Source organism: Nocardioides sp. Z43_10 (genome assembly GCF_059766615.1).
The window spans coordinates 171304-225925 of sequence record NZ_JCBAJY010000002.1; the positions used below are offsets into that span (position 1 = coordinate 171304).

Sequence of the window (54622 nt, forward strand, 5' to 3'; positions counted from 1 at the left end):
TCGACGTGCAGCGGCACCCCGTCGTCGGCCACCACGGTGAGCGGATCCGAGCGCAGCGTGCCGAACGGGGTCTCCTCGCCCGCGCCGCGCCGGGCCACGACCCGCCGGTGCCGGGCCACCCCGTAGGCGGTCCCGGCCAACGCGACCCCGGCGGCCCCCGCTGCGATGCCGAAGACTCTGCCCTTGACCGTCATCGCCCCGCCTCCTCCCCGCCCTCGACGTAGCGCCTGCTCAGGCGGCCGCCGATGCGGGTGACGATCTCGTAGTTGATGGTGTCGCACGCCTCGGCCCAGTCCTGCGCGGTGGGTTCCCCCCGCGCCCCGGTCCCAAACAGCACGACCGGGTCCCCGACGGCGGGCAGGTCGCCGTCGAGCTCGACCACGAACTGGTCCATGCAGATCCGGCCGCGCACCGGTCGGCGCCGGCCGGCGGCGTACACCTCGGCGCGGGAGCCGGCGTGGCGCGGGATGCCGTCGCCGTACCCGGCCGGGACCAGACCCAGGGTGGTCGGGCGTTCGGCGTGCCAGGTGTGGCCGTAGGAGACCCCGGCCCCCTCGGCCACCGACTTGACCAGCACCAGCCGGCCCTGCACGGTCATCGCCGGGACCAGACCCAGGTCGGGGGTGATGCCGGGCGCGGGGTCGAGCCCGTAGCTAGCGATGCCGCAGCGGACCATGTCGAAGCGGGCCGAGGGCCGCAGGATGGCCGCGGCCGAGTTGGCCAGGTGGCGCACCTCGGGGTTCAGGCCGGCCTGCTGCGCGATCTCGAGGGCGGCGCGGAAGACCTCCTCCTGGGCGTCGTTGGCCGGGTGGTCCGGCTCGTCGCTGGCGACGAAGTGCGACCAGATGCCGGTGACGCGCAGCGCGCCGGCCTCCTCGCAGCCGCGGGCGGCGCGCACCAGGGCGGGCCAGTCCTCGAACGTCGAGCCGCCCCGGGACAGGCCGGTGTCGATCTTGAGCTGGACGCGCGCCGGCCTGCCGGCGGCCTGGGCGGCGCCGACGATCTCGTCGAGCTCGGCCGGCGTGTAGGCGGTCACGTCGACGTCGTGGGCGACCGCCGCGGCGTAGTCCTCCCCCGGTGCGCCCAGCCAGCACAACACCGGCCCGGTGTCCCCGCCGGCGCGCAGCGCGAGCGCCTCATCGAGCGTCGCCACCCCCAGCCAGTCGGCGCCGGCCGCGCGCGCGGCCCGGGCACTGGGCAGCAGGCCGTGCCCGTAGCCGTCGGCCTTCACCACCGTCATCATCAGCGCGGGCGCGACCAGCTCACGCAGGCGGCGCACGTTGTGGCGGATCGCGGCGAGGTCCACGACGATCTCCGCGCGAGCAGGCGGACGAGGGCTCATGGCCTTCATTCTCTCAGGTGCGGTCGGTCGTCGAGCACGGCGGCAGGCCGCGCACCGCCGCCGGGATCGCCCGGGCCACGTCGAGCGCCACGATCGGGGCCGGGGTGCCGCCCCCGCCGGTCGAGGCCAGGGTGGCGGCCGCGCCGTGCAGCCAGGAGCCCACCGAGGCCGCGTCGTACGGCGTGAGGCCGGCGGCCAGCAGCGCGCCGGTGAGGCCGGCCAGCACGTCGCCGGCGCCGGCGGTGGCCAGCCACGGCAGGCCGGTGGTGGTCACCCGGACCCGGCCGTCGGGGGCGGCCACCACCGTGCGCCGCCCCTTGAGCACGACCACGGCGCCGAACCGCTCGGCCGCGGCCCGGGCGTGGCGCAGGGGGGCGGCCTCGATCTCGGCGCGTGCGAGCCCGGTCATCCGGGCCAGCTCGCCGGCGTGCGGGGTCAGGATCGCCGGCACCGGCAACGGGTCGCGCACGTGCTGCAGCGCGTCGGCGTCCACCACCACCGGCACCCCGTCGGCGAGCGCCTCGGCCAGGTGCGCGGCGGCCGCCTCATCGCCCCCGGAGCCGAGCGTCCATGCCTGGACCCGCCCGGCGCCGACCACCTCGGGGTGGGCGTCGCGGATCCGCTCGGCGACGGCGTCGTCGCCGACGAAGCGGACCATGCCGGCCAGCCCGCTCGCGGCGCCGGCGACGCAGAGCAGCGCCGCACCCGGGTAGCGCGCGGAGCCGGCCCGGACCCCCACCACCCCGCGGGTGTACTTGTGCGCGTCGGGGGCCGGGCGCGGCAGCAGCCGGGTGACGTCGCCCGGCTGCAGCGACTCGACGTCGGCCGGCGGCAGGTCCAGGCCGAGGTCGACGAGCTGGACCGACCCGCACGCCGCGGCCGCGGGGTCGACGAGGTGGGCGACCTTGTGGGTGCCGAAGGTGACGGTCAGGTCGGCGCGCACATGCGCCCCGTCCACCTGCCCGGTGTCCACGTCCACCCCGGAGGGGACGTCGACGGCGACCACGCGCGCCCCGTCGTACGCCGCCAGGGCGGCGGCCGCCTCGGCCCGCAACGGGGGGCGCCCCCCGATCCCGACGATCCCGTCCACCACCACGTCCACTCGCCGGCGCTCGGCGTGCGCCCCCACCGTGCCGGCCCCCGCCTCGGGCCCCGCATCGGGTCGTGTGCCCGAGGGCGCGCCGGGCCGCGTCGGGGGGCCCACGACCCGGCCGCCGGCGGCCCTCAGCGCCGCCAGCCCGCCCGCGTGCACCCCCTCGGAGAGCAGCACCGCCTCCACCGCGCAGCCGCGGCGGGCCAGCATCGCGCCGGCGAACAGCGCGTCGCCACCGTTGTCGCCGCTGCCGACCAGCAGGGCCACCCGGCGCCCGTACGCCCTGCCCAGCAGGTCGAGCACGGCGTGGGCCAGGCCGGCCGCCGCCCGCTGCATGAGCGCGCCCTCGGGCAGCGTCGCCATCAGCCGGGCCTCCGCCGCCCGCACCTGCTCGACCGTGTGCGCCGTCCTCATGGCCTCAACCTAGCCCCCGCTGCGGCGCCCCCCGGGTGGGTCGTGTGCTCGAGGACGCGCCCGAGCGCGGGCTCAGGCACACGACCGGGGCACGGCGGGAGGGACTCGGCCGGGGTGCGGCCGGGGTGCGGCCGGGGTGGTCGCTGGTGGGTGGTGCGGGGCTGTGGAGGACGCCTGCGTACGGCGTCGGAGTGGGCCACCCTGGTCCGGTGACCGATCCGCTCGCCGAGCTCGTCGAGCAGCAGGCCGGGCTGGTGGCTCGGCGGCAGCTGAACGCCCTCGGCCTCGACTCCGACCGGGTCCGCAACCAGGTGGCGGCGGGCCGCTGGTGCATGCGCTCACCGCGAGTGGTCGCCACGACGACCGGACCGCTGACCCCCGAGCAGCGGCGCTGGCTCGCCGTCCTGCACGCCGGGCCGCGGGCCATGCTGGGCGGACTCAGCGCGGCCGAGCTGCATGGCCTGGCCGGCTGGGCGCGCGAGGAGGTCACGGTCCTGGTCGACGACGAGCTCGCCTTCGAGCCCGTGGCGGGGGTCCGGTTCTTCCGTACCCGCCGCCCCTTCCCCGTGCTTCTCCACCCCGGTCCGGGCATCCCCCGGGCCCGCCTCGAGCCGGCCGTTCTGCTCTTCGCCGCCTACCAAGCGGCGCCCCGCACCGCCCACGGCTGCCTGGCCGCGACCGTCCAGCAGAGGCTGACCAGCGCCGACCGGCTGGTCGAGTGGGTGGATCAGCTGCACCCGCTGCGCCGGGCGAAGTCCTTCCGTACGGTGCTGGGCGAGGTCGGCTCCGGGGCCCACTCGGCGGCCGAGCTCGACGTACGCCGCATGTGCCGGCGCCGGGGCCTGGCCCTGCCGAGCAGCCAGCGCTCGCGCACCGACCGGGTCGGCCGGCGCCGCTGGACCGACTGCGAGTGGCGGCTGCCGGGCGGGCTGACGCTGATCTTGGAGGTCGACGGAGCCTTCCACCTCGACGTCGCCCAGTACGCCGACGACGTGCGCCGCCAGCGGGCCCTGACCACGCCCACGCGACTCGTCGTACGGTGCACCGCCGAGGAGCTCCGCCACGACGACGCGACCATCGCCGACGACCTCGCGGCGCTCGGCGTGCCCCGCCTCTCCCCTGGGTCGTGTGCCTCCTGACGCACCCCAGCGCGTGCCCAGCCACACGACCCCGCCCTCGCGCCGCGGAGCAACGGCAGATCCCGGGTCGTGTGCCTGAGGGCGCGCCCCAGCGCGTGCCCAGGCACACGACCCGACGCCAGCCGACGACCCGACGCCAGCCGACACGACCCGACAACGGCCGACGCCGCCCCCCGGGCCCCTCAGGACTCCAGGACCACCACGGCCGAGGCGATGCCGGCGTCGTGCGACAGCGACAGGTGCACGTGGTTGACCCCGAGCCGCGCGGCGCGGGCCGCCACGGTCCCCCGGAGCACGAACTGCGGGTTGCCGGTGGACTCCGAGACCACCTCGGCGTCGTGCCAGGCCATCCCGACCGGGGCGCCGAGCGCCTTGGCCAGCGCCTCCTTGGCCGCGAACCGCGCCGCCAGGCTGGCCACGGGCCGGCCCACCTCGTCGCCGGTGAACAGCCGGGCGCGCAGCCCGGGCGTGCGCGTGAGCGACTCCTCGAACCTGCCGATGTCGGCCACGTCGATGCCGACACCGATGACTGCCACGCGCCGGTCCTACTCGACCGTGACGGACTTGGCGAGGTTGCGCGGCTGGTCGACGTCGTGCCCCATCACCGTGGCCAGCTCGCAGGCGAACAGCTGCAGCGGCACGACCGCCACCAGCGGCTGCAGCAGCACCGGCACCCGGGGCAGCCGGATCAGCACGTCGGCGTAGGGCTCGATCGTGGTGTCGCCCTCCTCGGCCAGGCAGATGGTGCGGGCGCCGCGCGCCCGGACCTCCTGGATGCCGCTGAGCATCTTGCCGTGCAGCTGGTCGCGTCCCCGCGGCGGTACGACGCACAGCACCGGCATCCCCGGCTCGATCAGCGCGATCGGCCCGTGCTTGAGCTCGCCGGCCGCGAACCCCTCGGCGTGCAGGTAGGCCAGCTCCTTGAGCTTGAGCGCGCCCTCCAGCGCCACCGGGTAGCCGGCGTGGCGCCCCAGGAACAGCACCGAGCGGCTGGTCACGTGCTCGGCGGCCAGCGCGTAGACGGCCTCCGCCTCGTCGAGCACACGCTGGATGTGCCCGGGCATCGTCTCGAGCTGGTCGAGCACCTCGGTGATCTCGTCGCCGTAGCGGGTGCCCTTGACCTGGGCGAGGTAGAGCGCCAGCAGGTAGCAGGCGACCAGCTGGGTGAGGAACCCCTTGGTCGAGGCGACGCCGATCTCGGGGCCGGCGTGGGTGTAGATCACCGCGTCCGACTCGCGCGGGATCGTCGAGCCGTTGGTGTTGCAGATCGCGAGCACCTTGGAGCGCTGCACCCGGGCGTGCCGGATCGCCTGCAGGGTGTCGGCGGTCTCCCCGGACTGGCTGATCGCCACCACCAGCGTCGAGTGGTCGAGGATCGGGTCGCGGTAGCGGAACTCCGAGGCCAGCTCGACCTCGACCGGGATCCGCGTCCAGTGCTCGATGGCGTACTTCGCGACCATCCCGGCATAGAACGAGGTGCCGCAGGCGATGATGATGATCTTGTCGATCTCGCGCAGCTCGTCGTCGTCGAGACGCACCTCGTCGAGGTGCAGCAGCCCGTCCGGCGTACGGCGGCCGAGCAGCGAGTCCGCGACCGCCCGCGGCTGCTCGAAGATCTCCTTGCGCATGAACCAGTCGTGGCCGTCCTTCTCGGCCGCCGACAGGTCCCAGTCCACGTGGTAGGGGCGCCCCTCGGCGACCGCGCCGTCGAAGGTGGTCACGCTCACCTCGTCGGCGGTGATCGTCACGACCTGGTCCTGGCCCAGCTCGAGGGCCTCGCGGGTGTGCTCGATGAACGCCGAGACGTCGGAGCCGAGGAAGTTCTCGCCCTCGCCCAGGCCGACCACCAGCGGCGAGTTGCGCCGGGCGGCGACCACCCGCCCGGTGTCGCGGGCGTCCACGGCCACCAGGGTGAAGGCCCCCTCGAGCTGACGGCAGGTCTGCTGCATCGCGGTGGTCAGGTCGCAGCCGGCGTCGAGCTGCAGCTCGAGCAGGTGCGCGGCGACCTCGGTGTCGGTCTCCGAGGTCAGCACGTGCCCGCGGCCCTCGAGCTCGGTGCGCAGCTCGGCGAAGTTCTCGATGATCCCGTTGTGCACCAGCGCCACCCGGCCGGCGGCGCCCAGGTGCGGGTGGGCGTTGACGTCGGTGGGGGCCCCGTGGGTCGCCCAGCGGGTGTGCCCGATGCCGACCTGCGCCTGCGGGAGCGGGGAGTCGGCGAGCGCCTTCTCGAGGTTGGCGAGCTTGCCGGCCTGCTTCTCGGCGCGGATCGCCCCGCCGTGCAACAGCGCGATGCCCGCCGAGTCGTAGCCGCGGTACTCCAGACGCCGCAGGCCCTCGACGACAACGCCCTGCGCCTGCTGATGACCGATGTAGCCCACGATTCCGCACATGGGCCAACAGTTTAGGGGCGCGGGGCGTCCACCGGGGCGCCGCCTCGCGCTCTCGGGGCGCTCTCCTGCAACAATGCCGGACATGTCTGCCACCGGGTCGGTTCGCGGCCCCGCTCCGGACCCTGCTCCCGGACGCACCCCCGAGCAGCACCCGGACCACGCCCGCGAGACCTCGCCGTACGTGGAGCTGGACCGGGCCGCCTGGGCCGCCCTGGGTCAGTCCCAGTCCGAGGACCCGCTCACCCACGAGGAGATCCACCAGCTGCGCGGCCTGGGCGAGTCCCTCGACCTCGACGAGGTCCGCCAGGTCTACCTGCCGCTGTCGCGGCTGCTGAGCACCTACGTCGAGGCCGCCGGGCAGCTGCACCGCAAGCAGCAGGAGTTCCTCCAGCGCGCCCAGCCCCCGCGCACGCCGTTCGTGATCGGGCTGGCCGGCTCGGTGGCCGTCGGCAAGTCCACCACCGCCCGGGTGCTGCAGCAGATGCTGGCGCACTGGCCCGAGCACCCCAACGTGGCGCTGGTGACCACCGACGGCTTCCTGCTGCCCAACGCCGAGCTCGACCGGCGCGGGCTGCTCCAGCGCAAGGGCTTCCCGGAGTCCTACGACCGGCGGGCGCTGCTGAAGTTCGTCGTCGACATCAAGTCCGGCCGCGAGGAGGTGGAGGCGCCCACCTACGACCACCTCATCTACGACGTCGTCCCCGGCCAGAAGGTGGTGATCCGGCGCCCCGACATCGTCATCATCGAAGGGCTCAACGTCCTGCAGCCGGCCCGCGTGCGCGACGACGGACGCACCAGCCTGGCGGTCAGCGACTTCTTCGACTTCAGCGTCTACGTCGATGCCGGCACCAGTGACATCCGTCGGTGGTACGTCGAGCGCTTCCTGCGGCTGCGCGAGACGGCCTTCCGGGACCCGGGCTCCTACTTCGCGCGCTACGCCTCGCTCACCACCGAGGAGGCGACCGCCGAGGCGGAGCGGATCTGGGACACCATCAACGGCCCCAACCTGAGCGACAACGTGCTGCCCACCCGCTCGCGGGCCACCCTGGTGCTGCGCAAGGATCGCGACCACTCGGTGCGCTACGTGCGGCTGCGCAAGCTCTGAGCCAGCACCCGGGTCCGGGTCAGGAACGCCGCCGACCCGGCCGCGGTGAGCGCCTCGGGGACGCCGGCGTCGCGCACCAGCACCACGGCGACGACCTCGCCGTCGACCGCGAGGGTGAGCGCGTCCACCGCCACCCGTGGGGGCAGGCACGCCCCCGTGCCGCGCAGCGTCAGCGAGCGGGTGGTCAGCCAGCCTGCCCGGTCCGCGATCCGCACCGGTGAGGCCCGCGCCGGCGGCGCGGCCCGGGCCGCCCGGTCATCCAGGGCGGCGGCCATGGCGCGCGCCCAGCCGAGGGAGATCCGCTGGCCCGCCCGGCGCGGCGACGCCGCCCGGACCCGCGGCACCACACCGGCGAAGGCGCGGCTGCTCCAGCGGGGGTCCTCGGCGCACCAGCCCCGCCGGAAGTAGACCGGTCCGGCGACCACCGTGCGGCGTCCGCCCGGGCGCCGGTACCCGGCCAGCGCCTCCGGCCGGCCGGCGCTCCAGGCGCTGTCGGGGAGCTCGAGCAGCAGGCGCAACCCGGGCGGGTGCGAGACGTCGCGGACGACCTGGCGCAGCGTCGCAGCGCCCGGGTCGACGGCGTCGTCGCGGTCCGGCGGCGCGGCGTACCGGGTCAGCGCCGCCGCGAGCGTGCCGGCCACGGTCATCGCGGCCAGCACGCCCAGGACGGCGGTAGCCCGCTCCAGCCTGCTGCGCGTATCCCCCACGGCAGCCACGCTAGACGGGCCGGGCGCCACCCGCAGCGCTCCTCCACAGGCCCCCGGCGGAGGCTCCGCCCAGGTATCAGCCCAGGTACTTGACCAGCTGCGGCAGGGCCTCGCTGGGCACCTTGGCGTGCAGCCCCTCGCCGATGGCCTGCATCTTCCACTGCCCGCCGTCGCGGTACAGGCGCGCCATCGCCAGCCCGGTGAACGGCATCCCGCCGGTGAGCGAGTAGCGCGCCAGCTCGCCGTCGGTCTGGTCCACCAGGCGGCAGTAGGCGTTCTGCACCTGCTCGAAGGTCTGCCCCGTGTAGCTGGTGACGAGCAGGACGATGTTGTCCACCTGGGCGGGCACCCGCGGCAGGTCGACGACGATGACCTCGTCGTCGCCGGCACCCTCACCGGTGCGGTTGTCGCCCTGGTGGTGCACCGAGCCGTCCTTGCTGCGCAGGCTGTTGTAGAAGGCGATGTCGACGGCCTGGCCGCGCGAGAACAGCACCGCCGAGGCGTCGAGGTCGATGTCGACCTCCTTGCTCTTGAGGAAGCCGCCCTTCTTGATCGGGTCCCAGCCCAGCCCCATCCGGATCATGCTCAGCGCCTGGCCGCCGTCCTTGGTGAGCTGCACCTTCTGCCCCTTGGACAGCGACACCGGCCGGCCCTTGGTCAGGCTGACCTCGCCGGAGGAGGAGGCCGAGCCCGGCTGCGCGCCCGCGAAGCCCGGCTGGGGTGCGGCGAACCCCGGCTGGGGTGCCGCGGGCGGCTGCGCGCCGGGCGTCGGGTACGACGGCGGGGCGTAGGCCGGCGGCGCCGACGGCGACGGCGGGGCGTAGGACGGCGCGGCCGGCGTCGGCGCGGGAGCCGGGGCAGGCGTCGGCACCGGAGCCGGCGGGGCCGGCGCAGCGGGGGCGTCGTCGACGGACACGCCGTGGTCGGCGATCAGGTCGCCCAGCCCGCCGTCGTACCCGCGGCCGACGGCACGGACCTTCCACGCGCCGCCGCGTCGGTACAGCTCGAGCGCGACCACGATCGTCTCCCGGTCCAGGCCGGTCATCGCGAACTCGGCGACCGGCCCCTGCGGCCCACTCAGCCGGGCGACCGGCTGGCCCACCTGGCCGAACACCCGGCCCTGGTCGTCGAGCGAGGTGACCAGCCGGACGGCGTGCACGTCGGAGGGCACCTGGGTCAGGTCGACGCGCACCTGCCACGGCTGGCCCGCGGCAGGCGGGACGCAGGTCACGCCCGGGCCCTTCGGCTGGTTGTAGAAGACGAAGTCGGCGTCGGAGCGGACCTTGCCCGCCTCCGTGACCAGCAGCGCGGAGAGGTCCGCGGCCGCGGCCACGTCGACGGTGACGGTCAGGTCGGTCTGGTCGAGCGGGGCGTTGCCGCCCTTGGTCAGCTGGATCACGGTGCAGCGGTCTCCTCGGTGGGGTGTCGACCCCCCGAACCTAGCGGAGGCGCTTGTGGAACTCCCCGAGCCGCTCGACCGCGCGGAAGCCGAGCGCCTCGTTGACCGCGACCATGTGGCTGTTGACCTCCGCGTTCCAGGTGACCACGTGGGTGAGGTCGGGGCGTTCGCGGTGCAGGAGGCGCAGGTTGGCGACCTTCACCGCCAGCCCGAGCCGGTGCCCCCGGTGGTCGCGGTGCACCAGCGTGCCCCACTGGTAGCCGCGGGCCGTCTCGGCGAGCGGCTGGCCGCGCTCCGCGGCCTCTCGCCGCGGCAGGCAGACCAGGTCGGTGTAGGCGACCACGGCGCCGCTGGGGTCCAGTGCCGCGGTGTTGAGCTTCGTGCGTCCCTGCCGCGCGATCAGCGCCTCCTGCTCGCGCATCGCCGCCACCTCGGCGGCCTCCGGCTCCACGTCGCGCTCACCGACCGGGGCCTCGGTGAGCAGGGTGGCGCTCAGCTCCACCCAGCCCTGCGCCAGCGCCTCGGGGACCGGCCCGACCCAGGAGCGCAGCGTGTACGACGCGTGATGCGGCGCCGCCTGGCCGCTCAGCCGGTCCAGCAGCGCCTGGTCGACGGGCAGGTCCAGGCGCCGCTGCACGTCGCCGAGGGCGAGGGCGAAGCCGTGCCGGGCCGCGAAGTCGGCGCCGGGCGTGCCCGCACCGTCGGCGGGCGCCGCATAGGGCCAGGCGGCCTCCGCGTCGAGCACGGTGCGCCCGCGCTCCCGGGCGACCCGCTCCAGGTGCGCCAGCATCGCGGAGCCGTGACCGCGGCGCCGCCGCGCCGGCGCGGTGTGCACCTCGATCCGGGCGTGCTCGAGGTTGTCGAGCAGCGGCAGCTCCAGGGTTCCGGCGACGACCGGCTCGGTGCCGCACCGGCCGAGGTACAGGCCCAGCCAGCGGCGACGCCCCCGGCTCTCCAGGGCCGCGCGCAGCTCCTCGCGGCTCCACGGCGAGGCGGTGTGCTCGCGTCGGTGCCGCGCCGCCTCGGCGTAGGTCCGGTGCCAGGCGTCCAGCTGCTCGCCGAACCCAGGCTCGGACGGGTCCACCCACACGATGTTCAGACTCTTCACGGGGCGCAGCCTACGGTGGCGATCGGGGTGCGCCGCTGCGTCCCTACGCTGTCCCCATGACGACTGCGCGGCTGTGCCCATGACGACTGCGCGCACCGTCCCGGTCACCACCGAGATGGACGGTGACGAACTCGACGCCGAGGACGCCTGGCACCTGGTGCGCCGCCACGGCCTGCGCCGCCTGGTGCTCGACTCGCTGGTGCGCTTCCGCTACGGCGACGGCTTCACCAACAGCCGCGCCCTGGCGCTGCAGGCCTGCCTGGCCCTGGTGCCGTTCCTGCTCGCGCTGACCGGGCTCGCCGCCGACCTCGACGAGGAGCGGCCGGCGCGGGTGATCGCGCGCACGATCGAGGCGGTCTCGCCCGGCTCCGGGGAACAGGACGCGCTGACGAGCGCCGTCACCGGCGCGGACAGCAGCGAGGAGGCCGGCGAGGTCGCGCTGGTCCTCGGCCTCGGCTTCGCCCTGGTCTCGATGACCACGGCGATGGCGCAGGTGGAGCGCGGCACGAACCGGATCTACGGGATCCGCCGCGACCGGGCCGCCCCGGCGAAGTACGGGCGGGCGGCGGTGCTCACCGCCCTGCTCGCGCTACCGGTGGGGGTGGGCTTCCTGCTGCTGGTGGCCGGGGGCGCCTTCGCCGACGCGATGGCCGCCGACTACGGCTGGTCGGCGGCCACGCAACGATGGTGGAACGTGCTGCGCTGGCCGGCGGGCATCGCGTTGGTGGTACTCGCGGTGTCCGTCCTGTTCGACCATGCGCCGCGCCGGCGCCAGCCGTCGCTGTCGTGGCTGGCCCTGGGAGCGGTCGTCTCCGTCGCGCTGACCCTGCTGGCCACCGCCGCGCTGGCGGCCTACGTGCACCTGAGCGGGTCCTTCGGCTCGGTCTACGGACCGTTGGCCGGAGTGTTCGCGCTGCTGATGTGGGCGCTGCTGACCTCGGTGGCGCTGTTCTTCGGCGCCGCGGTGTGCGCCCAGCTGGAGGCCTACCGCGCCGGCCGGCACGCCCCGGCGTACGACGACCCCGGCCGGCCGCACCATCAGCGCAGCAGTCAGAGCGCGAGCGGTCAGGGGGCGAGCGGCTAGAGCGCGAGCGGCTAGAGCGCGAGGCGGTCGTGCACGACCGCGGCCAGACGGTCGGCGACGGCCTGGGCGTGCTCGGCGCTGGCCGCCTCGACCATCACCCGCACCAGCGGCTCGGTGCCCGAGGGGCGCAGCAGCACGCGACCCTCGCCGGCCAGCGCCTCGTTCTCCGCGGCGACGGCGGCGAGCACCTCGGGATCGGAGTCGGCCGCGTCCTTGTCCACGCCGGAGACGTTGACCAGCACCTGCGGGAGCCGGGTCATCACGGCGGCGAGCTTCTGCACGCTCTCGCCGGTCTCCGCCATCCGCTCGAGCACGTGCAGGGCGGTGAGGATGCCGTCGCCGGTGGTGGCGTAGTCGGTCATGATCACGTGGCCCGACTGCTCGCCGCCCAGCGAGAAGCCGTGGGCGTTCAGCTCCTCGAGCACGTAGCGGTCGCCGACCTTGGTCTGGCGCACCTCGATGCCCTCCGCGCGCAGCGCCTGCACGAAGCCGAGGTTGCTCATCACGGTGCCCACGACGGTGTCGCCGACGAGGCGTCCCGCGTCACGCATGCCGAGGGCCAGGATGGCGAGGATCTGGTCGCCGTCCACGACGGTGCCCTCGTGATCGACGGCCAGGCACCGGTCGGCGTCGCCGTCGAGGGCGAAGCCGATGTCGGCGCCGTCCTTGACGACCGCAGCCTGCAGGTTCGCCAGGTGGGTGGAGCCGCAGCCGTCGTTGATGTTCAGCCCGTCGGGCTGGGCGTGGATGGCGGTGACGTCGGCGCCGGCGTCGCGCAGGGCCTGGGGGCCGACCTCGGAGGCCGCCCCCTCGGCGCAGTCGAGCACGACGCGCAGCCCGGCCAGCGGCTTGCGGGTGGTGCGCACCAGGTGCGCGGAGTACTGCGCCACGGCGTCGGGGTAGGGCGTCACCCGACCGACGCCGCCGCCGGTGGGACGCTCCCAAGGCTCACGCATCCGCTGCTCGATCGCCGCCTCGGCGGCATCGTCGAGCTTGACCCCGCCCCGGGCCAGGAACTTGATGCCGTTGTCGGGCATCGGGTTGTGCGAGGCGGACAGCATCACGCCGAGGTCCGCGCCGAGCGCGTCGGTGAGGTGGGCGACGCCTGGAGTCGGCAGCACGCCGAGCAGCAGCACGTCGACCCCGGCCGAGGCGAGTCCGGCCACCACGGCCGCCTCCAGGAACTGCCCGGAGATCCGGGTGTCGCGACCGACCACCGCGACGGGGCGGTGGCCGGCGAAGTCCCCGCGGTCGGCCAGGACGTGGGCCGCAGCAACGGAAAGGTCCAGGGCCAGCTCCGCGGTCAATCGACCGTTGGCCAGGCCCCGGACCCCGTCCGTGCCGAAGAGGCGCGTCATCGAAACCTGACGCTGCCGGTCAGCGCTTGCTGAACTGCGGCGCCTTGCGCGCCTTCTTGAGACCGGCCTTCTTGCGCTCGATGACGCGGGCGTCACGCGTGAGCAGCCCGGCCTTCTTGAGCGAGGGGCGGTTGGTCTCGACGTCGATGGCGTTGAGGCAGCGAGCCACCCCGAGGCGCAGCGCGCCGGCCTGGCCGGTGATGCCGCCGCCGTGGATGCGGGCGATCACGTCGAAGCGACCCTCGAGCTGCAGGTTCGCGAACGGCTCGTTGATCACCTGCTGGTGCAGCTTGTTGGGGAAGTAGGAGTCGAGGGTGCGACCGTTGACCGTCCACTGACCCGTGCCGGGCACGAGGCGGACCCGGGCCACGGCCTCCTTGCGGCGACCGGTGGCCGCTGCGGGGGCGATGGTGGCCGGGCGCGCGGGAGCGTCCGCGGACGGAGCGCTCTCCGAGCTGTAGGCGACGCCCTGCTCGTTCGCCTCGTAGGTCTCTTCGACCTCGGTGTTCTCGGTGGTCTCAGCCACGGTGTTCCTCACTCGATCCTTGCGTTCGGGACAAAACGATTACTGGGAGATCTGCGTGATCTCGAAGGGCTTGGCCTGCTGGGCCGTGTGCGGGTGCTCCGGACCGGAGTACACCTTCAGCTTCTTGAGCATCTGGCGACCCAGGCGGTTCTTCGGGAGCATGCCCCACACGGCGTTCTCGAGCGCCTTGCGGGCGTCCTTCTCGAGCAGCTCGCCGATCGGCGTGGCCGAGAGGCCGCCGGGGTAGCCGGAGTGGCGGTACGCCATCTTGGTGGTCTTCTTGTCGCCGGACAGGGCAACCTTCTCCGCGTTCACGATGATGACGAAGTCACCGGTGTCAACGTGCGGGGCGAACATCGCCTTGTGCTTGCCGCGCAGCAGGTTGGCGGTCTGGACAGCGAGGCGGCCCAGCACCACGTCGGTGGCGTCGATGACGTGCCACTCACGCTGGATGTCAGCGGGCTTCGGGCTGTACGTACGCACGGTGAAACCTTCTTCAGTCGGTCGTGATCGGGTCGGGGGGATCCCCGTCGTCGGTCTGCTCTGTCGGCTGTTCCCTCGGGCCTCGAGGACCACGGGGGCTTAATTCAAGCCGCGACCCATGAGAATACGCGGGCCGGTGAACACAGGTCAAAACGGACCCGGGGTTGGGCCCCGGAACCTCGTCAGTCTAGGTTAGGGGCGACCAAAATTCACAGTACCGAGGAGCCGACGTGACCGACGAGTCGCTCACCGTGCGGGACAACCGCACCGGTCAGGAGTACGACGTCCCGATCGTCGACGGCACCATCAAGGCCGCCGACCTGGGCAAGATCAAGACGCAGGACGACACCCCGGGTCTGGCTGTCTACGACCCCGGCTTCGTCAACACTGCGTCGTGTCGGAGTGCGATCACGTACATCGACGGCGAGAAGGGGATCCTGGAGTACCGCGGGTACCCGATCGAGCAGTTGGCTGAGAAGTCCAACTTCCTCGAGGTCGCATACCTCCTCATCCATGGCGCACTCCCCTCCAAGGAGGAGTACGACAACTGGGTGCACGAGATCACGTACCACACGTTCGTCCACGAGAACGTGAAGAGCTTCATGCAGGGGTTCCGCTACGACGCGCACCCGATGGGCATGCTGATGGCCTCGGTCGGCGCACTGTCGACCTTCTACCCGGACGCGCGCGACATCAACAACCCCGAGAACCGGCACATGCAGATGGTCCGGATGATCGCCAAGATGCCGACCCTGGGGGCCTGGGCCTTCCGGCACGCGCAGGGCAAGCCCTACGTGTACCCGGACAACGACCTCGGCTACACCGCGAACTTCCTCTCGATGCTCTTCAAGATGAGCGAGCAGAAGTTCGAGGCGGACCCCCGCCTGGTCAAGGCTCTCGACGTGCTCTTCATCCTGCACGCCGACCACGAGCAGAACTGCTCGACCAACGCCGTGCGCTCGGTGGGCTCGTCGCAGGTCGACCCCTACTCCGCGGTCGCCGCCGGCGTCGGCGCCCTCTTCGGCCCGCTGCACGGCGGCGCCAACGAGGCCGTCCTGCGGATGCTGCGCCGCATCGGCTCCAAGTCGAACATCCCCGCCTTCATCGAGGGCGTGAAGAACGGCAACGAGCGCCTGATGGGCTTCGGTCACCGGGTCTACAAGAGCCACGACCCGCGCGCCCGGATCATCAAGAAGGCCTGCGACGACGTGTTCGAGGTGACCGGGGTCAACCCGCTCCTCGAGATCGCCCAGGAGCTCGAGAAGATCGCGCTGGAGGACGAGTACTTCGTCAAGCGGAAGCTCTACCCCAACGTGGACTTCTACTCCGGCCTGATCTACGAGGCCTTCCAGTTCCCGCCGGAGATGTTCACGGTGCTGTTCGCGATCGGCCGCACCCCCGGCTGGCTGGCCCAGTGGCTCGAGCTGGTCCAGGACAAGGAGCAGAAGATCGCGCGTCCCAAGCAGATCTACACCGGCGACCGGACCCTGGACTTCGTCCCGGCCTCCGAGCGTTGGGCGTGACTCGCCGCCCTGCGGCTTTCACGAGTTAACTCGTGAAACCCCCGCTTCCCACACGAAGGAACACGTGGGAAGCGGGGGTTTTGCGTGGGGAGTACGGCGCGGCCGGGCGCCGCGCCGTACGACCTCAGGCGGTGTCGTTGCCCGACGCGGCCGAGCGTCCGGCCTCCAGCAGGGCGACCGGGACGCGGTACGGCGAGCAGGACACGTAGTCCAGGCCCACCTCGTCGAAGAAGTGGATCGAGGCCGGGTCTCCCCCGTGCTCGCCACAGACCCCCAGGTGCAGGTCGGGCCGGGTCGCCCGGCCCCGCTCCACCGACATCCGCACCAACTGCCCCACACCCTCGACGTCGAGGCTCTCGAAGGGCGAGACCCCGAAGATGCCCTTGTCGAGGTAGGTCCCGAAGAACGACGCCTCGACGTCGTCGCGTGAGAAGCCCCAGGTCATCTGGGTGAGGTCGTTGGTGCCGAAGGAGAAGAACTCCGCCGCCTTCGCGATCTCGCCGGAGGCCAGCGCCGCGCGCGGCAGCTCGATCATCGTGCCGACCTTGTAGTCCGGCGCGATCCCGGTCTCGGCGGCGATGTCCTCGGCCACCTTGACGATCTCCGCCTTGACCAGCTCCAGCTCCTGGGCGGTGGCCACCAGCGGGATCATGATCTCCGGGCGTGGGTCCCCGCCGGCCTTCCTGCGCAGGGCCGCGGCCTCCAGGATCGCCCGCGCCTGCATGGTGAACAGGCCCGGGATCACGATGCCCAGGCGCACCCCGCGCAGACCGAGCATCGGGTTCTGCTCGTGCAGGCGCCGGACGGCGTCGAGCAGCTTGTGGTGCTTGGTGTTCTGCTTGCCGTGGTCGTCCTCGATCGCCACCTGGACCGACAGGTCGGTGATGTCGGGGAGGAACTCGTGCAGCGGCGGGTCGATGAGGCGGATCGTCACCGGCAGCCCGTCCATCGCCTCGAGGATGCCGACGAAGTCGTCGCGCTGCATCGGCAGCAGGGCGTTCAGCGCGACGGCCTGCTCCTCGTCGTTCTCGGCGATGATGAGGTGCTCGACCAGCTCACGGCGATCCCCGAGGAACATGTGCTCGGTACGGCACAGCCCGATCCCCTGGGCGCCGAAGCGGCGGGCACGGGCGGCGTCCTCGGGGGTGTCGGCGTTGGCGCGCACCTGGAGGCGGCGCAGCCCGTCGGCCTGCTTCATGATCCGGTCGACCGCGCGGACGATGACGTCGTCGGCGCCGGAGGGATCGCCCTCGAAGTGGCGCACCACGAGCGAGTCCACCACCGGCACGGCGCCGGCGAAGACCTCCCCGGTCGACCCGTCGATCGAGATCACGTCCCCCTCCCGGACCACCATGTCGTCACGGCCGGTGAACTGGCGCCGCACCGGGTCCACCAGCAGCTCGTCGGCACCGCACACGCAGGTGCGGCCCATGCCGCGCGCCACGACCGCGGCGTGCGAGGTCTTGCCGCCGCGGCTGGTCAGAATGCCCTTGGCGGCGACCATGCCGACCAGGTCGTCGGGGTTGGTCTCGCGACGGACCAGGATGACGTCCTCGCCGCGCTCGGCCCACTCGGCGGCCCGGCGCGAGTCGAAGACCACCTTGCCCACGGCCGCCCCGGGCGAGGCGTTCATGCCCCTGCCGATCAGCTGCCGCTCGGCGTCGGCGTCGAAGCGGGGGAACATCAGCTGGGCCAGCTGCGCGCCGGTGACCCTCTCGACAGCCTCGTCGAGGGTGATCAGGCCCTGGTCCACCAGCTCGCACGCGATCCGGAACGCCGCCTCCGCGGTGCGCTTGCCGACCCGGGTCTGCAGCATCCACAGCTTGCCCTGCTCGACGGTGAACTCGATGTCGCACAGGTCGCGGTAGTGCCCCTCCAGACGCTTCATGATCTCGAGCAGCTCGTCGAAGGCGCCCTTGTCGATCCGCTCGAGGTCGGCCAGGCCGATGGTGTTGCGGATGCCCGCGACCACGTCCTCGCCCTGCGCGTTCTCGAGGTAGTCGCCGTACACGCCCTGTGCCCCGGTGGCGGGGTCGCGGGTGAAGGCGACCCCGGTCCCGGAGTCGTCGCCGCCGTTGCCGAAGACCATCGAGCAGATGTTCACCGCCGTGCCCAGGTCGTGCGGGATCTGCTCCTGGCGTCGGTAGAGCGCGGCGCGCTCGGTGTTCCAGGACTCGAAGACGGCCAGCACGGCCATGTCGAGCTGGGTGCGCGGGTCCTGGGGGAACTCCCGGCCGCTGTGCTCGAGGACCAGGCCCTTGAAGGTCTCCACCAGTCCGCGCAGGTCCGCGGCGGTGAGCCCGAGGTCGTCGGTGGTGCCCCGCTCGGCCTTGAGGGCGTCCAGCGCGTCGTGGAAGACCGCCGCCTCGATGCCCAGGACCGTGCTGCCGAACATCTGCAGCAGCCGGCGGTAGGAGTCGTAGGCGAAGCGCTCGTCGCCCCCGGCCGTCGCGGCCAGGCCCTCGACCGAGCGGTCGTTGAGCCCCACGTTGAGGACCGTCTCCATCATCCCGGGCATGGAGAACTTCGCCCCCGAGCGCACCGAGACCAGCAGCGGGTCCTCCGGGTCGCCCAGACGCTTGCCGCGCAGCGCCTCCAGCATGGCCAGGTGCTCGCTCACCTCCTCGGCGAGGCCGTCGGGCGAGCGACCCTGCTTGAGGAAGGCGCGGCACGCGTCGGTGCTGATGATGAACCCCGGAGGCACCGGCAGACCGAGCCTCGTCATCTCCGCGAGGTTCGCCCCCTTGCCACCGAGCAGGTCCTTCTGGTCCTTGCCGCCCTCCGCGAAGGCGTACACGTACTTGGTCATGGCGTCATCCTGTCCCGCAGCGTGTTCGGTCCAACAGGGTCTGTGGTCCCCACCACAGCTCAGACGATCTTGCGGTCCCGGCCCTCCCAGTACGGCGCGCGCAGGTCGCGCTTGAGGATCTTGCCGGTGGGGTTGCGCGGCAGCGCCTCGAGGACGTCGACGGACTTGGGGCACTTGTAGTGCGCGAGCCGTCCGCGGCAGTAGTCGATCAGCTCGGCCTCGTCGGCGGCGGCTCCCGGCTTCAGCGCCACGACCGCCTTGACCGACTCCCCCCAGGTCTCGTCGGGGATGCCGATGATCGCCACCTCCATCACCGCCGGGTGCTCGGCCAGGACCCGCTCGATCTCGGGCGAGTAGATGTTCTCCCCGCCGGAGATGATCATGTCCTTGATCCGGTCCTGGACGTAGACGTAGCCGTCCTCGTCGACCTTGCCCATGTCGCCGGTGCGGAACCACCCGTCGGCAGTGATCACCTTGGCCGTCTCCTCGGGCTTGCCCAGGTAGCCCTTCATCAGCTGCGGGGTGCGCAGCCAGATCTCCCCGTGCTCGTCCGCGGGCAGGTCACGGAGGGTGGCCGGGTCTACGATGCGCACCTCGCACTGCGGCAGCGGCACGCCCGCCGAGACCAGCCGCTCGGGGTGCTCGGCGTCGCGGTGGGCCTCGGCGAGCAGGTGGGTGGCCACACCGGCCACCTCGGTGAGCCCGTAGACCTGGATGAAGTCGGTCTCGGGCCAGGCCTCCATCGCCGCGCGCAGCAGCGGCAGCGGCATCGGGGCGGCGCCGTAGGTGTAGGTCTTCAGGGCCCCGAAGAGGCGCACCGCGTCCGGTCCGGACTGGAGCACCTGGGCGAGCACCGCCGGCACCAGGAACGTGCGGTTGGCTCCGGCCATGATCGCGCCCGCCAGCGAGGCGGCGTCGGGCTCGCGCGTCATCACGCTGGCGATCCCGTCGTGGATCCCGAACAGCACGTAGGACGACCCCCCGACGTGGAACAGCGGCATCGCCACCATCGACTTGTCACCGGGCTCGAAGTCCCAGCCGTCGTGAGCCAGGACGGTGTGCGAGACCATGTTGGCGTGGGTGAGCATCACCCCCTTGGGCAGCCCGGTGGTGCCCGAGGAGTACATCACCAGGCAGACGTCGCCCGGCTCGGTCTCGCCCGGACGGGCCAACGGCTGCGAGTCGGCCAGCCACGCCTCGTACTCGTCGCCCTCCTCGCCCTCGGGGGTGACCTCGATGATCCTCTCCACCCCCGGGATGCGGTCGCGGATCGCCTCGATCGTCGCCCTCAGCTCGGAGCCGACCACCAGCACCTTCGCGCCCGAGTCGTTGACCGCGTAGTCGACCTCCTCCCCCGCCAGGCGCCAGTTCACGATCGCGTTCGCCGCGCCCAGCGAGCCGGCCGCGAGGCTGATCTCGACGCAGGCGGGGTGGTTCTTGTCGAGGAACCCGACCACGTCGCCACGTCGTACGCCGAGCGCGTGCAGGCCGCCCGCGGCGCGGCGCACCCGGTGGTCCCACTGCGCCCAGGTCCAGGTCCGCCCGCCGTAGGTCATCGCCTCCCCCTCGGGCAGGTGCTCGGCCCACCAGGAGAGGCGGTCGTCGATGAAGACCGGAGCAGGAGGCGTGGAGGTGGCGGCGGTCGGCGTGGTGGCGGTCATGGGGGTCCCTCCCTGGGAGCGGCGCGCTGGTGCGGTGATTGTGACCTAGGCCACACCGTCCGGCAAGGCGCCGATCCCGGGGACGGGACCCGGCGGACTCACCGGGGGCGGCGCACCCGCTCCTCGTCCCAGACCGGGCCGTCGGACTCGTAGACCTCGCCGTCGGCGCCGTAGACCAGGAACCGGTCGAAGCCGCGCGCGAACCACCGGTCGTGGGTCACCGCGACGACCGTGCCCTCGAACGCCTCCAGGGCCTCCTCCAGCGCCTCGGCCGACTGCACGTCGAGGTTGTCGGTGGGCTCGTCCAGCAGCAGCAGCGTCGCGCCGGAGAGCTCCAGGAGCAGGATCTGGAAGCGGGCCTGCTGACCGCCGGAGAGGGTCTCGAAGCGCTGCTCCCCGGCGTGCGCGAGCTCGTAGCGGTCCAGCACCCGGGCCGCCTGCTCGCGCCCCATCCCGCGCCGGTGCTCGTCGCCGCGGTGCAGGATCTCCAGCAGGGTCCGCCCGACCAGCTCGGGGTGCTCGTGGGTCTGCACGAACCAGCCCGGCCGCACCCGCGCCCCGAGCCGGGCCCGACCGAGGTGGCGCACCGGCTCCGGCGGCACCTCGCCGACCGGGCGGTGCTCGACGTCCGGATCGCTGCCGCCGGCCGCGAGCAGCCGCAGGAAGTGCGACTTGCCCGAGCCGTTCGACCCGAGCACCGCCACCCGCTCGCCGTACCAGACCTCGAGGTCGAAGGGCCGCATCAGCCCGCTCAGCTCGAGCTGCTCGCAGACCACCGCCCGCTTGCCGGTGCGCCCGCCGCGCAGCCGCATCGTCACCTGCTGCTCGCGTGGCTGCTCGGTGGGCGGGCCTGCCTCCTCGAACTTGCGCAGCCGGGTCTGCGCGGCGCGGTACTGCGAGGCCATGCCGTCGTTGAACTCCGACTTGATCCGGTAGCGCAGCACCAGCGCCTTGAGCTTGGCGTGCTCCTCGTCCCAGCGCCGACGCAGCTCCTCGAGCCGCGCGAAGCGGTCCCGGCGCGCCTGGTGGTACGACGTGAAGCCGCCGACGTGCGTCCAGACCGAGTTGCCGGCCGCGCCCAGCTCGAGGGTGACCACCCGTGTCGCGGTGTTGTCGAGGAGCTCGCGGTCGTGGGAGATGAACAGGATCGTCTTGGCCGACTCGCGGATCCGCTGCTCCAGCCAGATCTTGCCGGGCACGTCGAGGTAGTTGTCGGGCTCGTCGAGCAGCAGGACCTCGTCCGGGCCGCGCAGCAGGTACTCCAGCACGAGCCGCTTCTGCTCGCCCCCGGACAGCGAGCTGAGCTCGCGGTACTTCGCCCGGTCGAAGGACGTGCCCATCGCCGCGGTCGTGCAGACGTCCCACAGCACCTCGACGTCGTACCCGCCGGCGTCGGCGAACTCGGCCAGCGCCGTGGCGTAGCGCATCTGGGTCGCCTCGTCGTCGGAGTCCATCAGCGCCCGCTCGCAGCGGTCCACCGCGGCGGCCGCCGCCCGGACCCGCTGCGGGGCCACCGAGAGGAGCAGGTCGGCCACCGTCGGCGCCTCGTCCGCGCCCTCCTCGGGCCGCGCCGCGGCCGGGTCCACGATCCCGTGGCCGACGAACTGTCGCATCACGCCGAGGCCACCCGAGCGGGTGACCGCACCGGCGTGCGGGACCAGGTCGCCGACGACGATGCGCAGCAGCGTCGTCTTCCCGGCCCCGTTGGCCCCGACCAGGGCCACCTTGGCCCCCTCGCCGACCCGGAACGAGACGTCGTCGAGCAGCACCCGCCCGTCCGGCAGCTCGTAGCGCACCCCGGCGACATCCACATGACCCACGCCGCGATTCTCGCGCACGGCGCGCGCGCCGCGAAACCGATAAGCCCATAGACTCGCCCACGATGACCAGCGCCCCCGAAGAGCTCTCCCTGTCCCGATCCGACGCAGAGGCGAGCCCCCAGACGCGGCCCTGGGCCCGCGCCCTGGCGCTGGGTGTCTACGCGGTCGCGCTGCTGCTGTGGACGTTCGCCTTCGGCATCCCCAGCGACACCGTCCAGGTGTTCGTGTGGCTGTGGCTGGGCACCATCGCCTGGCAGATCGAGGCCCCGCCCCGCCAGCACCTCGGCTTCCTGCGCGACTGGTGGGTCCCGCTGGTGGGACTGATCGTCTACTTCTACAGCCGCGGCCTCGCCGACGAGCTGGGGTTCGCCCCGCACATCCAGATGCCCATCGACGTCGACCTGTGGCTGGGCGGCGGAACCCTGCCCACCGAGCGGCTCCAGGACGTGCTGTGCGGCGACCCGTGCCTCGCCTCGAGCGACCCGCGCTGGTACGACCTGCTGTTCACCAGCGTCTACACCTCGCACTTCGTGGTGGGGCTCACCCTCGCGGTGGTGCTCTGGCTGCGCAACCGCGGCGAGTGGCTGATGTGGATGCGGCGCTACCTGGCCATCAACTTCGGCGCCCTGGTCATCTACATCCTCTACCCGATGGCGCCGCCGTGGATGGCCGCGCGCGACGGCTACATCGCCGTCGACCTCCCGCGCCTCACCGGGCGGGGCTGGGCCGACGTCGGGCTGGAGCGCTTCCACCTGGTGCTGCAGGGGGTCGGCAACCCGGTGGCGGCGATGCCCTCACTGCACGCGGGCATCGCCTTCCTGGTCGCCCTCTACGCGATCCAGCGGCTGCGCAGCCCGCTGCGGTGGCTGGTGCTGGCCTACCCGCTGGTGATGTCGCTGGCGCTGGTGTACTACGCCGAGCACTACGTGATCGACATCGTGGCCGGGGCCGCGCTCGCGCTCGCGACGTTGGCGGCGTGCCGCCGCTGGGAGCTGAGCCGCGGCCGCTGAGCCGCGTCGTCGTCCGCGCCGTTGCGCGCGCGGATATGCAGCTGCTCCATCCGGGCGTCGAGGTCCGCCGCGCTCTCGGCGGCCTCCCGCAGCTGGCGCGCCAGCTCACCGGGGACCGCGGCCCGGTACTTGTAGTAGATCTTGTGCTCGAGGCTGGCCCAGAAGTCCATCGCGACCGTGCGGAACTGCACCTCGACCACCACCGGCACCACTCGGTCGGAGAGGTGCACGGGCACCTCGACCAGCACGTGCAGACTGCGGTAGCCGTTGGGCTTCGGCTCGATGATGTAGTCCTCGACCTGGACGATGCGCAGGTCCGACTGGCTGCCGAGCAGGTCGAAGACCTGGTAGACGTCGGAGGTGAAGCTGCACGTCACCCGGATCCCGGCGATGTCGGTGATCTCGGCGCGGATGGCCTCCAGGGACGGCTCGACCCCGCGGCGGCGCACCTTGGCGAGCAGGCTCTGCGGCGTCTTCAGCCGCTGCTGGACGTGCTCGATGGGGTTGTAGTCGTGCAGGTGGGCGAACTCCTCCTGCAGGATCGAGATCTTGGTCGCGACCTCCTCCATGCCGAACTTGAACTCCATCATGAAGCGGGTGAACTCCCCACGCAGCTCGAGCATCTCCTCGAGGTCGAAGTCGTCGGTCGCCAGGTCGGGCACCGATCCACCGTTCTGCGTCAATGCGTCCACCCGTCCACCGTACGTACCGATCCTTCACGTTGGCTGAGGGCCCGGCTCTCGACGAGACCTGACCCGGCCCCGACCCAGATGTGTACCCCCGCCGCGCCTGCGGCATGCGCGAGGCCGGCCCGCGCGGCGCCGGCTCAGCCGCGGTCCAGGCGCTCGGCGAGGCGGCGCGCGGCCACCTGCACGATCTCCCAGGCGGTGGCGAAGGGAGGCGCGTAGGACAGGTCCATCCAGGCGAGGTCGTCCACGCTCATCTCACCCCACAGCGCCGACGCCGCGGAGTCGATGCGCTTGCCCGCGCCGGGGCCGCCGACGATCTGAACCCCGAGCAGCCGGCGGGTGCCCGTCTCGGCGAGCACCTTGACCGCGATCGGGGCGGCCTCGGGCATGTAGCCGCTGGCGGTGCTGCCCTCGGTGACGAGACCACAGGTGGGCAGCCCAGCGCTGCGCGCCTGGGCCTCGCTCAGCCCGGTGCGCGAGATCTCGACGTGCTGGTCCGCGTGCAGGAACCGGGTGATCGCGGTGCCGAGCACGCCGGCGAACTCCGCGCGCCCGCCACCGATGTTGGTGCCGGCGACCCGGCCCTGCTTGTTGGCATGGGTCCCCAGCGGCAGGTAGGTCCGCTCGCCGGTCAGGCGGTGCACCTGCTCGCAGCAGTCGCCGGCCGCCCAGACCCCGTCGGCGACGGACCCCGAGGGGTCCGGGAGCAGCCCTCCGGCGGCGCCCACCGCCAGGCCGGCGGCCTTCACGAAGCCGGTCGCCGGGGCGACCCCGAAGGCGACCACCAGCAGATCGCACGGGAAGCACCTGCCGTCGACGGTCTCGGCCTGGCGCACCCAGCCGTCCTCGCCCACGTGCACGCCCTCCACGGCGTCGTCCTCCACCACCTCCACCCCGCAGGCACGCAGCCGCTCCGCGATCCGCGCGCCCATGTCGGGGTCGAGGCTGCTCATCACCGTGGAGCGGGTCAGCACGGTGACGTGGAAGCCTCGGCGCAGGGCCGCCTCGGCCATCTCCACCCCGATGTAGCCCGCGCCGGCCACGACCACCGAGCCACGTGACCCGCCGGTCGCCGTGCGGTGCTCGCGCGCCATCCGGTCCAGCCAGAGCTGGCCGTCGTCGAGGTCCTTGACCGGCCCGATCCCGCCGTACGCCGCTCCGCTCTCGTCGCTGGCCCAGGCCGGCAGCACCGGGCGCGCTCCGGTGGCGAGCATCAGCTGGTCGAACTCGAGCCTCGACTCCACCCCGTCGGCCGATCGACAGTCGACGGTGCGGGCGTCGAGGTCGAGCCCGTGGGCGCTCACCCCGGTGCGCAGGTCGATGCCCGCGGCGCGGTGCTGCTCGGGGGTGCGGGCCACCAGGTCGGCGCGCCGGCGTACGTCACCGGCGAGCCAGTACGGGAGGCCGCACGCCGAGTACGACGTGTCGCGGGTCCGCTCGAGCGCCACCACCTCGAGCCGGGTGTCCCGGGTGCGTGCGGTGCGCAGCGCCTGGTGTGCCGCGCTCATTCCGGCGGCGTCGGCTCCGATGACGACGAGTCGTTGGCGTTCCATCTCCCCACCCTGCCCCCCTGGGGCCAGCCGAAGCCTTCGGCGCGGGCTCTGCTCAGCCGACAGCGTGCTCGTCGCCGGCGCGCCGGGACTCCAGCACGCGGAACCCCTTGGCGCTGGCCAGCCGCACGGTCGGGAAGCCCTGCTCGCCGAGCCAGCGCTGCAGGGAGTCGGCACCCAGGTTCTTGCCGACCACCATCACCGCGCGGCCTCGCGGGGCCAGCCGCGGCAGCCAGGTCAGCAGCAGCTCGTGCAGGGCCGCCTTGCCGATCCGGATCGGCGGGTTCGACCAGATCTCGTCGTACGTCGCCGCGTCGTCCACCGCGTCCGGGGTGGCCGCGCGGTAGCGGTCGGCGACACCGAGCGCAGCGGCGTTCTCCCGGGCGAGCAGGAGCGCGCGCTCGTTGACGTCGACGGCGGTCACCACCGCCTCGGGCACGCAGGCCGCCACGGCCAGCCCGATCACGCCGTACCCGCAGCCGAGGTCGAGGATCCGGCCGGCCGAGGGCGGAGCGGTCTCCCGGAAGAGGATGGCGGTGCCGATGTCGAGACGGCCCTGGGCGAAGACCCCGGAGCCGCTGGTCAGCTCCAGGTCGACTCCCCAGACGTGGGCGCGCACCGGCATCCGCTTGAACGGGACCGAGGGGTCCGCGGAGAAGTAGTGCTCCTCGGGCTGGTCCGCCTGGACCGGGTCAGACGGCGGGATCAAGGGTCCGGATCCTCCTCGCATCGGTGGCCTGACGGGCCAGCTGGCCCTCGGCCGGGTAGCCGACCTCCTCGAGCGTGAGGCCGTGCGGGCGCACCACCGTCACACCGGAGTCGCGCACACCCGCCCGCAGGACGGCGTGGGCCCACGCGGGCTCGTGGCGGCGCTCCCCCACCGCGACCATCGCACCGACCAGCGCGCGCACCATGTTGTGGCAGAAGGCGTCGGCGCGCACGGTCGCGACGAGCAGCCCGGAGGCCTCACGCCGCCAGTGCAGGTCCAGCAGCGTCCGGATCGTGGTGGCACCCTCGCGCTTCTTGCAGAAGGCCGCGAAGTCGTGCTCGCCGAGCAGCAGGGCCGCCGCCTCGTTCATCGCCTCCACGTCGAGGGGCCGCGACCAGGCCAGCACGTGCGCGCGGGTCAGCGGGTCGACCGCCTCGGGGAGGTCGGCGATCCGGTAGGCGTAGCGGCGCCAGATCGCGGAGAAGCGCGCGTCGAAGCCGTCCGGGGCCGCCTCGACCCGGCGCACCCGGACGTCGGGCGGCAGGATCCCGTTGAGCCGCCGGCGCAGGGCGGGCAGCGGCGGGTCGCTCGAGCGGCCGGTGGAGGCCTCCAGCAGCGCCGGCGCGACGTCGAGGTGGACCACCTGGCCGCGGGCGTGGACACCGGCGTCGGTGCGCCCGGCGCAGGTCACCGCGGTGCCGGGAACCCTCAGCACGGTGGCCAGGGCCTGCTCCAGCTCCCCCTGGACCGTGCGCAGCCCGGGCTGGGTGGCCCAACCCTTGAAGTCGGTCCCGTCGTAGCCGAGGTCGATCCGTAGCCGGACCGTCGTTCGGGCCTCGGGCACGCTCACTGCGCGCTCACCTGCTGCCTCCTGCTCGGGGTCGATCGGCACGCCAGTCTACGGCGCGGGCCGCAGCGCGACGGCTGGGGCTAGGGTCCTCCCATGCACCTGCAGCCACCCGACCCTGCCTCGGCGGTGCCGCCCTTCGAGCAGCTGCGCACCCAGATCGCCCGGCGGGTTCGCGAGGGCGACCTGGCGCCGGGCACCCGGCTGCCCCCGGTCCGCTCGCTCGCCCAGGAGCTGGGTCTGGCCGCCAACACGGTCGCCCGGGTCTACCGGGAGCTGGAGGCCGACGGCGTCGTGGTCACCGAGGGGCGACGCGGCACGTTCGTTCGCTCCAGCCCGGCGGCCGACTCCCGGGACGTTCAGGACGCCTGCGCAGACTTCGTGCGGACCGCCCGGGGCGCCGGGCTCGCGATGACCGAGGCCGTCCGGCTGGTCGAGGAGGGCTGGGGCGCCTGACGAGCGGCGCCCGCCTGTGCAGGAGCGGGCCGTTGCCACGTCGCACTGTCCCCGGTGGCTGTCACGCTGGTCCCCGACGCCACCCCCCGCCCCCGGAGAGCCCATGACCGAGCCCCGCACCACCACCGACCAGGACCCGATGCTCGCGAAGGTCCGCAAGCTGCTCGCCAAGGCCGAGGACCCGGCCGCCACCGCGCACGAGTCGGAGATCTACACCGCCAAGGCCGCCCAGCTGATCGCCGACTACGGCATCGACCGGGCCCTGCTCGCGCAGGGCGACCCGGCCACGGACCCGGTCGGCGACTGCGTGGTGCTCGTGGACAACCCCTACGCGAGCGACAAGGTCGACCTGGTCGCGGCGGTGGCGCAGCAGATGCGCTGCACCGCGATCGCGCGCACCCGGTGGGTGGCCGGAGCCAAGGAGCGCTCGGTGCACCTGTTCGGGCACTCCAGCGACCTCGCTCGGGTGGAGGTCCTCTACACCAGCCTCCTGCTGCAGGCCGGCACCCAACTGCTGCGCACACCGGTGCCGCCCGGCGAGCACAAGGCGGCGTTCCGCCGCTCCTGGCTGGCCGGGTTCCGGATGGCGGTGACCCGCCGGCTCAGCGCGGCCGAGCACCGGGCCGAGCAGGACGCCGAGGCCCGCTTCGCGGCCGCCGGCACCTCGACAGGGCTGGTCCTGGCCGACCGCTCCGCGCAGGTGAGTGCCGCCGTGGCTGAGTCCTACCCGCACCTGCGCACCGCCCGGCCGCGCACGCTGTCCGGCTCGGGCGCCGCGCAGGGGTGGGCCGCCGGGGAGCGGGCCGACCTGGGGGGCCAGCGGGTCGGCCCCGGGCGGCGGCCCGCGTTGCGCTCCGGCTCCTGAGGACTGACCGGAGAAGCGCGAAGGCCCGCCACCCCCTGCGGGGTGGCGGGCCTTGCACGGTGCGGCAGGTGGCCTGGATCAGGCCTTGTTCTCGCCCTCGGCGGGGTCCTCGGTGGGAGCCTCGTCGGCGGCGTTCACCTCGGCCGCGTCGGTGGTCTCGGCCTCGGCGGTCTCCACGTCGGTGAGCTCGGTGTCGATCACCTCGGTGCGACCCTCCTCGACCTCGGCCTCGACCTCGGCGGGGACCGGGGCGGCCGCGGGGGCCTTCTCGGTCTTGACCGTCTGGGCCTTGGCCACGTAGGGCTCGGTGACGAGCTCGATCACGGCCATCGGCGCGTTGTCGCCCTTGCGGGGACCGATCTTGGTGATCCGGGTGTAGCCACCCGGACGCTCGGCGAAGCTGGGGCCGATCTCGGTGAAGAGGTGGTGCACGACCGACTTGTCGCGGATGGTCTTGAGGACCTCGCGACGGTTGTGCAGGTCACCCCTCTTGGCCTTGGTGATCAGCTTCTCCGCGTGCGGACGCAGCACGCGGGCCTTGGCCTCGGTGGTGGTGATCCGACCGTGCTCGAACAGCTGCGTGGCCAGGTTCGCGATGATCAGGCGCTGGTGAGCCGGGCTGCCGCCGAGGCGATAACCCTTCTTGGGGGTAGGCATAGCTTCTTCTCATTTCTCCCGAGCCGTACCAGGTACTCGAGTAGACGGGGTGGTGCCGATGTCGGGCCCGACGCGGCTGCGCCGGGCCCGAACGGGATCAGATCAGTACTGCTCGTCCTCGACGAAGGCATCGTCGTCGTCGTCGCCGTACGCGGCGAGGGCGGTGGCCGGGTCGAAGCCGGGCGCGCTGTCCTTGAGGGACAGGCCCATCTCGACCAGCTTGGCCTTGACCTCGTCGATCGACTTGGCGCCGAAGTTGCGGATGTCGAGCAGGTCCTGCTCCGAGCGCGAGATGAGCTCACCCACGGTGTGGATGCCCTCACGCTTGAGGCAGTTGTACGAGCGCACGGTCAGCTGCAGGTCCTCGACCGGGAGGGCGAGGTCGGCAGCCAGCTGCTCGTCGACGGGCGAGGGACCGATGTCGATGCCCTCGGCCTCCACGTTGAGCTCGCGCGCCAGGCCGAAGAGCTCGACCAGCGTCTTGCCCGCCGAGGCGATCGCGTCACGAGGACGGATCGACGGCTTGGTCTCGACGTCGATGACCAGCTTGTCGAAGTCGGTGCGCTGCTCGACACGGGTGGCCTCGACCTTGTAGGTCACCTTCAGCACGGGGCTGTAGATGGAGTCGACCGGGATCCGGCCGATCTCGTTGTCGGCACCCTTGTTCTGCACCGCGCTCACGTAGCCGCGGCCACGCTCGACGACCAGCTCCATCTCGAGCTTGCCCTTGTCGGACAGCGTCGCGAGCTTCAGGTCGGGGTTGTGCACCTCGACGCCGGCCGGCGGCGCGATGTCGGCCGCGGTCACGTCACCGGCACCCGACTTGCGCAGGTACATGGTCACGGGCTCGTCGTGCTCGGAGGAGACGACGAGGTGCTTGAGGTTGAGGATGACCTCGGTGAGGTCCTCCTTGACGCCTTCCACCGTGGAGAACTCGTGGAGGACGCTGTCCACCTTGATGCTCGTGACCGCCGCACCGGGGATCGACGAGAGGAGCGTACGACGCAGGCTGTTGCCGAGCGTGTAGCCAAAACCGGGCTCGAGGGGCTCGATCACGAACCGCGAACGGAACTCGTCGACGACCTCTTCCGACAGAGTCGGGCGCTGGGCGATTAGCACTTATTTCTTCCTTTCCGGGCCCACCCACCATTTGACGGGCCCGAACTGTGCACAGAGCGACTGGGAAAGGGGCACACGGGGGGTCCGAGGACCCCCCGTGTGTGGATCACTTCTTGGAGTAGAACTCCACGATCAGCTGCTCCTGGACCGGGAGGTCGATCTGGGCCCGGGTCGGGAGCTGGTGCACGAGGATGCGCATCCGGGTGGGGAGCGCCTCGAGCCACGCCGGGACGACGCGCTCGCCGTGGGTCTCGCGAGCCACGATGAAGGGCGTCATCTCGAGGCTCTTCTCCCGGACGTCGATGACGTCGTGGGCGGTCACCTGGAAGGAGGGGATGTTGACCTTCTTGCCGTTGACCTTGAAGTGCCCGTGGTTGACGAGCTGACGTGCGTGGCGACGCGTGCGGGCGAACCCGGCGCGGTAGACCACGTTGTCGAGGCGGCACTCGAGCAGCTGCAGCAGGTTGTCACCGGTCTTGCCGGCGCGCCGCGAAGCCTCGACGTAGTAGTTGTGGAACTGCTTCTCGAGAATGCCGTAGGTGATGCGCGCCTTCTGCTTCTCGTGCAGCTGCGTACGGAACTCGCTCTCCTTGACGCGCGCGCGGCCGTGCTGGCCGGGCGGGTAAGGGCGACGCTCGAACGCCGCGTCTCCACCAACGAGGTCGACACCGAGACGGCGCGACTTCTTGGTCATGGGGCCGGTGTAACGGGCCATAACTCAATGACTCCTTAAGTCTGTCTGGTCGGGGTGTCGGGGCTCAGACGCGACGGCGCTTGGGCGGCCGGCATCCGTTGTGGGGCGTGGGCGTGACGTCCTGGATGGTCCCGACCTCGAGGCCGATGGCACCCAGCGAGCGGATCGCCGTCTCGCGGCCCGAGCCCGGGCCCTTCACGAAGACGTCGATCTTCTTCATGCCGTGCTCCTGCGCCCGACGACCAGCAGCCTCGGCTGCCATCTGCGCGGCGAACGGGGTGGACTTGCGCGAGCCCTTGAAGCCGACGGTGCCGGCGGAGGCCCACGAGATCACCGCACCGGTGGGGTCGGTGATGGTGACGATGGTGTTGTTGAACGTGCTCTTGATGTGGGCTTCGCCCTGAGCGATGTTCTTCTTCTCCTTGCGACGCACCTTCTTGGCGCCGGCCGCGCTGCGGCTCTTGGGAGGCATTCAGTTTCTCCTGAGGTTGCTGGAAGCTGTGAGTTCGAGTGAAGTCGGCGTGGACGCCGTGTCCCTGGTCAGGGACAACGCGTCACTTGGCCTTCTTCTTGCCGGCGACCGTGCGCTTGGGACCCTTGCGGGTGCGGGCGTTGGTCTTGGTGCGCTGTCCACGCACGGGCAGGCCCATGCGGTGGCGGCGACCCTGGTAGCTGCCGATCTCGATCTTGCGACGGATGTCGGCCTGGACCTCACGACGGAGGTCACCCTCGATCTTGAAGTTGCCTTCGATCTCGTCGCGGAGCTTGACCAGCTCCTCGTCCCCCAGCGCGTGGACCCGGGTGTTGGGGTCGACGCCGGTGGCCGCGAGGACCTGCTGGGCGCGGGTACGGCCAATGCCGTAGATGTAGGTGAGTGCGATCTCGATGCGCTTGTCACGCGGGAGGTCAACACCAACGAGGCGTGCCATGTCTGGCGGTGTCCCTTCGGTTGTTCACAGAGGTCTCTGGTCGTGTCGCGTCCCGGGCGGGGAGCCCGGGCTCCGGCCTCTGTTCCGGAGGTGGTTTCGCCCGACTGGCCCAGAGGGCCGGCACGGGCAAGCGAGCACGTGGAAATTATTCAGTTGTGGCCGCGACGCCGGACGCGCCGGCGCGGAGCCCGGGACTCAGCCCTGGCGCTGCTTGTGGCGCGGGTTCTCGCAGATCACCATGACTCGGCCGTGGCGACGGATCACCTTGCACTTGTCACAGATCTTCTTGACGCTGGGCTTGACCTTCACGAGGAGGTCCTTTCAGTAATCGGCTGCTGTCACTTGTAGCGGTAGACGATCCGTCCCCGGGTGAGGTCGTACGGCGACAGCTCCACCACCACGCGGTCCTCGGGGAGGATCCGGATGTAGTGCTGTCGCATCTTGCCGCTGATGTGGGCGAGGACCTTGTGGCCGTTGCTCAGCTCCACGCGGAACATCGCGTTCGGCAGAGCCTCGGTGATGGTGCCCTCGAGCTCGATCACGCCTTCTTTCTTCGGCATGTCCTCCGCAATCTCTCAGTGGGTTCGGGAAATGTGTCTACCGTGTTGCTCCGACCGGTGGACGAGCCACCGGACGGCCGGACCGGGAACCTCCCGCACGGGTGCGGGTGGACCTCGCGAAGCCGCTGCGTGGTCCTCTTCCCGGGCACGTCACAGGCCTGCTCTCTCGAGCACTTCTGCTGGTGGTCCGGGCAGCCGCGAGGCACCACGAAACAGACCCACGTTGGGCCGACGGTCCAGTCTAGTCGCAGCCCCTACCAAACCCCAACTCGCGAGCCGCCAGGGGGTGGGGGCGCCTGCCGCACCGCCCGGCCCGAGCACCTCGGGCCCGCGTCTCGAGCCACCGTCTCAGGCCAGCGCCTCGGCGAGCAGCCGGAGGGTCTCCTCGCGCGCGGGCGAGGCGGGGGCCGCGGTCCCGGACCGGGCGCCGGCCACCGGGTGCACCATCACCTCGTCCACGCCGTACGTCGCGGCGAGGGCACGCAGCTCGGCGGCGGCCCGGTCGGGGGTGCCGATCACCCAGCGTCCCCGCATCGCCTCGAGCAGCCGGCGGTGCCCCTGCGAGAGCTCGACCTTCTCGGCCTCCTCGACCAGGCGCTGAGGCAGCATCGCTCCCCCGGTCTGCAGGGCCAGCATCGCGAGCAGCTGCGGCAGCGCCAACAGCTCGGCCTCCTCCTGGGTCGCCGCCACGACCACGTTCGCGGTGAGGAACGTGCGCGGCTCGGGGAGCTCCGGCGAGGGCTGGAAGCCGGTCCGGTACAGCTCCAGCGACTCGGCGGTGCCCTTGCCGCTGAAGTGGTGGGCGAAGACGTAGGGCAGCCCGCGCGAGGCGGCCAGCCGGGCGGAGTAGTCCGAGGAGCCCAGCAGCCAGACCGGCGGCACCGACGTGGCCCGCGGCGTCGCCCGCAGGGCGTGGGTGCGGCCGGCCACGGTGATCCCCACCCCGCCGCTGTCCATCATCGCGACCACGTTGTCCAGGTACTCGGGGAACCTGGCGACCGCCTCGTCGCTGACCCCGCCGGCGCCGTGGCGCAGGGCGTAGCCGGTGACCGGGTCGGTGCCCGGGGCCCGGCCGATGCCGAGGTCGATGCGACCGGGGTAGGCGGCCTCGAGCAGCGCGAACTGCTCGGCGACGACCAGCGGCGCATGGTTGGGCAGCATCACCCCGCCCGACCCGACCCGGATCTGCGCGGTGCCGCCCGCGACCAGGCCGATCAGCAGCGGCGGGTTGGTGGCGGCGACCGAGGGCATGTTGTGGTGCTCGGCCAGCCAGTAGCGGCGGAACCCGTGCGAGTCCGCGACGCGGGCCAGCGACAGGGTCGCGGCGAGGGCGTCACCCGTGCTCTGGTCACCGCGAACGGGCACCAGGTCGAGGACGGACAGGGCCAGCTTCGGTTCGCTCACGATCTTCGAACCAGCTGCCGGCGCCGGCTATTCCGTCCCCGGGGGCGGGCCGCCCCGGCTCACGCGCGGGCGCTGCGGCGCACCAGCAGGTAGGCCAGCAGCGCGGACAGCGCGCAGAGCACGCCCAGCACGGTCATGTTCGCGAGCCACTGGCTGGCCGAGGCGCTCCACAGCTGGTCCACGGTGGCCCCGGGGACGGCCTCGTCGGGGCGTCCCAGGTCCGCGGTCGCCGCGCACGCGGCGTACGCCCAGCGAGCCGGAGCCAGCCAGGACAGCTGCTCGAGCACCGGTCGCCCGGCGATCTGCACCAGGGCCCCGGAGAGCACCAGCTGGACCATCACCAGGCCGACCAGGGCGGGCATCGTCTGCTCCGAGCTGGTGACCACGGCGGAGACGGCCAGCCCGACCACGGCCATGGTCAGCGCCAGCGCGCCGATGGCGAGGGCGATCTCCAGGCCGCCGAGCCCGAGCGCTCCCCCGTCGTCCGGTCCGGGCAGCCCGACCAGCGCCAGCGCGGTGACCAGCACGCCCTGGCCGAAGCAGGCGGTGCCGAGGACCAGGATCTTGCTCAGCAGGTAGGCGCCCGGCGACAGCCCGACGGCGTACTCGCGCTGGAAGATCGCGCGTTCCTTGACCAGCTCGCGGATCGTGACGGCGGTGCCCATCAGCGAGGCGGCCACGATCAGGATGGTCAGCCGCTGGCCCGCCTCGCGGGCGTCGAGGAACCCGTCGGCGCCGACGGTCTCCAGCAGGGAGAGGCCGGCGCCGCCCTGCACCACCCGGCTGAGGGCGCCGAGCACCAGCGGCATCGCGAGCAGCATCGTCAGCAGCAGCCGGTCGGCCACCGTGACCGCGAGGGTCCGGCGCACCAGCGTCATCAGCTGGCGCACGTAGGACTGGCGCGGGGGCGGTGCCACCGGCCGGTTGGCCTGCGGCGCCCCCATCCCGGTCTCGCCCGCCCAGGACCCGCGGGGCGGGGGCGGGATGCGCTGCCAGAGGTCGGGCTCGTCGAGCAGGTCGAAGACCTGGGGGTAGTCCCGGCACCCGAAGTGCGCGAGGACCCCCGACGGCGGGCCGAAGTAGGCGACCCGGCCGCCGGGGGCGAGCACGACCACGTTGTCGCAGACGTCGAGGGCCAGCACGGAGTGGGTGACCACCATGACCACCCGTCCCTCGTCGGCGAGCGTGCGCAGCTGGTGCATCACGTCGCGGTCGAGGCCGGGGTCGAGTCCCGACGTGGGCTCGTCGAGGAAGAGCAGCGGCGGCGCGGTGAGCAGCTCGGTGGCGATCGAGACCCGCTTCTTCTGCCCCCCGGACAGCTGCGTGCCGATCCGGTTGTCGACCTGGCGCTCGAGCTGCATCTGTCCCACCACCTGCTGCACCCGGTGGGCGCGCTCGGCGGCGGTCGTGTCCGGGGGCAGGCGCAGCATCGCCGCGTAGGTGAGCCCCTGGCGCACGGTCAGCTGCGGGTGCTGGATGTCCTGCTGGGGCACCAGCCCGATCTGGAAGCGCAGCTGGTCGTAGTGGGTGTAGAGGTCGTGGCCCTGCCACACCACGTGGCCGTGGGTGGCGGGGGTGAGGCCGGTGAGCGCTCCGAGCAGGGTCGACTTCCCCGCTCCCGACGGGCCGATCACGGCCGTCAGCGTCGAGGGCTCGAGCTGGAAGGACACGGAGTCGAGCAGGCGGCGGTTGCCCCCGACGGTGGTCGTCAGCCCGTCCACGAAGAGCGTCATGTCGTGGCGGGTGAACCGGGCGATGAGCTGGCGCCCGTCCCAGTCGAAGGTCTGGTTGCCCAGGATCACCTCGGCCCCGGGCAGCAGCTCGACCGCGCCCACCACCCGGTTGCCGTTGACGAAGGTGCCGTTGAAGCTGCCGAGGTCGCGCAGGATCACCCGCGGCCCCAGCTCGAGGGTGGCGTGACGCCGGGAGACGAGCGGGTCGTCCACGACGATGTCGCTGGTGCGGGTGCGCCCGATGGTGAGCACCCGCCCCGCCGGCCCCTCGGCCGGCATCACCGTCTGCCCGTGGGCGAGCTGGCCGGGTGGGGTGCGCGGTGCGGCGAGCACCTCCACCGACAGCTCGGGACCGCCGGCGGCGCCCAGCCCGAGCTGCACCGGGCGGCCCGGCACGAGCTGCTCGTGGGTGATCCGGCGCCCGGCCACGAAGGTGCCGTTGGTGCTGTCCAGGTCGACGACGAACCAGCCGGTGCCGCTGCGGCGCAGCTCGAGGTGGCGCCGCGAGACGTCGTCGTGCGACACCACCACGTCTGCGGCCGGGTCGCGCCCCACCATCACCGTGATCGTGTCGAACTCGCGCGTCGTCTGCGCGTGCGAGACCCGCAGCCTAGGCGCGACGGGCGGCTGGTGCGTCGTCATGGTCCCCCGTGACAGCTCTCAGAGATCGTTGTTGCGCGTCACCGTAGTCGACCCGCTCAGCCAGCTCACGATCTCCTCGCCGGCGCGGACTCCGGCGTGTCTGGTCACCGACAGCCCGTGCGGCGCCCAGCCCTGCTCGTGCAGCTCCCCGTGAGCCGGCCGGATGGCCCGGTCGGCGAAGCCGAGGATGCCGCGGTCGAGCAGCGAGTCGCCCGCCGCGAGCACCGTGGTGGCGCCGGTACGGCGTGCCAGCTCGGCGAGCGCGGCCTCCTTGGTGAGCCCGCGCGGGATGGCGTAGGCCTTGCGTCCCTGGACCGACACCACCCAGCCGAGCTGCTCGGCGACGGCCGCCAGCTCGGCGTACCAGGCCACCTCGACCTCGGCGGGCTCGAAGACGGCGTAGACGAAGCGCTGCTCGGCGTCGCGGATCTTGCGCACCCAGGGCCGGTCCAGGACCGGTCCGAGGGCCGCCGCCGCCTGCGCGAACGAGGCGTCGGCGGCGAGGTTGGCCGCCACCTGGGCCTCCCACCGCGGGCAGGGGCGTCCCTCGTCGAGGATCACCGCCCCGTTGGTGGTGACGGCGTGGCGCGCCTGGACCCCGGGGATCCGGATCCGGGAGTACTGCGCCTGGGTGCGGGTGGTGACCGGGACGAAGACGGCGGTGCGACTCAGCTCGGCGAGCTCGGCGACCGCGCCGGCGCTCATGAAGCTGATCGGCGCGCCCTCGAAGACCTCCACACAGACCGGGTCGGCCGACGGCTCGCCCAGCGCCATCGCGCTGGCCGAGTAGATCAGCGTGCGGTCGAGGTCGGAGGCGACCAGGACGGAGCCGGTTCCGGGGGTGGGGGTGGGGGTGCTCACGAGGAGTCCTTCTCGGTGGGACGGATCAGGCCGACGCAGCTGTAGGGCAGCCCCTCGACGGGGACCACCTCCACCCCGCGCTCGGCGGCCAGCATCTCGACGTGGCGCAGGTCGGCGCGCCGCTCGGGGTTGACCACGACCTTCCACGGCACCCGGCGCAGCAGCACCCGGGTGGTCTCGCCGACCCCGGGCTTGACCAGGTTGATGTGCGGCAGCCCGTGCTCGGCGCGGATCCGCTCGGCGGCCTGCCAGCCCACCCAGGTCGGCGTCCGGTCGGTGTCGAGCAGCCGGCTCGTCTGCGCGGCGACCTCCTCGGCGACCGCGTCGTACTCCGCGCTGACCCGGTCCAGGTAGAGCCCGGAGACGTCCTGGTCGGCCAGCTCGGCGTAGAACTTCGCCCCGTGGAAGTCCTCGGGGCCGATCAGGTCACGGTTGAGCACCGTGCGGGAGACGAGCCCCGAGACCGTCGAGTTCAGGCACGCCGAGGGGATCAGGAAGTCCTCGCGGGTGCCGTAGAGCTCCACGCACTCGCCGGGGTCGGCGAGCACGGCGAGGTCGCTGTGGAAGCCGCCGCCCTCCCCGGCGCCGCCCAGCCCGAGCTCGGCGTTGGCGGTCTGCACCGCCTCGGCGAACTCCCGGGTGATGGCGCCCTTGCCGGTCCACCCGTCGACGAACAGGATCCGCGCGGGGTCATAGCGGTCGGCGAGGTGACGCATCGCGACCAGGTCGATGCCGCGGTCGCGCACGATGCTGATCGTGTAGTGCGGCCAGTCCAGCCCGCGGCGCGCGGCCCAGCGGCGCATCAGCACGCCGATCGGGGTGCCCGCGCGCGCCAGCGACACCAGCACCAGGTCCTCGCGCCCGCGGGTGGCGACCGCCAGCTCGCTGACCACGCCGACGGCCGTGGCGACCCGCGCCGCGACCTCGTCGAGCTGCTGGTGGAAGAGGCTGCGGTAGGACTCCTCGGGCTGGTACTCCACCGGCAGCGACTCGGCGTAGTGGGCCTCCCCGGCCTGGATGGCCCGTTCCCGGGTCGCGAGATCGGCCTCGAGCCGGACGTGGGAGAGGTCGGTGAGCAGCCAGGTCACCTCCTCGGGCGGGTAGGAGCCGAACTCCGGGCCGTGCAGCTCGCGCGGGCGGCCGGTCAGCACCGGCAGCACCACTGGCCGCACGGCACGCGCGTACGGCGCGAGCTCCGCGAGCAACCCGGCGACGCCGGCCGACCAGGTGGGCGCGTCGAGCACGACGACGATGTCGCTCCAGGGCTGGTCGGCCACGTTGTAGGCGAACCGGGCGCCGGTCTCGGCGTCGCGGTCGTGGGCGCCGAACGCGATCCCCGACCGCACCGCGTACCCGTCCTCGTCACGCACCTGGACCGGCGAGCGGGTGGTGCTGGAGAACCGGACGCTCGCCGTCTCCCGGTGGCGCTGGAGGGCGTCGGCGATCATCAGCGGGGCGTGCATCAGCTCCTCGGTGCCGAGCACCAGCACCCGCTCCCCCACCAGGGCCGCCAGCTCGCCGGCCACCGTGTCGGCCGCCGACTCCAGGGCCGCCTCGTCGCGGGGGGTGAAGCCGTGCCGGCCGCCTTCGCGCACACCGACCGGCCAGCCGCGCAGGGCGGGCGCGGCGGGCGGGCGGGGCTCCGCGGCGACGCCGGGGGCCGGCACGGCAGCGCCGGACACCGGCAGCTGCGCGACCCGCTCGACGGCGTCGCCGGGCACCACGACCTCCCCCGAGGCCAGCGCGACCACGTCGATGCTGACCCCGAGCTCGCCGGCGACGGCCGCCATCCGCTCGCGGTCGGCCTCGCGGCGCACGTCGACCAGCGCGGCGATCAGGTAGGCCCCGCGCGGGTGGAGGGCGTGCAGGGCCCGGATCGTGTTGAGGGCGGTGCTCCCCGTGGACAGCTCGTCGTCGACGAGGATCACCGGCCCGGCGGACCGCAGCAGCTGCGGGTCGTCGGGCAGCACCAGGTGCTCGGTGGCGTGGGAGTGCGCCTCCTCGAAGTCCAGCGCCGGCAGGTGGCCGGTGACGTGGCGACGGGTGGAGTGGATCACCGGCAGCCGCAGCGCCCGGGCCACCAGGTGCCCCAGCCCGGTGGCGGTCTCGGCGTAGCCGAACACCAGCCCCGGCTCGGGCACCGCTGCGGCGGGGTCGGGCTCGGCGTCGACCTCACCCGCGGCAGCCTCGACCGCCGCCGCGAGCTTGACGACGTCGCCCTGCCCGCGCAGGACGTCGCCCAGCAGGCCGGGCAGCGCGTCGTCGACGTCGGCGCCACGCCCCAGGACGCGGGCGGCGCGCAGCCCCAGCAGCAGGCCGGCTGCCCGGACCACCCGCGGGTCGGTGGGCACGTGCTTGGCCAGCACCCGCGAGACCAGCAGATGCGGCCGCTTGGGGTTGACCCGCAGCGCGAGCCCCACCAGATCCTGCGCCGTCAGCCCCGGCAGCAGCCCGGCGTCGTGCACCCGCACGCCCACCCGCTCCTGCACCCAGTCACCGGTCCAGCTCACAGGGTCACGCTCGCTTCCAGCAGGTCGACGAAGGTGACGTCCTCGCGGGCCACCCCGAACGCGCGTGCCCGCAGCGCGATGCGCTCGGCCCAGGCCGAGTGCGGGCTCGCCTCGTTCATCTTGTTGCCGTACTGCGACGCGGAGACGCCGCCGGCACGGGTGGCGGCCACCACGTCGAGCGCGTCCACGTAGTCCTCGTGGCTGACCACCGAGAGCGCGTGCACCGCGGGCACGTGGGTCGGGTGGATCACGGTCTTGCCGGTGATCGCGTTGGCCTGGTCGAGCGCGACCTCGCGCATCAGCCCGTCCAGGCCCTTGCTGATCAGGTTGCGGCGCAGCACCCGCACGGCGTGCGCCGTGAACGGCGTCTCGCGCAGCTGGGGCTTGAAGAGCCGCTCGCGGTTGTCGAAGTGCTCCCAGACCGGGCCGGTGATGATGTGCCCGGTCCCGTCGCGCCGCCCCAGCATGTTCACGATGTCACCGATCACCGCGGCCACCGGCACCACGTCGTACACGGTGATGTCGGGCTGGCGGCGCAGGCCGAGCAGGGAGCTGAGGTCGGTGGCGCCGATGCGGACCGCCAGCACCTCGGCGGGCGAGGCCGCGAGCGCCTCGCGGATGCCCTGCAGCGCGGCGACGCGGGTCTCGAGGTGGAAGACCTCCGGGGACTCGATCACCGGCATCACCCGCAGCGGGCGACCGATCACCTGCGAGGCGGCGGCGACGGCGGTGAGGAAGGGCGCCCCGGTGCCGGCGGTGAACTTGGGGATGACGATCCCGTCCAGGTGCCAGGCCAGGTCGCCCAGTGCGGCGACCAGGCGCTCGACCTGGCCGGGCTCGCGGACGCGCACGAAGACCAGCGGGCGCTCGCGGCCTGAGGCGAAGAGGCTGACCAGCTGCTGGGCCAGGTTCTTCTCGGCGACCTCGACGTCCGCGTCGGCGATGGCGTCCTCGAGGCACAGCACCACCGAGACCACCCCCCGGTGGTAGGCGGTCGGCAGGTCCTGCTCGATGGTCGGGCGGGTGGCCGGCGAGTAGAGCGTGGCCCCCAGGGCGACAGCCAGAAGATCGCGCTCGGTGTCGCGGCTGAACTCTTCGGGAGCGAGGTGGAACAGGCGCTGCGCCGTGTTCTGATCAAGGAAGTCGAAGTGGCGCAAGCGGGGGTCTCCCTGTCCAGTGCATACGGCGTCGGGGTTCCGGCCGTTCGACGAGAATACGTTCGTCCGTCCAACCGCGCAGGCCCTGGCGCGAACGTGTCCGGCGCGCAGTGCCCCGCGTCACGCCCCGTGCTCCCCCGGCCCGGGCCGGGGCGGGGTCACTGCGAGGAGCGGAAGTCGTCCACCAGGCGCCGGACGCGCTCCTGCAGCTGCTCCGCGCGGCGGTGCAGCGCGAGGTAGTCGGGGTGGGTCGGCTCCAGCAGCGACTCCATGGCGATCAGCTCCCGGGCGATCGCGTCGAGCCGGTCGCCCCAGGGCTGGGGCGCCACCTGGCGCCCGCGCATCACCAGGTAGCGGGCATCGCGCACGCTGAACCGGGCCCGCTCGAAGACGGCCTGGGGATCCTTGCGCACCGAGCGCAGCAGCTCCAGCCGCTCGCGCGGTCCGTCGACGAGCGCCTGCGTCTGCTCCAGGGTCTCCTCCAGCCGGGAGAGCGCCTCCAACGCCGCGGTGAGCTCCCCGGCGCGGTGCAGGCGACTCAGCTCCCGCAGCTGCTCGCGAGCGCTGGCGAGCCCGCCCTCGACCTCGCGCTCCTGGTCGGCGATGTCCTGCCAGTTGCCCAGCGAGAACTCGCGGCGCAGGTGGCCCATCGCGTCGGGCACCGAGGCGGCCCGGTTGCCCAGCGCCTCGATCCGGGTGGCGAGCGAAGGGATCCGGGTGGGCAGCGTCGCGGCCCGCTGCGGCAGGTCGGTGGCGAGCCGCTCGGCCTCGGCGGCGAGCCGCTCGACGGTGCGCGCCGGCTCCTCGGCCCGCTCGGGGGTGAGGTGCTCGGCGATCTCGGAGAGCTTGCGCGCGGCGAGCGCCGCGCGGGCCAGGGCCTCGTCGGCGACCGCGAAGTCGTGGCCGGCCTCGCGCATCGCCCGCCAGGCCGTCTCCGCCCGTCCGGCCGCCGCGACCGCCTCGTCGACTCTGCGGCGGACCTGCGCCCGGGTCTCGCCCAGGCGGCGCAGCTCGGGCCCGAACCGCTCCAGGTAGCCCTCGAGCTCGTCGGCGAGGTGGCCCAGACGGGGCGTGAGCTCACCGAACGCCCGCGCCGCCTGCTGGATCTGCGGCAGCAGCGACTCCTCGAGGGGGTCGAACCGGTCGAGGGCCTCGAGGTAGGCCAGGATCCCCGCGTGCGCCTCCTCGTCGAGGCGCTCCCAGCCCGGGACGACCCCGGTCGTCCGCGCCCGGTCCGGGAGGAGCGCGGCGTAGGACTTCACGGTCGTGCCGATGTCACGCTGCAGCTGGTCGACGCGGTAGAACTGCTCCTGCAGTTGCGCGCGCGCCTCCTGGGCCGCCGCGAGCGGAGTGGGCGGGAGACGCCGCGATCCCTGTCTCCGCGTCCACTCGTTGCCCATGGCGCTCATCGTACGGAAGCACTGGGGATGTCGGCGCCCGCTCCTGCGCTCAGTACCCGGCAGACTCAGCCGATGTTGACGCCGTAGTCGCGGGCGATGCCCGCGAGTCCGCTGGCGTAACCCTGCCCGACCGCGCGGAACTTCCACTCGCCGTTGCGCCGGTAGAGCTCGCCGAAGACCATCGCGGTCTCCAGCGAGGCGTCCTCGGTGAGGTCGTAGCGGGCCAGCTCGCGCGAGTCCTCGGCGTTCACCACGCGGATGAAGGCGTTGACCACCTGCCCGAAGCTCTGACGCCGGGCGTCGGCCTCGTGGATGGACACGCAGAACACGATCCGCTGCACCGAGTCGGGCAGCTGCTCGAGGTCCACCTCGACGACCTCGTCGTCACCCTCGCCCTCACCGGTCAGGTTGTCGCCGGTGTGGCGCACGCTCTGGTCCGGTGAGGTGAGGTTGTTGTAGAAGACGAAGTGTCCGTCGCTGAGCACCTTGCCGTCCGCGCCCACCAGCAGGGCGGAGGCGTCGAGGTCGTAGTCGGCCCCCGTGGTCGAGCGCACGTCCCAGCCGAGGCCGACCGCGAGCCGGCGCAGCACGACTCCGCCGGACTCCTTGGCCAGGGAGACGTTGCCACCCTTCTGCAACGTGACTGCCATGCGCTTCACACCTCCGGGTCGAAAGGGACGGGCGGACCGCTCAGACGCCGACCTTGTGGATCTCTTCGGGGTGTCGCTTGTTGGCCCGGATGCTCCACCCCAGGGAGGCCAGGATGAAGGCGACGCCGATCAGGCCGGTGATGATCTCGGGGATCTCGTACTTCATCGTCACGAAGAGCAGCACCGCCAGGGCGCCGATGGCCCAGTGCGCGCCGTGCTCCAGGTAGCGGAACTCCGACAGGGTGCCCTTGCGGACCAGGAACACCGTCAGCGACCGGACGTACATGGCACCGACACCGAGGCCCAGCGCGATGATGATCGGGTCGGAGGTGATCGCGAACGCGCCGATCACGCCGTCGAAGGAGAAGCTCGCGTCGAGCACCTCGAGGTAGAGGAACATGAAGAACGCGGCCTTGCCGGTGGCCAGCACCAGGCTGCCCGCGGAGCCGTTCGCGACGGGCGCAGCGGTCCCGTCCTCGTCCTCCTCCATCAGCCCGGAGCTCGCCGCGAACAGGTCGCCGAGTCCCTTGACCACCAGGTAGGTGAGCAGGCCGAGGATGCCCGCGGCCAGCACGCTGCCGAGGTCCTTGACGTCGAAGCCCCAGCCGATCAGCAGCAGCAGACCCAGCGACAGGATCACCGCGGCACCCTCGAGCGAGCCGAGGCTCGTCATCCGGCGCTCGATCGGCTCCAGCCAGTGGTGGTCCTTCTCCTGGTCGAAGAAGAAGTCCAGGAAGATCATCATCAGGAACATCCCGCCGAAGGCGGCGATCATCGGGTGCGCCTCATGCAGGATGTGGGCGTAGGTCTCCTGCCCCGGGGCGACGTCCTCGCCCTGCATGGCCAGGTCCCAGGCCTCCAGTGGCGCCAGGCCGGCGGTGGCCCAGACCACCACGAACGGGAACACCAACCGCATGCCGAAGACGGCGATCACGATGCCGACGGTGAGGAACATCTTCTGCCAGAACGGCGACATCTTCGCCAGCACCTTGGCGTTGATCACCGCGTTGTCGAAGGAGAGCGAGACCTCGAGGACGATCAGGATGGTGGCAATGGCCATGCCGGTGAGGCCGCCGTACCAGAAGGCAGCGGCGAGGCCGACGATCGTGATGCCGAACGACCAGCCAAAGGTCTTGAGGATCAACTGCATTCCTTGTCAGTGACGAGAGAGGGGGCGCGCAGGTCCACGAGACCCTGCGCCGGGGAAACCCTACCGCCCACCGAAAGGCACGCCGAGCGATCCGAGCATCTCCTCGCCGCCGTCCAACGCAGTCAGCACCCAGGTGCCGGTGGGGGTGAGGGTCATGGTGTGCTCGAAGTGCGCGGCCCACGAGCCGTCGGTGGTGACGACCGTCCAGTCGTCGTCGAGCAGGTCCGTCTCGTTGGTGCCGAGGGTGATCATCGGCTCCACGGCGAGAGCCAGTCCCTCGACGAGCTTGGGGCCGCGCCCGGGGCGCCCGTAGTTCGGGACGTTCGGCGGCAGGTGCATCTCGGAGCCGATGCCGTGCCCGACGTAGTCCTCCAGGATCCCGTAGCTGCCGCGCGAGCGCACGTGGGACTCGACGGCGTGGGAGATGTCGGTGACCCGTCCGCCCAGCCTGGCCGCGGCGATGCCGCGCCACAGTGCCTGCTCGGTGACCTCCATCAGCTCGATCACCTCGGGGCCGACCTCCCCCACCGCCACCGTGATCGCGGCGTCACCGTGCCAGCCGTCGACGATGGCGCCGCAGTCGATGGAGATCACGTCGCCCTCGGCCAGCACCCGGGCGTCCGGGATGCCGTGCACGACCACGTCGTTGACCGAGGTGCAGATCGATGCGGGGAACCCGTGGTAGCCCTTGAACGACGGCGTCGCACCCGACGAGCGGATGTTGTCCTCGGCGATGGCGTCGAGCTCTGCGGTGCTGACCCCCGCCTTCGCCGAGCGACGCATCAGCTCGAGGGTCTCCCCCACCACGAGGCCGGCGCGACGCATCACGTCGATCTGCTCGGCGCTCTTGATCTCCACCCCGCGGTCGCGGAAGCCCATCGCCGCCAGCGCCCTAGGAGCCGAGCGCGTCGAGCGAGGCGAAGATGCGGCCGGTGACGTCGTCGACCTCGCCGATCCCGTCCACACGGACCAGCAGCCCGCGCGCGTCGTAGACCTCGATCAGGGGGGCGGTCTGCTTCTGGTAGATCGCCTGCCGGTGGCGCACGACCTCCTCGGTGTCGTCCGCACGCCCCTCGATGTGGGCGCGCTGCAGCAGCCGCTGCACGAGGTGCTCGTCGTCGACGGTCAGCACCAGGACCGCGTCGAGCTCGACGCCGGCGGCGCTGAGCATGCCGTCCAGCTCGTCGACCTGCGACAGCGTGCGCGGGTAGCCGTCGAGCAGGAAGCCCGGCTTGGTGTCGTCCTCGTCCAGTCGGGCGCGCACCATCGCGTTGGTGACCTCGTCGGGCACGTAGTCGCCGGCGTCCATGTAGCGCTTGGCCTCGACGCCCAGCGGCGTCCCCTCCGTGACGTTGGCACGGAAGATGTCGCCGGTGGAGATGGCGGGGATGCCGTAGCGACCGGCGATGATCTTCGCCTGCGTGCCCTTGCCGGCACCAGGCGGGCCCATGATGATCAGACGCATCAGCGGAGGAACCCTTCGTAGTTGCGCTGCTGGAGCTGGCTCTCGATCTGCTTCACCGTGTCCAGGGCGACGCCGACCATGATCAGGATCGAGGTGCCGCCGAACGGGAAGTTGGCGTTGGCCTCGATCAGCACGAGTGCGATCAGCGGGACCAACGAGATCAGACCGAGGTACAGGGCTCCCGGCAGCGTGATCCGGGACAGGACGTAGGACAGGTAGTCCTCGGTCGGCTTCCCCGCCCGGATCCCGGGGATGAAGCCGCCGTACTTCTTCATGTTGTCTGCGACCTCCGTGGGGTTGAAGGTGATCGAGACGTAGAAGTAGGTGAAGAAGATGATGAGGGCGAAGTAGACCGCCATGTAGTACGGGGAGTCGCCGTTGACGAAGTTGTCCTTCAGCCAGGTCACCACCGGGGAGGTGCTGGAGTCGTTGAACTGCACCGCCATCGAGGGCAGGTAGAGCAGCGACGAGGCGAAGATGACGGGGATGATGCCGGCCTGGTTCACCTTCAGTGGGATGTAGGTGGAGTTCCCACCGAACATCTTGCGGCCCACCATCCGCCGGGCGTACTGCACCGGGATCCGGCGCTGGGCCTGCTCGATGAAGATGACGGCGGCGATGAGGATCAGCCCGATCACCATGACGGCGATGAACGTGAACCAGCCCTGGCCCTTCTGGACCGCCCACAGCGAGGACGGGAAGGTCGCCACGACCTGGGTGAAGATCAGGATCGACATGCCGTTGCCGATGCCGCGCTCGGTGATCTGCTCACCGAGCCACATGATCACCGCGGTGCCGGCGGTCATGGTGATCACCATGACCAGAAAAGTCTGGGTGCCGTCGTCGTGCAGCAGCGGCTGCTCGCACGGCAGGAGCTGGTTGGAGCGGGCCAGCGCGACGATGCCGGTGGCCTGGAGGACGGCCAGGGCCAGCGTCAGGTACCGGGTGTACTGGGTGATCGCCGTCTGCCCCGACTGCCCCTCCTTCTTCAGCGCTTCGAGTCGTGGAATCACCACGACGAGCAGCTGCAGGATGATGCTGGCGGTGATGTAGGGCATGATCCCGAGCGCGAAGATCGTCAGCTGCAGGAGCGCCCCACCGGAGAACAGGTTGATCAGCCCGTAGACACCCTCGCTACTGGTGTTGTCCAGGCAGGTCTGCACGTTGCGCACGTGCACGCCCGGGGCCGGGACCTGGGAGCCGAGTCGGAAGATCACGATGACCCCAAGGACGAACAGCAGCTTGCGCCGCAGGTCCGGGGTTCTGAAAGCGTTGGCGAACGCGCCTAGCACGAGATCCTCTTTCTCCAGGCGAAGTGTGGCTCCAGCAATACGCCGCTGGGCCCGCGGAAGCCTAACAGGCTGGCCCGCATGGCCCACCATGCACGCCGGGGCGCAGCGGGCCGTCCTGTCGGACGGTCCCGCTGCGCCCCGGCGCTGGTGAAGTGCAAGCTCCTCAGAGCACCGTGGTGGTGCCGCCAGCAGCCTCGATCTTCTGCTTGGCCGAGGCGGAGAACGCCTGAGCGCTCACCTGGACGGCCACATCGATGTCGCCCTGGCCGAGAACCTTGACGGGGTGACCGGAGCGCACGGCGCCCCGGGCCACGAGGTCCTCGACGGTGACGGCGCCACCCTCGGGGAAGAGCTCCGTGAGGCGGTCGAGGTTGACCACCTGGAACTCGACCTTGAACGGGTTCTTGAAGCCCTTGAGCTTCGGCAGCCGCATGTGCAGCGGCATCTGGCCACCCTCGAAGGCGGCCGGCACCTGGTAGCGGGCCTTGGAGCCCTTGGTGCCTCGTCCTGAGGTCTTGCCCTTCGAGCCCTCACCACGACCCACGCGGGTCTTGGCGGTCTTGGCCCCGGGGGCAGGACGCAGGTGGTGCAGCTTCAGCGTCATCAGTCGACCTCCTCGACCGTCACAAGGTGACGGACGGTGTGGACCATGCCCCGGATCTCCGGACGGTCCTCCTTGACGACCACGTCGCCAATCCGCTTGAGACCGAGCGTGCGCAGGGTCTCGCGCTGGTTGGCCTTGCAGCCGATCTTGGACTTCTTCTGCTCGACCTTCAGGCGTGCCATCAGCTGGTCACCCCCGCCACGCCCTCGGCGCGCGCCTTGAGCAGCGCGGCCGGGGCGACGTCCTCGACACGCAGGCCGCGACGTGCGGCCACCGCCTCGGGCTCCTCGAGCATCTTGAGGGCCTCGACCGTCGCGTGGACGATGTTGATCTGGTTGGACGAGCCGAGCGACTTGCTCAGGACGTCGTGGATGCCGGCGCACTCGAGCACCGCACGCACCGGGCCACCGGCAATGACACCGGTACCGGGAGCGGCGGGACGGAGCAGGACGACACCCGCGGCCTTCTCACCCTGGACGGGGTGCGGGATGGTGCCCTGGATGCGGGGGACGCGGAAGAAGCTCTTCTTCGCCTCCTCGACACCCTTGGCGATCGCCGCGGGAACTTCCTTCGCCTTGCCGTAGCCGACGCCGACGAGTCCATCGCCATCGCCCACGATCACCAGGGCGGTGAAGCTGAAGCGACGACCACCCTTGACGACCTTGGCGACACGGTTGATCGCGACGACTCGCTCGATGTAGGCGGTCTTGTCGGCAGCCTGGCCGCGACGGTCGTCGCGATTGCCACGCCGCTCGCCACCGGCGCGTCCGCGCTGGGGTCCGCTCATGAGACTGTTCCTCTTCTCTCTCTTGCTGTCTTCGCGATCAGAAGGACAGGCCGCCCTCGCGGGCCCCGTCTGCCAGGGCCGCGATGCGTCCGTGGTACTTGTTGCCGGCCCGGTCGAAGACCACCGACTCCACGCCGTTGGCCTTGGCCCGCGCGGCGACGAGCTCGCCCACCCGCTTGGCCTTGGCCGTCTTGTCCCCGTCGAGGGAGCGCAGGTCGGCCTCCATCGTCGAGGCCGAGACCAGCGTCTTGCCGACCAGGTCGTCGACGACCTGGACGGTGATGTGCTTCGACGACCGGGTGACGACGAGACGCGGACGCTCGGCGGTACCGGAGATCTTCTTGCGTCCACGAACCTGTCGACGCAGGCGCGAGCGGACCCGCGAAGCGGTGTGCTTGTTGTTCTTCAGTGAGATCGCCATGATCACTTACCAGCCTTTCCGACCTTGCGGCGGATCTGCTCGCCGGCGTAACGCACGCCCTTGCCCTTGTAGGGCTCGGGCTTGCGGAGCTTGCGAATGTTCGCGGCGACCTCACCGACGAGCTGCTTGTCGATGCCCTGGACCCCGAGCTTCGTGGGCGACTCCACCGTGAAGGTGATGCCCTGCGGAGCGTCGAAGGTGATCGAGTGCGAGTAACCGAGCTGGAACTCCAGCTGGGTCGGACCCTTGGACAGGACGCGGTAACCCACGCCCACGATCTCGAGCTTCTTCTCGTAGCCCTCGGTCACGCCGGTCACCATGTTGGCGATCAGCGTGCGGGTCAGGCCGTGCAGCGAGCGGCTCTCGCGGTCGTCGTTGGGGCGCTTGACCTCGAGGACGCTGTCCTCGTTGCGCTCCACGACGATCGGGGCGGCCACGGTGTGCGACAAGGTGCCCTTCGGGCCCTTGACGGTCACGGTCTGGTGCGGGCCAGCGTCGATTGCGACGTCGACACCCGACGGGACCGTGATGGGGAGCCTGCCAATACGCGACATGCTGTACGTCTCCTTCTCGGTCTCGTCGTTACCAGACGTAGGCGAGGACTTCCCCACCCACGCCCTTCTTGTTGGCCTGGCGGTCGGTCAGCAGGCCCTGGCTCGTCGAGATGATCGCGACGCCCAGGCCGCCCAGCACCTTCGGGAGACCCGTGTGCTTGGCGTAGACCCGGAGCCCGGGCTTGCTGATCCGGCGAACGCCCGCGATGGAGCGCTCCCGGTTCCGGCCGTACTTGAGGGTGATGGTGAGCGTCTTGCCGACCTCGCCCTCGGCGGGCTCCGTCACGTCGTACGACGTGATGTAGCCCTCCTGCTGCAGGATGTCAGCGACACCCTGCTTGAGCTTGCTGTACGGCATCGACACCACATCGTGGTACGCCTGGTTGGCGTTGCGCAGACGCGTGAGCATGTCTGCGATCGGGTCAGTCATCGTCATGGCCGGATAGGCCCTTTCTCCACCGTGGTTTCGTCCCGCGTGCCGGGAACGACCTTCAGCGATCGTTGTGTTGTTCGGTGATCGAGCCTGTCGAGTTGACTCAGCCGGCTCGAAGAGGTCATTACCAGGAGGACTTGGTGACGCCCGGCAGCTCGCCGCGGTGCGCCATCTCCCGCAGGCAGATACGGCACAGACCGAACTTGCGGTAAACCGCCTTCGGTCGGCCGCAACGCTGGCAGCGGGTGTAACCGCGGACAGCGAACTTCGGCTTGCGGGCGGCCTTGACCTTCAGGGAAGTCTTCGCCATGTCAGTTCTCCTTGAACGGGAAGCCGAGCTGCTTGAGCAGCGCGCGGCCCTCGGCGTCGTTGGTGGCCGTGGTCACGACGGTGATGTCCATACCGCGCGACCGGTCGACCTTGTCCTGGTCGATCTCGTGGAACATGACCTGCTCGGTGAGACCGAAGGTGTAGTTGCCACGGCCGTCGAACTGGGTGCCGCTCAGACCGCGGAAGTCGCGGATGCGCGGCAGGGCCAGGGACAGCAGACGGTCCAGGAACTCCCACATCCGGTCGCCGCGCAGCGTGACGTGCGCACCGATCGGCATGCCCTCGCGCAGCTTGAACTGCGCGATGGACTTGCGAGCCTTGGTGACCTGCGGCTTCTGACCGGTGATCGCGGTCAGGTCCTTGATGGCGCCCTCGATCAGCTTCGAGTCGCGGGCCGCCTCGCCGACACCCATGTTCACGACCACCTTGGTGAGGCCGGGAACCTGCATGACGTTCTTGATGTCGAACTCGGACTGCAGCGCGGGGAGGATCTCCTCGCGGTAGCGGACCTTCAGACGGGGCATCGACGGAGCCTCGGTGGTGTTCGTCGTCATCAGATCTCCTCACCGGTCTTGCGCGAGATGCGCACACTGCGCTGGGCGGTGTAGGTGGACCCGTCGGGACGACGCTTGGTGACCTCGTCACGGCGGAAGCCGATCCGGGTCACGCCGTCGCCCTCGACCAGCATCACGTTCGACACGTGGATCGGAGCCTCGGTGGTGATGATGCCGCCGGTGTTGCCCGCACCCTGGTTCACGACCTTGGTGTGCTTCTTGATCCGGTTGACACCCTCGACGATGACGCGGTCCTCGTCGCGGAAGACCGCGATGACCTTGCCCTCGGCGCCCTTGTCCTTGCCAGCGATCACCTTGACGGTGTCGCCCTTCTTGATGTTCATGTTCTTACCCATGACTCAGAGCACCTCCGGCGCGAGAGAGATGATCTTCATGAACTTCTTCTCGCGCAGCTCGCGGCCCACGGGGCCGAAGATGCGGGTGCCTCGGGGCTCGCCGTCGTTCTTGAGGATGACGGCGGCGTTCTCGTCGAAGCGGATGTACGAACCGTCCGGACGGCGACGCTCCTTGACGGTGCGCACGATAACGGCCTTGACGACGTCACCCTTCTTCACGTTGCCGCCGGGGATCGCGTCCTTGACGGTGGCAACGATGACGTCGCCGATACCGGCGTAGCGCCGACCCGAGCCACCGAGAACACGGATGCAAAGGATTTCCTTCGCACCGGTGTTGTCGGCGACCTTGAGTCGCGACTCCTGCTGGATCATCAGTTTCTCCTGGTTGTCGCACCGGTTCTCGCGCTCTCAGCGGAGCGCGAGCCTGGCCGAACTAGTGGGTTTACTTAGCCTTTTCGAGGATCTCGATGACACGCCAGCGCTTGGTGGCCGAGAGCGGACGGGTCTCCATGATCAGGACCCGGTCGCCGATGCCGCACTGGTTCTGCTCGTCGTGCGCCTTGAGCTTGCTGCTGCGACGCAGCACCTTGCCGTAGAGGGCGTGCTTGACACGGTCCTCGACGGAGACGACGACGGTCTTGTCCATCTTGTCGCTGACGACGAGGCCCTCGCGGACCTTGCGGGCCGAGCGCTCGCTGGTGGTGATCTCGGTCTGCTCGCTCATGCGGCGCCGCCTTCCTGGGCATCCGTGCTGGTGCCCGGGGTGGACCGGATGCCGAGCTCGCGCTCACGCACCACGGTGTAGATCCGGGCGATGTCCTTCTTGACCGTCCGCAGACGGCCGTTGCTCTCCAGCTGGCCGGTGGCGGCCTGGAAGCGCAGGTTGAACAGCTCCTCCTTGGCCTCACGCAGCTTGGCCTCGAGGTCGACGTTCGTAAGCTCGTCGAGTTCGTGTGCGGTTGTAGCCATCAGAATTCACCTGCCTCGCGGGAGACGAAGCGGCACTTCATCGGGAGCTTGTGCATCGCGCGGCGCATGGCCTCGCGGGCGACTTCCTCCGAAACACCGGAAAGTTCGAACATGACGCGGCCGGGCTTCACGTTGGCGATCCACCACTCCGGGGAGCCCTTACCCGAACCCATGCGGGTCTCGGCGGGCTTCTTGGTCAGCGGACGGTCAGGGTAGATGTTGATCCACACCTTTCCGCCTCGCTTGATGTGGCGGGTCATCGCGATACGCGCCGACTCGATCTGGCGGTTGGTCACGTAGTGGCCCTCGACCGCCTGGATGCCGAAGTCGCCGAAGGCGATCTTCGTGCCACCCTTGGCCGCACCGGTCCGCTTGGGGTGGTGCTGCTTGCGGTGCTTGACACGACGGGGCATCAGCATGACGGTCAGCCCTCCTGCCCGGCGGGTGCCGGGGTCTCAGCAGCAACCGGGGCCGCAGCCTCGGGTGCCGCGGTGCTCTCGGCGGGGGCGCCGTCGCGACCCGAACGGGTCGGACGGTCGGCGCGCGAACCGCGGTTCGGACGCTCGCCGCCGCGGGCCGGCGGACGGCCACGGCCGGGCGCACCGGCCCGGGCAGCAGCCTGGGCCTCGCGCTCGGCGCGGGTGCCCGCAACCTCGCCCTTGTAGATCCAGACCTTCACGCCGATGCGGCCGAAGGTCGTCTTGGCCTCGTAGAAGCCGTAGTCGATGTCCGCACGCAGGGTGTGCAGCGGGACGCGACCCTCGCGGTAGAACTCCGTGCGCGACATCTCGGCGCCGTTCAGACGACCCGAGCACTGGATCCGGATGCCCTTGGCACCCGAGCGCATCGAGGTCTGGATGGCCTTCTTCATCGCACGACGGAACTGCACGCGACCAGAGAGCTGCTCGGCGACGCCCTGGGCGACCAGCTGCGCGTCGACCTCGGGGTTCTTGACCTCGAGGATGTTCAGCTGCACCTGCTTGCCGGTGAGCTTCTCGAGCTCGCCACGGATCCGGTCGGCCTCGGCGCCACGGCGACCGATCACGATGCCGGGACGCGCGGTGTGGATGTCCACACGGACGCGGTCACGGGTGCGCTCGATCTCGACCTTGGCGATGCCGGCGCGCTCCATGCCCTTGGACAGGAGCTTGCGGATCGCCACGTCCTCGCCGACGTAGGCCTTGTACAGCTTCTCGGCGTACCAGCGGCTCTTGTGGTCGGTAGAGATACCGAGGCGGAAGCCGTTCGGGTTGATCTTCTGCCCCATCAGGCAGTCCGTCCCTTCTTCTTCGCCTGCTTGTTCACCGCGAGCACATCGGCCGGCTGAACCGCCAGCGTGATGTGGCTCGTGCGCTTGTTGATCCGCGTGGCGCGGCCCTGCGCACGCGGGCGCCAGCGCTTCATCGTCGGGCCCTCGTCGACGCGGGCGACGGAGACGACCAGGTTGCCGGCGTCGAGACCCTCAGTGGTCTCGGCGTTGGCAACGGCGCTCTCCAGCACCTTGTAGACGGTCTCGGACGCGGCCTGCGGTGCGAACTGCAGCAGCGCGAGGGCGTCCTCGACGGGCAGACCGCGGACCATGTCGACGACACGGCGGGCCTTCATCGGCGTGATCCGCACGAAGCGGGCGCTCGCGAAGGAGCCCGGCTGGTCGCCGAGCAGCGACTCGCGGCGGGCGCTGGTGCGCCTGCGCTCAGTAACGCTCATTGCTCGTAATCTCCAGTTTCTGGTCCCACCGCGTCAGCGGCGGCGACCCTTCCGGTCTTCCTTCACGTGCCCGCGGTAGGTGCGGGTGGGGGCGAACTCGCCCAGCTTGTGGCCGACCATCGAGTCGGTCACGAAGACGGGGACGTGCTTACGCCCGTCGTGCACGGCGATCGTGTGACCGATCATGTCCGGCACGATCATGGAGCGACGCGACCACGTCTTGATGACGTTGTGCGAGCCCTTGTCGTTCTCGGCATCCACCTTCTTCATGAGGTGGCCGTCCACGAAGGGACCCTTCTTCAGGCTGCGAGGCATCTCTCAGGTCCCTTCTCAGCGCTTCTTGCCGGACTTGCGGCGACGGATGATCTGCGAGTCGCTGGCCTTGCGCTTGCGCGTACGGCCCTCGGCCTTGCCCCAGGGCGAGACCGGGTGGCGACCACCGGAGGTCTTGCCCTCACCGCCACCGTGCGGGTGGTCGACCGGGTTCATGACGACACCGCGGACGGTCGGGCGCTTGCCCTTCCAGCGCATGCGGCCGGCCTTGCCCCAGTTGATGTTGGACTGCTCGGCGTTGCCGACCTCGCCGATGGTGGCGCGGCAGCGCACGTCGACGAAGCGCATCTCGCCCGACGGCAGACGCAGCGTGGCGCGGCTACCCTCACGGGCAACCAGCTGGGCGCTGATACCGGCGGAGCGGGCCATCTTGGCACCGCCGCCGGGACGCAGCTCCACGCAGTGGATCGTCGTACCGACCGGGATGTTGCGCAGCGGCAGGTTGTTGCCGGGCTTGATGTCGGCGTTGGGGCCGGACTCCACGGCGGTGCCCTGGGTCAGGTCCTTCGGCGCGATGATGTAGCGCTTCTCACCGTCGATGTAGTGCAGCAGCGCGATACGGGCGGTGCGGTTGGGGTCGTACTCGATGTGAGCGACCTTGGCCGGCACGCCGTCCTTGTCGTAGCGGCGGAAGTCGATGATGCGGTAGGCGCGCTTGTGGCCGCCACCCTGGTGCCGCGTGGTGATCCGGCCCTGGTTGTTGCGGCCGCCCTTCTTGGGCAGCGGACGCGTCAGCGACTTCTCCGGCGTGGTCCGGGTGATCTCGACGAAGTCGGCGACCGACGAGCCACGACGGCCCGGGGTAGTCGGCTTGTACTTACGGATAGCCATTAGTCAGATGTCCTCGTTGCTCTGTCTCTTGGGAGCCCGGTCAGGAGACCGGACCTCCGAAGATGTCGATGCGGTGGCCCTCGGCGAGGCTGACGATCGCCCGCTTCGTGTTGGCGCGCTTGCCCATGCCGAAGCGGGTGCGACGCGTCTTGCCCTGACGGTTGATCGTGTTGACCGACGTGACCTTGACGTTGAACACCTTCTCGACCGCGATCTTGATCTCGGTCTTGTTGGCGTCCGGCCGCACGATGAACGTGTACTTGTTCGCGTCGAGGAGGCTGTAGCTCTTCTCGGACACGACCGGTGCGATCAGGATGTCGCGCGGGTCCTTCTGCAGGGTGCTCACTTGGAGGCCTCCTCGGTCTCGGCGGCGGCCTCGGCGGAGGTGGCGACGGCCTTGGCGGACTTGCCCTTCGGCGCACCCGCCACGAGC

The 54622-nt window shown here is 71.5% G+C and carries 62 protein-coding genes (2 of these 62 running past the window's edge); 7 read left to right on the forward strand and 55 right to left on the reverse strand.

The genetic code is table 11. From position 1 onward, the window contains the following. The 3 genes in view from AC6EI4_RS04050 to AC6EI4_RS04060 are tightly spaced (at most 13 nt apart) and all read right to left on the reverse strand, a layout consistent with a single transcriptional unit that may run on beyond the window. On the reverse strand, window positions 1-194 hold the start of the coding sequence (locus AC6EI4_RS04050) for an alpha/beta fold hydrolase (RefSeq protein ID WP_498424913.1). Its footprint begins 892 nt before the window's first position; 194 of the gene's 1086 nt are visible here — the first part of the coding sequence; it begins with the start codon at window positions 192-194; its stop codon lies beyond the left edge, outside the window. Then, entirely contained in the window at window positions 191-1342 is a 1152-nt protein-coding gene (alr, locus tag AC6EI4_RS04055; RefSeq protein ID WP_498424914.1) for an alanine racemase, read from the reverse strand. Before alr ends, AC6EI4_RS04050 begins: the two co-directional genes overlap by 4 nt. Before the next feature lie 13 nt (window positions 1343-1355). Then, window positions 1356-2849: an NAD(P)H-hydrate dehydratase gene (locus AC6EI4_RS04060; RefSeq protein ID WP_498450662.1), complete on the reverse strand. Its 1494-nt coding sequence runs from the start codon at window positions 2847-2849 to the stop codon at window positions 1356-1358. Between the two features lie 209 nt (window positions 2850-3058). Between AC6EI4_RS04060 and AC6EI4_RS04065 the strand changes: the two genes are divergently transcribed. After that, window positions 3059-3988 carry a putative endonuclease domain-containing protein gene (locus AC6EI4_RS04065; protein WP_498424918.1) on the forward strand — a complete coding sequence of 310 codons (930 nt, stop codon included), beginning with the start codon at window positions 3059-3061 and terminating at the stop codon, window positions 3986-3988. A gap of 182 nt (window positions 3989-4170) precedes the next feature. Here AC6EI4_RS04065 and AC6EI4_RS04070 read toward each other — a convergent pair whose 3' ends face one another. Both AC6EI4_RS04070 and glmS read right to left on the reverse strand, forming a co-directional pair. Then, window positions 4171-4524, reverse strand: a complete 354-nt coding sequence (locus tag AC6EI4_RS04070; protein ID WP_498424920.1) for a holo-ACP synthase — start codon at window positions 4522-4524, stop codon at window positions 4171-4173. Window positions 4525-4533: 9 nt separating this feature from the next. Beyond that, entirely contained in the window at window positions 4534-6378 is a 1845-nt protein-coding gene (gene glmS, locus AC6EI4_RS04075) for a glutamine--fructose-6-phosphate transaminase (isomerizing) (protein WP_498450663.1), read from the reverse strand. An 82-nt stretch (window positions 6379-6460) separates the two neighbouring features. Here glmS and coaA point away from each other — a divergent pair, with 82 nt between their 5' ends. Then, entirely contained in the window at window positions 6461-7483 is a 1023-nt protein-coding gene (coaA, locus tag AC6EI4_RS04080) for a type I pantothenate kinase (RefSeq protein WP_498424922.1), read from the forward strand. Here the strand turns inward: coaA and AC6EI4_RS04085 are convergent. The 3 genes from AC6EI4_RS04085 to AC6EI4_RS04095 form a co-directional block, all read right to left on the reverse strand. Then, window positions 7459-8190 carry a DUF8017 domain-containing protein gene (locus AC6EI4_RS04085; RefSeq protein ID WP_498450664.1) on the reverse strand — a complete coding sequence of 244 codons (732 nt, stop codon included), beginning with the start codon at window positions 8188-8190 and terminating at the stop codon, window positions 7459-7461. The genes coaA and AC6EI4_RS04085 overlap by 25 nt on opposite strands. 76 nt (window positions 8191-8266) lie before the next feature. Further along, window positions 8267-9589: a TerD family protein gene (locus AC6EI4_RS04090; protein WP_498450665.1), complete on the reverse strand. Its 1323-nt coding sequence runs from the start codon at window positions 9587-9589 to the stop codon at window positions 8267-8269. 40 nt (window positions 9590-9629) lie between these two features. Then, window positions 9630-10697, reverse strand: coding sequence for a GNAT family N-acetyltransferase (locus AC6EI4_RS04095; RefSeq protein ID WP_498424926.1), 1068 nt, complete (start codon window positions 10695-10697; stop codon window positions 9630-9632). A gap of 79 nt (window positions 10698-10776) precedes the next feature. Between AC6EI4_RS04095 and AC6EI4_RS04100 the strand changes: the two genes are divergently transcribed. After that, entirely contained in the window at window positions 10777-11781 is a 1005-nt protein-coding gene (locus tag AC6EI4_RS04100; protein ID WP_498424928.1) for a YihY/virulence factor BrkB family protein, read from the forward strand. Between the two features lie 11 nt (window positions 11782-11792). Here the strand turns inward: AC6EI4_RS04100 and glmM are convergent, their stop codons facing one another. From glmM to rplM, 3 genes are read right to left on the reverse strand one after another with little or no spacing between them, the layout of a single operon-like run. Further along, entirely contained in the window at window positions 11793-13139 is a 1347-nt protein-coding gene (gene glmM, locus AC6EI4_RS04105; RefSeq protein ID WP_498424929.1) for a phosphoglucosamine mutase, read from the reverse strand. Between the two features lie 19 nt (window positions 13140-13158). After that, the gene (gene rpsI / locus AC6EI4_RS04110; RefSeq protein ID WP_498424931.1) at window positions 13159-13665 is read right to left on the reverse strand and encodes a 30S ribosomal protein S9; all 507 of its coding nucleotides are present in this window, start codon (window positions 13663-13665) and stop codon (window positions 13159-13161) included. Window positions 13666-13704: 39 nt separating this feature from the next. Then, window positions 13705-14148 (reverse strand): 50S ribosomal protein L13, encoded by a 444-nt coding sequence (rplM, locus tag AC6EI4_RS04115; RefSeq protein WP_498424932.1) that lies wholly within the window; start codon window positions 14146-14148, stop codon window positions 13705-13707. Between the two features lie 230 nt (window positions 14149-14378). On the opposite strand from rplM, the gene AC6EI4_RS04120 reads away from it, so the two are divergent. After that, a complete protein-coding gene (locus tag AC6EI4_RS04120; RefSeq protein WP_498450666.1) occupies window positions 14379-15671 on the forward strand; it encodes a citrate synthase in 1293 nt (430 codons plus the stop codon). Window positions 15672-15795: 124 nt separating this feature from the next. Here AC6EI4_RS04120 and ppdK read toward each other — a convergent pair whose 3' ends face one another. The 3 genes from ppdK to AC6EI4_RS04135 all read right to left on the reverse strand — a co-directional run bounded on the left by ppdK (window position 15796) and on the right by AC6EI4_RS04135 (window position 21961). Then, window positions 15796-18480, reverse strand: coding sequence for a pyruvate, phosphate dikinase (gene ppdK / locus AC6EI4_RS04125; protein ID WP_498450667.1), 2685 nt, complete (start codon window positions 18478-18480; stop codon window positions 15796-15798). 59 nt (window positions 18481-18539) lie between these two features. After that, on the reverse strand, window positions 18540-20141 hold the full coding sequence (locus AC6EI4_RS04130) for a long-chain-fatty-acid--CoA ligase (RefSeq protein ID WP_498450668.1): 1602 nt from the start codon (window positions 20139-20141) through the stop codon (window positions 18540-18542). Between the two features lie 98 nt (window positions 20142-20239). Next, window positions 20240-21961, reverse strand: a complete 1722-nt coding sequence (locus AC6EI4_RS04135) for an ABC-F family ATP-binding cassette domain-containing protein (protein WP_498424381.1) — start codon at window positions 21959-21961, stop codon at window positions 20240-20242. A 62-nt stretch (window positions 21962-22023) separates the two neighbouring features. Here AC6EI4_RS04135 and AC6EI4_RS04140 point away from each other — a divergent pair, with 62 nt between their 5' ends. Next, window positions 22024-22971, forward strand: coding sequence for a phosphatase PAP2 family protein (locus AC6EI4_RS04140; protein ID WP_498450669.1), 948 nt, complete (start codon window positions 22024-22026; stop codon window positions 22969-22971). Here the strand turns inward: AC6EI4_RS04140 and AC6EI4_RS04145 are convergent. The 4 genes from AC6EI4_RS04145 to truA form a co-directional block, all read right to left on the reverse strand. Beyond that, window positions 22884-23663: a GTP pyrophosphokinase gene (locus tag AC6EI4_RS04145; RefSeq protein WP_498450670.1), complete on the reverse strand. Its 780-nt coding sequence runs from the start codon at window positions 23661-23663 to the stop codon at window positions 22884-22886. The genes AC6EI4_RS04140 and AC6EI4_RS04145 overlap by 88 nt on opposite strands. 134 nt (window positions 23664-23797) lie before the next feature. Continuing rightward, complete coding sequence (locus AC6EI4_RS04150; RefSeq protein ID WP_498450671.1) at window positions 23798-25213, reverse strand: FAD-dependent oxidoreductase; 1416 nt, start codon at window positions 25211-25213, stop codon at window positions 23798-23800. 52 nt (window positions 25214-25265) lie between these two features. Further along, window positions 25266-25835 (reverse strand): class I SAM-dependent methyltransferase, encoded by a 570-nt coding sequence (locus tag AC6EI4_RS04155; protein WP_498450890.1) that lies wholly within the window; start codon window positions 25833-25835, stop codon window positions 25266-25268. A gap of 67 nt (window positions 25836-25902) precedes the next feature. Beyond that, window positions 25903-26763, reverse strand: coding sequence for a tRNA pseudouridine(38-40) synthase TruA (gene truA / locus AC6EI4_RS04160; protein WP_498424504.1), 861 nt, complete (start codon window positions 26761-26763; stop codon window positions 25903-25905). A 99-nt stretch (window positions 26764-26862) separates the two neighbouring features. Here truA and AC6EI4_RS04165 point away from each other — a divergent pair, with 99 nt between their 5' ends. Both AC6EI4_RS04165 and AC6EI4_RS04170 read left to right on the forward strand, forming a co-directional pair. After that, window positions 26863-27222, forward strand: coding sequence for a GntR family transcriptional regulator (locus AC6EI4_RS04165; RefSeq protein WP_498424385.1), 360 nt, complete (start codon window positions 26863-26865; stop codon window positions 27220-27222). A gap of 103 nt (window positions 27223-27325) precedes the next feature. After that, a complete protein-coding gene (locus tag AC6EI4_RS04170) occupies window positions 27326-28087 on the forward strand; it encodes a DUF2786 domain-containing protein (RefSeq protein ID WP_498450672.1) in 762 nt (253 codons plus the stop codon). Between the two features lie 78 nt (window positions 28088-28165). Here the strand turns inward: AC6EI4_RS04170 and rplQ are convergent, their stop codons facing one another. From rplQ to rplD, 37 genes are all read right to left on the reverse strand, one after another. Next, window positions 28166-28744 (reverse strand): 50S ribosomal protein L17, encoded by a 579-nt coding sequence (gene rplQ, locus AC6EI4_RS04175; protein WP_498450673.1) that lies wholly within the window; start codon window positions 28742-28744, stop codon window positions 28166-28168. Window positions 28745-28846: 102 nt separating this feature from the next. After that, the gene (locus AC6EI4_RS04180) at window positions 28847-29863 is read right to left on the reverse strand and encodes a DNA-directed RNA polymerase subunit alpha (protein ID WP_460800350.1); all 1017 of its coding nucleotides are present in this window, start codon (window positions 29861-29863) and stop codon (window positions 28847-28849) included. Between the two features lie 106 nt (window positions 29864-29969). Then, entirely contained in the window at window positions 29970-30578 is a 609-nt protein-coding gene (gene rpsD, locus AC6EI4_RS04185; protein WP_498424389.1) for a 30S ribosomal protein S4, read from the reverse strand. Between the two features lie 43 nt (window positions 30579-30621). After that, on the reverse strand, window positions 30622-31029 hold the full coding sequence (gene rpsK, locus AC6EI4_RS04190) for a 30S ribosomal protein S11 (RefSeq protein WP_460800348.1): 408 nt from the start codon (window positions 31027-31029) through the stop codon (window positions 30622-30624). Between the two features lie 82 nt (window positions 31030-31111). Further along, on the reverse strand, window positions 31112-31486 hold the full coding sequence (gene rpsM, locus AC6EI4_RS04195) for a 30S ribosomal protein S13 (RefSeq protein ID WP_498424390.1): 375 nt from the start codon (window positions 31484-31486) through the stop codon (window positions 31112-31114). A 195-nt stretch (window positions 31487-31681) separates the two neighbouring features. Then, window positions 31682-31795, reverse strand: a complete 114-nt coding sequence (rpmJ, locus tag AC6EI4_RS04200; protein WP_009199219.1) for a 50S ribosomal protein L36 — start codon at window positions 31793-31795, stop codon at window positions 31682-31684. Window positions 31796-31824: 29 nt separating this feature from the next. Next, on the reverse strand, window positions 31825-32046 hold the full coding sequence (gene infA / locus AC6EI4_RS04205; RefSeq protein WP_026145687.1) for a translation initiation factor IF-1: 222 nt from the start codon (window positions 32044-32046) through the stop codon (window positions 31825-31827). A 348-nt stretch (window positions 32047-32394) separates the two neighbouring features. Further along, window positions 32395-33450, reverse strand: a complete 1056-nt coding sequence (locus AC6EI4_RS04210; protein ID WP_498450674.1) for an LLM class flavin-dependent oxidoreductase — start codon at window positions 33448-33450, stop codon at window positions 32395-32397. 59 nt (window positions 33451-33509) lie between these two features. Then, the gene (locus AC6EI4_RS04215; protein WP_498450675.1) at window positions 33510-35825 is read right to left on the reverse strand and encodes an FHA domain-containing protein; all 2316 of its coding nucleotides are present in this window, start codon (window positions 35823-35825) and stop codon (window positions 33510-33512) included. 18 nt (window positions 35826-35843) lie between these two features. Next, window positions 35844-36686, reverse strand: coding sequence for an HAD family hydrolase (locus AC6EI4_RS04220; RefSeq protein ID WP_498450676.1), 843 nt, complete (start codon window positions 36684-36686; stop codon window positions 35844-35846). Continuing rightward, the gene (locus AC6EI4_RS04225) at window positions 36683-39196 is read right to left on the reverse strand and encodes a phosphoribosyltransferase (RefSeq protein WP_498450677.1); all 2514 of its coding nucleotides are present in this window, start codon (window positions 39194-39196) and stop codon (window positions 36683-36685) included. The genes AC6EI4_RS04220 and AC6EI4_RS04225 overlap by 4 nt, the downstream gene beginning before the upstream one ends. Beyond that, complete coding sequence (locus AC6EI4_RS04230) at window positions 39193-40353, reverse strand: HpcH/HpaI aldolase/citrate lyase family protein (protein ID WP_498424396.1); 1161 nt, start codon at window positions 40351-40353, stop codon at window positions 39193-39195. The genes AC6EI4_RS04225 and AC6EI4_RS04230 overlap by 4 nt, the downstream gene beginning before the upstream one ends. Before the next feature lie 158 nt (window positions 40354-40511). Beyond that, window positions 40512-41753 carry a hypothetical protein gene (locus AC6EI4_RS04235; protein ID WP_498450678.1) on the reverse strand — a complete coding sequence of 414 codons (1242 nt, stop codon included), beginning with the start codon at window positions 41751-41753 and terminating at the stop codon, window positions 40512-40514. A gap of 65 nt (window positions 41754-41818) precedes the next feature. Next, window positions 41819-42403 (reverse strand): TerD family protein, encoded by a 585-nt coding sequence (locus AC6EI4_RS04240; protein ID WP_498450679.1) that lies wholly within the window; start codon window positions 42401-42403, stop codon window positions 41819-41821. A gap of 40 nt (window positions 42404-42443) precedes the next feature. Further along, window positions 42444-43547: a DUF475 domain-containing protein gene (locus AC6EI4_RS04245; RefSeq protein ID WP_498450680.1), complete on the reverse strand. Its 1104-nt coding sequence runs from the start codon at window positions 43545-43547 to the stop codon at window positions 42444-42446. 66 nt (window positions 43548-43613) lie between these two features. Then, window positions 43614-44432 carry a type I methionyl aminopeptidase gene (gene map / locus AC6EI4_RS04250; RefSeq protein ID WP_498424400.1) on the reverse strand — a complete coding sequence of 273 codons (819 nt, stop codon included), beginning with the start codon at window positions 44430-44432 and terminating at the stop codon, window positions 43614-43616. A 13-nt stretch (window positions 44433-44445) separates the two neighbouring features. Continuing rightward, window positions 44446-45018: an adenylate kinase gene (locus AC6EI4_RS04255; RefSeq protein WP_498424401.1), complete on the reverse strand. Its 573-nt coding sequence runs from the start codon at window positions 45016-45018 to the stop codon at window positions 44446-44448. Beyond that, window positions 45018-46310, reverse strand: a complete 1293-nt coding sequence (secY, locus tag AC6EI4_RS04260) for a preprotein translocase subunit SecY (RefSeq protein ID WP_498424402.1) — start codon at window positions 46308-46310, stop codon at window positions 45018-45020. Before secY ends, AC6EI4_RS04255 begins: the two co-directional genes overlap by 1 nt. A gap of 163 nt (window positions 46311-46473) precedes the next feature. Next, window positions 46474-46914, reverse strand: a complete 441-nt coding sequence (gene rplO, locus AC6EI4_RS04265) for a 50S ribosomal protein L15 (RefSeq protein ID WP_498424403.1) — start codon at window positions 46912-46914, stop codon at window positions 46474-46476. Continuing rightward, the gene (gene rpmD, locus AC6EI4_RS04270) at window positions 46914-47096 is read right to left on the reverse strand and encodes a 50S ribosomal protein L30 (protein WP_460800328.1); all 183 of its coding nucleotides are present in this window, start codon (window positions 47094-47096) and stop codon (window positions 46914-46916) included. Before rpmD ends, rplO begins: the two co-directional genes overlap by 1 nt. Beyond that, window positions 47096-47701 (reverse strand): 30S ribosomal protein S5, encoded by a 606-nt coding sequence (gene rpsE, locus AC6EI4_RS04275; protein WP_498424404.1) that lies wholly within the window; start codon window positions 47699-47701, stop codon window positions 47096-47098. The genes rpmD and rpsE overlap by 1 nt, the downstream gene beginning before the upstream one ends. Window positions 47702-47738: 37 nt before the next feature. Beyond that, window positions 47739-48122, reverse strand: coding sequence for a 50S ribosomal protein L18 (rplR, locus tag AC6EI4_RS04280; protein WP_498424405.1), 384 nt, complete (start codon window positions 48120-48122; stop codon window positions 47739-47741). A 2-nt stretch (window positions 48123-48124) separates the two neighbouring features. Further along, window positions 48125-48676: a 50S ribosomal protein L6 gene (gene rplF, locus AC6EI4_RS04285; RefSeq protein ID WP_498424407.1), complete on the reverse strand. Its 552-nt coding sequence runs from the start codon at window positions 48674-48676 to the stop codon at window positions 48125-48127. A gap of 28 nt (window positions 48677-48704) precedes the next feature. Then, entirely contained in the window at window positions 48705-49112 is a 408-nt protein-coding gene (rpsH, locus tag AC6EI4_RS04290; RefSeq protein WP_498424408.1) for a 30S ribosomal protein S8, read from the reverse strand. A gap of 121 nt (window positions 49113-49233) precedes the next feature. Next, complete coding sequence (locus AC6EI4_RS04295) at window positions 49234-49419, reverse strand: type Z 30S ribosomal protein S14 (RefSeq protein WP_010831721.1); 186 nt, start codon at window positions 49417-49419, stop codon at window positions 49234-49236. 1 nt (window position 49420) lies between these two features. Further along, entirely contained in the window at window positions 49421-49993 is a 573-nt protein-coding gene (rplE, locus tag AC6EI4_RS04300) for a 50S ribosomal protein L5 (RefSeq protein ID WP_498424409.1), read from the reverse strand. Then, the gene (rplX, locus tag AC6EI4_RS04305) at window positions 49993-50349 is read right to left on the reverse strand and encodes a 50S ribosomal protein L24 (protein ID WP_498424411.1); all 357 of its coding nucleotides are present in this window, start codon (window positions 50347-50349) and stop codon (window positions 49993-49995) included. The genes rplE and rplX overlap by 1 nt, the downstream gene beginning before the upstream one ends. Before the next feature lie 3 nt (window positions 50350-50352). Continuing rightward, window positions 50353-50721 carry a 50S ribosomal protein L14 gene (gene rplN, locus AC6EI4_RS04310; protein WP_017932847.1) on the reverse strand — a complete coding sequence of 123 codons (369 nt, stop codon included), beginning with the start codon at window positions 50719-50721 and terminating at the stop codon, window positions 50353-50355. 70 nt (window positions 50722-50791) lie between these two features. Further along, complete coding sequence (rpsQ, locus tag AC6EI4_RS04315; RefSeq protein ID WP_498424412.1) at window positions 50792-51073, reverse strand: 30S ribosomal protein S17; 282 nt, start codon at window positions 51071-51073, stop codon at window positions 50792-50794. Next, on the reverse strand, window positions 51070-51321 hold the full coding sequence (rpmC, locus tag AC6EI4_RS04320; RefSeq protein WP_498424505.1) for a 50S ribosomal protein L29: 252 nt from the start codon (window positions 51319-51321) through the stop codon (window positions 51070-51072). Before rpmC ends, rpsQ begins: the two co-directional genes overlap by 4 nt. Then, entirely contained in the window at window positions 51318-51737 is a 420-nt protein-coding gene (gene rplP, locus AC6EI4_RS04325) for a 50S ribosomal protein L16 (protein ID WP_498424413.1), read from the reverse strand. Before rplP ends, rpmC begins: the two co-directional genes overlap by 4 nt. Before the next feature lie 5 nt (window positions 51738-51742). Continuing rightward, complete coding sequence (rpsC, locus tag AC6EI4_RS04330) at window positions 51743-52585, reverse strand: 30S ribosomal protein S3 (protein ID WP_498424414.1); 843 nt, start codon at window positions 52583-52585, stop codon at window positions 51743-51745. After that, a complete protein-coding gene (gene rplV, locus AC6EI4_RS04335) occupies window positions 52585-53025 on the reverse strand; it encodes a 50S ribosomal protein L22 (RefSeq protein ID WP_498424415.1) in 441 nt (146 codons plus the stop codon). The genes rpsC and rplV overlap by 1 nt, the downstream gene beginning before the upstream one ends. A 33-nt stretch (window positions 53026-53058) precedes the next feature. Beyond that, window positions 53059-53340, reverse strand: coding sequence for a 30S ribosomal protein S19 (gene rpsS / locus AC6EI4_RS04340; protein ID WP_498424416.1), 282 nt, complete (start codon window positions 53338-53340; stop codon window positions 53059-53061). Between the two features lie 15 nt (window positions 53341-53355). Continuing rightward, on the reverse strand, window positions 53356-54189 hold the full coding sequence (rplB, locus tag AC6EI4_RS04345; RefSeq protein WP_498424418.1) for a 50S ribosomal protein L2: 834 nt from the start codon (window positions 54187-54189) through the stop codon (window positions 53356-53358). 40 nt (window positions 54190-54229) lie between these two features. Continuing rightward, window positions 54230-54535, reverse strand: coding sequence for a 50S ribosomal protein L23 (gene rplW, locus AC6EI4_RS04350; protein ID WP_460800315.1), 306 nt, complete (start codon window positions 54533-54535; stop codon window positions 54230-54232). After that, a protein-coding gene (gene rplD / locus AC6EI4_RS04355) for a 50S ribosomal protein L4 (protein WP_498424420.1) crosses the window boundary here: on the reverse strand, window positions 54532-54622 show its final stretch. Its footprint extends 584 nt past the window's final position; the window shows 91 of its 675 coding nt (coding positions 585-675); its start codon lies beyond the right edge, outside the window; the stop codon is at window positions 54532-54534. Before rplD ends, rplW begins: the two co-directional genes overlap by 4 nt.

What these genes read in the sequence shown, in the direction of transcription:
- AC6EI4_RS04255 (WP_498424401.1), bottom strand. Translation starts at nt 45,018, where the DNA reads ATGCGTCTGATCATCATGGGCCCGCCTGGTGCCGGCAAGGGCACGCAG.
- rplP (WP_498424413.1), bottom strand. Translation starts at nt 51,737, where the DNA reads ATGCTGATGCCCCGTCGTGTCAAGCACCGCAAGCAGCACCACCCCAAG.
- AC6EI4_RS04235 (WP_498450678.1), bottom strand. Translation starts at nt 41,753, where the DNA reads ATGGGCAACGAGTGGACGCGGAGACAGGGATCGCGGCGTCTCCCGCCC.
- map (WP_498424400.1), bottom strand. Translation starts at nt 44,432, where the DNA reads ATGGGCTTCCGCGACCGCGGGGTGGAGATCAAGAGCGCCGAGCAGATC.
- ppdK (WP_498450667.1), bottom strand. Translation starts at nt 18,480, where the DNA reads ATGACCAAGTACGTGTACGCCTTCGCGGAGGGCGGCAAGGACCAGAAG.
- rpsD (WP_498424389.1), bottom strand. Translation starts at nt 30,578, where the DNA reads ATGGCCCGTTACACCGGCCCCATGACCAAGAAGTCGCGCCGTCTCGGT.
- glmM (WP_498424929.1), bottom strand. Translation starts at nt 13,139, where the DNA reads ATGACGCGCCTCTTCGGCACGGACGGGGTCCGGGGCCTGGCCAACGGT.
- AC6EI4_RS04140 (WP_498450669.1), top strand. Translation starts at nt 22,024, where the DNA reads ATGACCAGCGCCCCCGAAGAGCTCTCCCTGTCCCGATCCGACGCAGAG.
- alr (WP_498424914.1), bottom strand. Translation starts at nt 1,342, where the DNA reads ATGAGCCCTCGTCCGCCTGCTCGCGCGGAGATCGTCGTGGACCTCGCC.
- rpsE (WP_498424404.1), bottom strand. Translation starts at nt 47,701, where the DNA reads ATGAGCGGACCCCAGCGCGGACGCGCCGGTGGCGAGCGGCGTGGCAAT.
- rpsM (WP_498424390.1), bottom strand. Translation starts at nt 31,486, where the DNA reads ATGGCACGCCTCGTTGGTGTTGACCTCCCGCGTGACAAGCGCATCGAG.
- rpsQ (WP_498424412.1), bottom strand. Translation starts at nt 51,073, where the DNA reads ATGAGCGAGCAGACCGAGATCACCACCAGCGAGCGCTCGGCCCGCAAG.
- AC6EI4_RS04165 (WP_498424385.1), top strand. Translation starts at nt 26,863, where the DNA reads ATGCACCTGCAGCCACCCGACCCTGCCTCGGCGGTGCCGCCCTTCGAG.
- coaA (WP_498424922.1), top strand. Translation starts at nt 6,461, where the DNA reads ATGTCTGCCACCGGGTCGGTTCGCGGCCCCGCTCCGGACCCTGCTCCC.
- AC6EI4_RS04240 (WP_498450679.1), bottom strand. Translation starts at nt 42,403, where the DNA reads ATGGCAGTCACGTTGCAGAAGGGTGGCAACGTCTCCCTGGCCAAGGAG.
- AC6EI4_RS04150 (WP_498450671.1), bottom strand. Translation starts at nt 25,213, where the DNA reads ATGGAACGCCAACGACTCGTCGTCATCGGAGCCGACGCCGCCGGAATG.
- AC6EI4_RS04100 (WP_498424928.1), top strand. Translation starts at nt 10,777, where the DNA reads ATGACGACTGCGCGCACCGTCCCGGTCACCACCGAGATGGACGGTGAC.
- rplB (WP_498424418.1), bottom strand. Translation starts at nt 54,189, where the DNA reads ATGGCTATCCGTAAGTACAAGCCGACTACCCCGGGCCGTCGTGGCTCG.
- AC6EI4_RS04295 (WP_010831721.1), bottom strand. Translation starts at nt 49,419, where the DNA reads ATGGCGAAGACTTCCCTGAAGGTCAAGGCCGCCCGCAAGCCGAAGTTC.
- rpsS (WP_498424416.1), bottom strand. Translation starts at nt 53,340, where the DNA reads ATGCCTCGCAGCCTGAAGAAGGGTCCCTTCGTGGACGGCCACCTCATG.
- AC6EI4_RS04060 (WP_498450662.1), bottom strand. Translation starts at nt 2,849, where the DNA reads ATGAGGACGGCGCACACGGTCGAGCAGGTGCGGGCGGCGGAGGCCCGG.
- rpsH (WP_498424408.1), bottom strand. Translation starts at nt 49,112, where the DNA reads ATGACGATGACTGACCCGATCGCAGACATGCTCACGCGTCTGCGCAAC.
- rplN (WP_017932847.1), bottom strand. Translation starts at nt 50,721, where the DNA reads ATGATCCAGCAGGAGTCGCGACTCAAGGTCGCCGACAACACCGGTGCG.
- infA (WP_026145687.1), bottom strand. Translation starts at nt 32,046, where the DNA reads ATGCCGAAGAAAGAAGGCGTGATCGAGCTCGAGGGCACCATCACCGAG.
- AC6EI4_RS04130 (WP_498450668.1), bottom strand. Translation starts at nt 20,141, where the DNA reads ATGACCGCCACCACGCCGACCGCCGCCACCTCCACGCCTCCTGCTCCG.
- rplF (WP_498424407.1), bottom strand. Translation starts at nt 48,676, where the DNA reads ATGTCGCGTATTGGCAGGCTCCCCATCACGGTCCCGTCGGGTGTCGAC.
- AC6EI4_RS04155 (WP_498450890.1), bottom strand. Translation starts at nt 25,835, where the DNA reads ATGCCGGTGCGCGCCCACGTCTGGGGAGTCGACCTGGAGCTGACCAGC.
- rpsK (WP_460800348.1), bottom strand. Translation starts at nt 31,029, where the DNA reads ATGCCTCCCAAGAGCCGCAGCGCGGCCGGCGCCAAGAAGGTGCGTCGC.
- rplE (WP_498424409.1), bottom strand. Translation starts at nt 49,993, where the DNA reads ATGACGACGAACACCACCGAGGCTCCGTCGATGCCCCGTCTGAAGGTC.
- rplQ (WP_498450673.1), bottom strand. Translation starts at nt 28,744, where the DNA reads ATGCCTACCCCCAAGAAGGGTTATCGCCTCGGCGGCAGCCCGGCTCAC.
- rpmD (WP_460800328.1), bottom strand. Translation starts at nt 47,096, where the DNA reads ATGGCACGCCTGAAGGTCGAGCAGAAGAAGTCCAAGATCGGCTGCAAG.
- rplR (WP_498424405.1), bottom strand. Translation starts at nt 48,122, where the DNA reads ATGGCGATCTCACTGAAGAACAACAAGCACACCGCTTCGCGGGTCCGC.
- rpsC (WP_498424414.1), bottom strand. Translation starts at nt 52,585, where the DNA reads ATGGGGCAGAAGATCAACCCGAACGGCTTCCGCCTCGGTATCTCTACC.
- rplX (WP_498424411.1), bottom strand. Translation starts at nt 50,349, where the DNA reads ATGGGTAAGAACATGAACATCAAGAAGGGCGACACCGTCAAGGTGATC.
- glmS (WP_498450663.1), bottom strand. Translation starts at nt 6,378, where the DNA reads ATGTGCGGAATCGTGGGCTACATCGGTCATCAGCAGGCGCAGGGCGTT.
- rplV (WP_498424415.1), bottom strand. Translation starts at nt 53,025, where the DNA reads ATGAGCGTTACTGAGCGCAGGCGCACCAGCGCCCGCCGCGAGTCGCTG.
- AC6EI4_RS04170 (WP_498450672.1), top strand. Translation starts at nt 27,326, where the DNA reads ATGACCGAGCCCCGCACCACCACCGACCAGGACCCGATGCTCGCGAAG.
- AC6EI4_RS04215 (WP_498450675.1), bottom strand. Translation starts at nt 35,825, where the DNA reads ATGACGACGCACCAGCCGCCCGTCGCGCCTAGGCTGCGGGTCTCGCAC.
- rplO (WP_498424403.1), bottom strand. Translation starts at nt 46,914, where the DNA reads ATGACGCTGAAGCTGCACCACCTGCGTCCTGCCCCCGGGGCCAAGACC.